The 56,650-nt window shown below is 64.5% G+C and carries 56 protein-coding genes, 2 tRNA genes and 1 pseudogene (1 of these 59 cut by a window edge); 25 read left to right on the forward strand and 34 right to left on the reverse strand.

The features are described from left to right. Positions 1–687, reverse strand: a pseudogene (locus OO70_RS47025) (amidohydrolase family protein); the annotation flags it as partial. Between the two features lie 133 nt (positions 688–820). On the opposite strand from OO70_RS47025, the gene OO70_RS47030 reads away from it, so the two are divergent. Beyond that, positions 821–1,633 (forward strand): uracil-DNA glycosylase family protein, encoded by an 813-nt coding sequence (locus OO70_RS47030; protein WP_043686685.1) that lies wholly within the window; start codon positions 821–823, stop codon positions 1,631–1,633. Between the two features lie 311 nt (positions 1,634–1,944). Here OO70_RS47030 and OO70_RS47035 read toward each other — a convergent pair whose 3' ends face one another. Both OO70_RS47035 and OO70_RS57145 read right to left on the reverse strand, forming a co-directional pair. Beyond that, positions 1,945–2,352: a hypothetical protein gene (locus OO70_RS47035; RefSeq protein ID WP_043686687.1), complete on the reverse strand. Its 408-nt coding sequence runs from the start codon at positions 2,350–2,352 to the stop codon at positions 1,945–1,947. Positions 2,353–3,375: 1,023 nt separating this feature from the next. Then, a complete protein-coding gene (locus tag OO70_RS57145; protein WP_158711623.1) occupies positions 3,376–3,591 on the reverse strand; it encodes a sigma factor-like helix-turn-helix DNA-binding protein in 216 nt (71 codons plus the stop codon). Positions 3,592–4,246: 655 nt separating this feature from the next. On the opposite strand from OO70_RS57145, the gene OO70_RS55010 reads away from it, so the two are divergent. Beyond that, complete coding sequence (locus OO70_RS55010; protein ID WP_158711624.1) at positions 4,247–4,534, forward strand: hypothetical protein; 288 nt, start codon at positions 4,247–4,249, stop codon at positions 4,532–4,534. A 1,306-nt stretch (positions 4,535–5,840) separates the two neighbouring features. Then, on the forward strand, positions 5,841–6,890 hold the full coding sequence (locus OO70_RS47040) for a hypothetical protein (RefSeq protein ID WP_158711625.1): 1,050 nt from the start codon (positions 5,841–5,843) through the stop codon (positions 6,888–6,890). A gap of 576 nt (positions 6,891–7,466) precedes the next feature. Here OO70_RS47040 and OO70_RS55015 read toward each other — a convergent pair. Then, positions 7,467–7,991, reverse strand: a complete 525-nt coding sequence (locus OO70_RS55015) for a hypothetical protein (RefSeq protein ID WP_158711626.1) — start codon at positions 7,989–7,991, stop codon at positions 7,467–7,469. A 169-nt stretch (positions 7,992–8,160) separates the two neighbouring features. Further along, a complete protein-coding gene (locus tag OO70_RS47045; protein ID WP_324604917.1) occupies positions 8,161–9,285 on the reverse strand; it encodes a hypothetical protein in 1,125 nt (374 codons plus the stop codon). Positions 9,286–9,575: 290 nt separating this feature from the next. Here OO70_RS47045 and OO70_RS47050 point away from each other — a divergent pair, with 290 nt between their 5' ends. The 5 genes from OO70_RS47050 (at position 9,576) to OO70_RS56740 (ending at position 13,063) form a co-directional block, all read left to right on the forward strand. Further along, on the forward strand, positions 9,576–10,325 hold the full coding sequence (locus tag OO70_RS47050) for a hypothetical protein (protein ID WP_043686692.1): 750 nt from the start codon (positions 9,576–9,578) through the stop codon (positions 10,323–10,325). 248 nt (positions 10,326–10,573) lie between these two features. After that, positions 10,574–10,765 (forward strand): hypothetical protein, encoded by a 192-nt coding sequence (locus OO70_RS47055; RefSeq protein ID WP_043686694.1) that lies wholly within the window; start codon positions 10,574–10,576, stop codon positions 10,763–10,765. A 396-nt stretch (positions 10,766–11,161) separates the two neighbouring features. Then, on the forward strand, positions 11,162–11,338 hold the full coding sequence (locus tag OO70_RS57150) for a hypothetical protein (RefSeq protein WP_158711627.1): 177 nt from the start codon (positions 11,162–11,164) through the stop codon (positions 11,336–11,338). 137 nt (positions 11,339–11,475) lie between these two features. Beyond that, positions 11,476–12,723, forward strand: coding sequence for a pentapeptide repeat-containing protein (locus OO70_RS53305; RefSeq protein ID WP_078651850.1), 1,248 nt, complete (start codon positions 11,476–11,478; stop codon positions 12,721–12,723). Between the two features lie 82 nt (positions 12,724–12,805). Continuing rightward, a complete protein-coding gene (locus OO70_RS56740) occupies positions 12,806–13,063 on the forward strand; it encodes a transposase (RefSeq protein WP_078651851.1) in 258 nt (85 codons plus the stop codon). Between the two features lie 145 nt (positions 13,064–13,208). Here OO70_RS56740 and OO70_RS47060 read toward each other — a convergent pair whose 3' ends face one another. From OO70_RS47060 to OO70_RS55035, 7 genes are all read right to left on the reverse strand, one after another. Next, entirely contained in the window at positions 13,209–13,577 is a 369-nt protein-coding gene (locus tag OO70_RS47060; protein WP_051742327.1) for a hypothetical protein, read from the reverse strand. An 81-nt stretch (positions 13,578–13,658) separates the two neighbouring features. Next, entirely contained in the window at positions 13,659–15,518 is a 1,860-nt protein-coding gene (locus tag OO70_RS55030) for a hypothetical protein (protein ID WP_158711629.1), read from the reverse strand. 452 nt (positions 15,519–15,970) lie between these two features. Further along, positions 15,971–16,672 carry a hypothetical protein gene (locus OO70_RS47080; RefSeq protein ID WP_158711630.1) on the reverse strand — a complete coding sequence of 234 codons (702 nt, stop codon included), beginning with the start codon at positions 16,670–16,672 and terminating at the stop codon, positions 15,971–15,973. Positions 16,673–16,677: 5 nt separating this feature from the next. Beyond that, positions 16,678–17,085, reverse strand: coding sequence for a PadR family transcriptional regulator (locus OO70_RS51550; protein ID WP_158711631.1), 408 nt, complete (start codon positions 17,083–17,085; stop codon positions 16,678–16,680). A 146-nt stretch (positions 17,086–17,231) separates the two neighbouring features. After that, a complete protein-coding gene (locus tag OO70_RS47090; RefSeq protein ID WP_043686712.1) occupies positions 17,232–17,969 on the reverse strand; it encodes a hypothetical protein in 738 nt (245 codons plus the stop codon). Continuing rightward, complete coding sequence (locus OO70_RS47095; protein ID WP_043686715.1) at positions 17,966–18,214, reverse strand: hypothetical protein; 249 nt, start codon at positions 18,212–18,214, stop codon at positions 17,966–17,968. Before OO70_RS47095 ends, OO70_RS47090 begins: the two co-directional genes overlap by 4 nt. Positions 18,215–18,527: 313 nt before the next feature. Then, on the reverse strand, positions 18,528–18,683 hold the full coding sequence (locus OO70_RS55035; protein WP_158711632.1) for a hypothetical protein: 156 nt from the start codon (positions 18,681–18,683) through the stop codon (positions 18,528–18,530). 196 nt (positions 18,684–18,879) lie between these two features. On the opposite strand from OO70_RS55035, the gene OO70_RS51555 reads away from it, so the two are divergent. From OO70_RS51555 to OO70_RS47115, 4 genes are all read left to right on the forward strand, one after another. Beyond that, on the forward strand, positions 18,880–20,598 hold the full coding sequence (locus tag OO70_RS51555; RefSeq protein ID WP_078651853.1) for a protein kinase domain-containing protein: 1,719 nt from the start codon (positions 18,880–18,882) through the stop codon (positions 20,596–20,598). A 119-nt stretch (positions 20,599–20,717) separates the two neighbouring features. Further along, complete coding sequence (locus tag OO70_RS47105) at positions 20,718–21,479, forward strand: IS5/IS1182 family transposase (protein WP_043686718.1); 762 nt, start codon at positions 20,718–20,720, stop codon at positions 21,477–21,479. A 49-nt stretch (positions 21,480–21,528) separates the two neighbouring features. Further along, the gene (locus OO70_RS47110) at positions 21,529–22,326 is read left to right on the forward strand and encodes a hypothetical protein (protein ID WP_043686721.1); all 798 of its coding nucleotides are present in this window, start codon (positions 21,529–21,531) and stop codon (positions 22,324–22,326) included. A gap of 495 nt (positions 22,327–22,821) precedes the next feature. Next, complete coding sequence (locus OO70_RS47115; protein ID WP_043686724.1) at positions 22,822–23,151, forward strand: histone-like nucleoid-structuring protein Lsr2; 330 nt, start codon at positions 22,822–22,824, stop codon at positions 23,149–23,151. An 86-nt stretch (positions 23,152–23,237) separates the two neighbouring features. Here the strand turns inward: OO70_RS47115 and OO70_RS47120 are convergent, their stop codons facing one another. Next, a complete protein-coding gene (locus OO70_RS47120; RefSeq protein WP_043686726.1) occupies positions 23,238–23,591 on the reverse strand; it encodes a hypothetical protein in 354 nt (117 codons plus the stop codon). A gap of 4 nt (positions 23,592–23,595) precedes the next feature. Continuing rightward, positions 23,596–25,038: a hypothetical protein gene (locus OO70_RS47125; RefSeq protein ID WP_158711633.1), complete on the reverse strand. Its 1,443-nt coding sequence runs from the start codon at positions 25,036–25,038 to the stop codon at positions 23,596–23,598. 449 nt (positions 25,039–25,487) lie between these two features. Between OO70_RS47125 and OO70_RS47130 the strand changes: the two genes are divergently transcribed. Then, the gene (locus OO70_RS47130) at positions 25,488–26,273 is read left to right on the forward strand and encodes a hypothetical protein (RefSeq protein WP_158711634.1); all 786 of its coding nucleotides are present in this window, start codon (positions 25,488–25,490) and stop codon (positions 26,271–26,273) included. Between the two features lie 296 nt (positions 26,274–26,569). Here the strand turns inward: OO70_RS47130 and OO70_RS53315 are convergent, their stop codons facing one another. The 10 genes from OO70_RS53315 to OO70_RS47165 form a co-directional block, all read right to left on the reverse strand. Next, the gene (locus OO70_RS53315; protein ID WP_078651854.1) at positions 26,570–28,159 is read right to left on the reverse strand and encodes a recombinase family protein; all 1,590 of its coding nucleotides are present in this window, start codon (positions 28,157–28,159) and stop codon (positions 26,570–26,572) included. 89 nt (positions 28,160–28,248) lie between these two features. Beyond that, positions 28,249–28,473 (reverse strand): hypothetical protein, encoded by a 225-nt coding sequence (locus tag OO70_RS55040; protein ID WP_158711635.1) that lies wholly within the window; start codon positions 28,471–28,473, stop codon positions 28,249–28,251. Between the two features lie 76 nt (positions 28,474–28,549). Next, positions 28,550–29,533, reverse strand: coding sequence for a DUF932 domain-containing protein (locus OO70_RS47135; protein WP_043686735.1), 984 nt, complete (start codon positions 29,531–29,533; stop codon positions 28,550–28,552). 93 nt (positions 29,534–29,626) lie between these two features. After that, entirely contained in the window at positions 29,627–29,809 is a 183-nt protein-coding gene (locus tag OO70_RS47140) for a hypothetical protein (protein WP_043686738.1), read from the reverse strand. Between the two features lie 113 nt (positions 29,810–29,922). After that, the gene (locus tag OO70_RS47145; protein WP_043686741.1) at positions 29,923–30,510 is read right to left on the reverse strand and encodes a hypothetical protein; all 588 of its coding nucleotides are present in this window, start codon (positions 30,508–30,510) and stop codon (positions 29,923–29,925) included. Between the two features lie 136 nt (positions 30,511–30,646). Further along, positions 30,647–30,940 (reverse strand): hypothetical protein, encoded by a 294-nt coding sequence (locus OO70_RS47150; protein WP_043686744.1) that lies wholly within the window; start codon positions 30,938–30,940, stop codon positions 30,647–30,649. 57 nt (positions 30,941–30,997) lie between these two features. Next, positions 30,998–31,813 carry a replication-relaxation family protein gene (locus tag OO70_RS51560; RefSeq protein ID WP_051742334.1) on the reverse strand — a complete coding sequence of 272 codons (816 nt, stop codon included), beginning with the start codon at positions 31,811–31,813 and terminating at the stop codon, positions 30,998–31,000. A gap of 136 nt (positions 31,814–31,949) precedes the next feature. Next, on the reverse strand, positions 31,950–34,238 hold the full coding sequence (locus OO70_RS47160; RefSeq protein WP_078651856.1) for a type IV secretory system conjugative DNA transfer family protein: 2,289 nt from the start codon (positions 34,236–34,238) through the stop codon (positions 31,950–31,952). A gap of 308 nt (positions 34,239–34,546) precedes the next feature. Then, positions 34,547–34,696: a hypothetical protein gene (locus OO70_RS55045; RefSeq protein WP_158711636.1), complete on the reverse strand. Its 150-nt coding sequence runs from the start codon at positions 34,694–34,696 to the stop codon at positions 34,547–34,549. Between the two features lie 6 nt (positions 34,697–34,702). Further along, a complete protein-coding gene (locus OO70_RS47165; protein WP_158711637.1) occupies positions 34,703–34,978 on the reverse strand; it encodes a hypothetical protein in 276 nt (91 codons plus the stop codon). A gap of 263 nt (positions 34,979–35,241) precedes the next feature. On the opposite strand from OO70_RS47165, the gene OO70_RS47170 reads away from it, so the two are divergent. Next, entirely contained in the window at positions 35,242–36,009 is a 768-nt protein-coding gene (locus OO70_RS47170) for a response regulator (RefSeq protein WP_051742335.1), read from the forward strand. 694 nt (positions 36,010–36,703) lie between these two features. After that, positions 36,704–37,714, forward strand: coding sequence for an FIG domain-containing protein (locus OO70_RS55050; RefSeq protein ID WP_158711638.1), 1,011 nt, complete (start codon positions 36,704–36,706; stop codon positions 37,712–37,714). A gap of 100 nt (positions 37,715–37,814) precedes the next feature. On the opposite strand, the gene OO70_RS51565 is transcribed toward OO70_RS55050, so the two are convergent. Further along, entirely contained in the window at positions 37,815–39,092 is a 1,278-nt protein-coding gene (locus OO70_RS51565) for a J domain-containing protein (protein WP_051742337.1), read from the reverse strand. Positions 39,093–39,194: 102 nt separating this feature from the next. Here OO70_RS51565 and OO70_RS55055 point away from each other — a divergent pair. After that, positions 39,195–39,292: transfer RNA gene (locus tag OO70_RS55055), tRNA-Lys, on the forward strand. 57 nt (positions 39,293–39,349) lie between these two features. Here the strand turns inward: OO70_RS55055 and OO70_RS47180 are convergent. Continuing rightward, positions 39,350–40,669, reverse strand: a complete 1,320-nt coding sequence (locus OO70_RS47180; RefSeq protein ID WP_043686753.1) for a M6 family metalloprotease domain-containing protein — start codon at positions 40,667–40,669, stop codon at positions 39,350–39,352. 375 nt (positions 40,670–41,044) lie between these two features. Between OO70_RS47180 and OO70_RS47185 the strand changes: the two genes are divergently transcribed. After that, positions 41,045–42,874, forward strand: coding sequence for a putative bifunctional diguanylate cyclase/phosphodiesterase (locus tag OO70_RS47185; protein WP_043686756.1), 1,830 nt, complete (start codon positions 41,045–41,047; stop codon positions 42,872–42,874). On the opposite strand, the gene OO70_RS47190 is transcribed toward OO70_RS47185, so the two are convergent. The 3 genes from OO70_RS47190 to OO70_RS47200 all read right to left on the reverse strand — a co-directional run bounded on the left by OO70_RS47190 (position 42,862) and on the right by OO70_RS47200 (position 45,591). Beyond that, positions 42,862–43,983, reverse strand: a complete 1,122-nt coding sequence (locus tag OO70_RS47190; RefSeq protein WP_199827541.1) for an LLM class flavin-dependent oxidoreductase — start codon at positions 43,981–43,983, stop codon at positions 42,862–42,864. The two genes, OO70_RS47185 and OO70_RS47190, sit on opposite strands and share 13 nt — an antisense overlap. A gap of 91 nt (positions 43,984–44,074) precedes the next feature. After that, the gene (locus OO70_RS47195; protein WP_043686759.1) at positions 44,075–44,809 is read right to left on the reverse strand and encodes a maleate cis-trans isomerase family protein; all 735 of its coding nucleotides are present in this window, start codon (positions 44,807–44,809) and stop codon (positions 44,075–44,077) included. Beyond that, positions 44,806–45,591, reverse strand: coding sequence for a maleate cis-trans isomerase family protein (locus OO70_RS47200; protein ID WP_043686761.1), 786 nt, complete (start codon positions 45,589–45,591; stop codon positions 44,806–44,808). The genes OO70_RS47195 and OO70_RS47200 overlap by 4 nt, the downstream gene beginning before the upstream one ends. A gap of 147 nt (positions 45,592–45,738) precedes the next feature. Between OO70_RS47200 and OO70_RS47205 the strand changes: the two genes are divergently transcribed. Continuing rightward, a complete protein-coding gene (locus tag OO70_RS47205) occupies positions 45,739–46,701 on the forward strand; it encodes a D-2-hydroxyacid dehydrogenase (protein WP_043686764.1) in 963 nt (320 codons plus the stop codon). 22 nt (positions 46,702–46,723) lie between these two features. Further along, positions 46,724–48,112 carry an amidase gene (locus OO70_RS47210; protein WP_043686766.1) on the forward strand — a complete coding sequence of 463 codons (1,389 nt, stop codon included), beginning with the start codon at positions 46,724–46,726 and terminating at the stop codon, positions 48,110–48,112. Here the strand turns inward: OO70_RS47210 and OO70_RS47215 are convergent. Next, positions 48,109–48,603, reverse strand: coding sequence for a DUF3830 family protein (locus tag OO70_RS47215; RefSeq protein WP_043686769.1), 495 nt, complete (start codon positions 48,601–48,603; stop codon positions 48,109–48,111). The two genes, OO70_RS47210 and OO70_RS47215, sit on opposite strands and share 4 nt — an antisense overlap. Positions 48,604–48,650: 47 nt before the next feature. On the opposite strand from OO70_RS47215, the gene ehuB reads away from it, so the two are divergent. The 6 genes from ehuB (at position 48,651) to OO70_RS47245 (ending at position 52,846) form a co-directional block, all read left to right on the forward strand. Beyond that, positions 48,651–49,568, forward strand: a complete 918-nt coding sequence (ehuB, locus tag OO70_RS47220; protein WP_043686771.1) for an ectoine/hydroxyectoine ABC transporter substrate-binding protein EhuB — start codon at positions 48,651–48,653, stop codon at positions 49,566–49,568. Further along, the gene (gene ehuC, locus OO70_RS47225) at positions 49,565–50,272 is read left to right on the forward strand and encodes an ectoine/hydroxyectoine ABC transporter permease subunit EhuC (RefSeq protein WP_043686774.1); all 708 of its coding nucleotides are present in this window, start codon (positions 49,565–49,567) and stop codon (positions 50,270–50,272) included. The genes ehuB and ehuC overlap by 4 nt, the downstream gene beginning before the upstream one ends. Beyond that, positions 50,269–50,919 carry an ectoine/hydroxyectoine ABC transporter permease subunit EhuD gene (ehuD, locus tag OO70_RS47230; RefSeq protein WP_043686777.1) on the forward strand — a complete coding sequence of 217 codons (651 nt, stop codon included), beginning with the start codon at positions 50,269–50,271 and terminating at the stop codon, positions 50,917–50,919. The genes ehuC and ehuD overlap by 4 nt, the downstream gene beginning before the upstream one ends. Next, on the forward strand, positions 50,909–51,706 hold the full coding sequence (gene ehuA / locus OO70_RS47235; protein WP_043686779.1) for an ectoine/hydroxyectoine ABC transporter ATP-binding protein EhuA: 798 nt from the start codon (positions 50,909–50,911) through the stop codon (positions 51,704–51,706). Before ehuD ends, ehuA begins: the two co-directional genes overlap by 11 nt. 220 nt (positions 51,707–51,926) lie before the next feature. After that, positions 51,927–52,685 (forward strand): IclR family transcriptional regulator, encoded by a 759-nt coding sequence (locus OO70_RS47240; RefSeq protein WP_043686781.1) that lies wholly within the window; start codon positions 51,927–51,929, stop codon positions 52,683–52,685. An 87-nt stretch (positions 52,686–52,772) separates the two neighbouring features. Next, positions 52,773–52,846: transfer RNA gene (locus OO70_RS47245), tRNA-Lys, on the forward strand. Positions 52,847–52,953: 107 nt separating this feature from the next. Here the strand turns inward: OO70_RS47245 and OO70_RS47250 are convergent. The 4 genes from OO70_RS47250 to OO70_RS47265 all read right to left on the reverse strand — a co-directional run. After that, complete coding sequence (locus tag OO70_RS47250) at positions 52,954–54,579, reverse strand: AMP-binding protein (RefSeq protein WP_043686783.1); 1,626 nt, start codon at positions 54,577–54,579, stop codon at positions 52,954–52,956. Between the two features lie 39 nt (positions 54,580–54,618). Continuing rightward, the gene (locus OO70_RS47255; protein WP_043686785.1) at positions 54,619–55,083 is read right to left on the reverse strand and encodes a DUF3592 domain-containing protein; all 465 of its coding nucleotides are present in this window, start codon (positions 55,081–55,083) and stop codon (positions 54,619–54,621) included. A gap of 76 nt (positions 55,084–55,159) precedes the next feature. Next, complete coding sequence (locus OO70_RS47260; RefSeq protein WP_043686788.1) at positions 55,160–55,768, reverse strand: lytic polysaccharide monooxygenase auxiliary activity family 9 protein; 609 nt, start codon at positions 55,766–55,768, stop codon at positions 55,160–55,162. Between the two features lie 97 nt (positions 55,769–55,865). Continuing rightward, positions 55,866–56,650, reverse strand: partial view of an SPFH domain-containing protein gene (locus OO70_RS47265; protein ID WP_043686791.1) — the 3' portion only. 352 nt of this gene lie beyond the right edge of the window; the window shows 785 of its 1,137 coding nt (coding positions 353–1,137); the start codon falls outside the window, past its right edge; its stop codon occupies positions 55,866–55,868.

Below are 56,650 nucleotides of genomic sequence, written 5' to 3' on the forward strand. Positions count from 1 at the left end.
GTTGATCGCCCACTGGTCGTCCTTGAGTTTCAGGGCCAGGAAGTGGTCCCGAGCCGCCTGGTCTGTGCCCTCGGCCAGGTGGAGCAGCAGTCGGTGCGGCTGCTGGAGGCGGGCCAGGAATTTCTCGGCGTTCGCGGCCTCGACGTCGGCGATCCGGGAGGCGGCCTCCGGCAGGTCGGGATCGTCGGTGGCCTCCACGTTGCGGACGACGCCCCGGTACATCCGGCGGGCCCCTGCGTTGCTGAACAGGGCGATGCCCTGGGTGGTCGTGGTGCCGTTGACCAACGCCTTGGCCTCGACGTACCGCACCACGGCGGGCATCAGCTCGGGATCCTCGCCCAACACCCTCATCGGGCCGGTCACCAGCGTGTGGTAGGCCGGGTTGCTGCCGCCGCCCCACTGGGAGCGGTTGCCGTACTTCTTCGGCACCGCCCACAACGGCAGGACGTCGTAGGGCAGATGGTTGTGGAGCTCGATCAGCCCCGGGTACACCGTGCCGCCCGTGGCGATCGGCAGGACGTCTTCGAACCCTGGTGGGGCGGGAGCGTCGGCGGAGAGCACTGCGGCAATACGGCTGTCTTCGACGTACAGGACTCCGTCGTCGATGACGTTGTTGCGGGTGTTCAGGGTGACCAGGCGGCCCCGCAGTGCGAAGCGCTTTGTCGGCTCGTCGGTTCTACGCGGCATCTGGCGTCCCCTCGCCCGACCTCTGTCGAGGTTCGTTGACCGGTGAACGCCACCTAACAGGCGAAATGCCGTAAAGTCACTGTTTGACTACGGTGAGTCATCAACGTTCGCTCGCGTGGAGTAGGAGACCGGCATGCATCCATTCGACCCCGGCTACGCCCAGGCCCCGTACGCCGCCCTGGTCGGCGACTACCCCGGCCCGGAGATCTACCCGGCCAAGGACTTCCGCGTCGAATGGGGCCCGATCTTCCACCGCGGCCGGCTCGACGGCACCGCCCGCGTGCTCGTGATCGGCCAGGACCCCGCCGCCCACGAAGCCATCACCCGCCGCATCCTGGTCGGCACCGCCGGCCGCCGCTTCCAGGGCTTCCTCAACAAGCTCGGCATCGACAGCAGTTACGTACTGATCAACACGTTCCTGTACAGCGTGTACGGCCAACACGGCGGCACCGCCCACGCCACCGACCCCGACATCGCCCGCTACCGACACACCTGGCTCGACGCCCTCGTCACCCACAACCAGATCGAAGCCGTCATCGCGCTCGGCGGCCTGGCCGACACCGCCTTCCACACCTGGCGCAAGGCACCCGGCAGCGCCGCCTACAACGGCGCCTACCAGCACATCCTGCACCCCACCTACCCCGACAGCGCGGCAGCCTCCGGCCACGACGCCGCGACCGTCATGAAACAGCTCACCACCAACTGGAACGGGGCCCTGACCGCCCTACACACCACCATCACCCCTGACACCGAGCGCCCCCTCACCCCGTACGGCGACAGCCTCACACCCACCGACCTCGGCACCATCCCCGAAGCCGACCTGCCACCGGGCCTACCCGCCTGGATGCGCTCCGACGAACCCTGGGCCGCACGCCAAGGCAACACACCCGCCGACAAACGCGCCACCATCACCGTGCAAATCCCGGAAGACCAGCGTCCGTTCTAGGGTTTACTCTCTCGGATCGTGCTGTCGCTGCGAGGTTGAGTATTGGTGAACGAAGCGAATGCCAAGGCCAATTTCGCGGCCATGGGGAATAGCTCAACCGAACAGCAGAGGGCATCAATTTCCTTTGATCCTTGATCTGGTCCCTGAACTACAAGGCTCCTTCCGCGACTTACGGCTGTCAGCTGGACCACGCCTGTGTCGGGCGTTTCCGCTGACCACTCGATGCCCCTGCTCCGACCCACAAGAGCCATAGCAGGGGCATTAGGCCGGCGGCCGGTCGGCGCCGTGTGTGGTCGTACGTCGTGCAACGGCTACCCAGTCATGGCGACCACGTGGGTCCAGTTCGTCGAAAGTCCTCCGCCGGTGGTGAGACCGGTGAAGTTCCCGGCACTGCTGAGCCTTCCGGCTGCGCATGAACCGGTGGCGGCGTTGTAGAAGAACAGCTCGCGGCCGACGGCGTCCACGTGGGTCCAGCCTTTCGAGAGCCCTCCACCCGTGGTGAGACCGGTAAAGTTCCCGGCACTGCTGAGCCCTCCGGCGCCGCAAGAACCGGTAGCGGCGTTGTAGAAGAACAGCTCGCCGTCGACGGGGACTACGTGGGTCCAGTTCGTCGAGAGCCCTCCACCGTTGGCGAGACCCGTGAAGTTCCCTTCGGTGCTGAGCTGTCCGGCGCCGCATGAACCTGTGGCGGCGTTGTAGAAGAACAGCTCGCGCGTCATGACACGAAAAGCGCCTGCCATGAGATGCCCCCTTGAAATTCGTACTGAATGCCACCCCCCGGAGACCAACCTGCTGCTCATTCTATTCGCCTTAAGGCATCTCGGCATCTCGGCATCTCGGCATCTCGGCATCTCGGCATCTGATAGCCATGCCCCTCCGCCTCTTTGTGTCGTCTTTGATAATTATCAAATTCAACGATTGAATCCGACACGAACAGCGAAAGGAACCCGGCTAGAGATCTTTGATAGCTGGGGTTACACTAGCGCTCGAACGCCGCCTACTACTCGCGGCTAAGGGGCCGCACACTGGCCTGCGGGTGGGCGGCGAGTGCCATAGCGGTCTACTTCACCCGCTTTCTACCGTTGACCAGCTCGCTGACGTACCGCTCCCCGACTCCGAAGGCCGTCCGGTACGTAAAACTCTGAGAGACGCATTGCGGGCGCCCGGTTGCGGTGTCGGTTACAACGACGCGGTATCGCAAAAGCTGATTCCGGCTTCTCCCGCGGCCTAGAGCGCCACCCAGGCCAGTCAGGTTCTCCGTCACCTCGATGGTGAACCGCTCTCGCGTGACGGGCCGGTCACGGTTGGCCCACTTCTCATCGCTCTCGGCGCGGGCTGTGGCTTTCCGACGACCCCACCAGTGCTTCTCCTGCTTGGCTCGGCGCGCCGCTATGGCCTCGGGCGTCACGTCATGCTTGGGGTCCATCGGAAACCACCGCCTCGTCTGGCTGCTTCCAGTAGCAACTACGGTAACGCTCAGTAATACTTCTGCCCACTTTTATAAGCAGGACTGAGGTTCCCCCAAGATGCGAGGAGAGGTGATCAGCACAGGCCGAGTTATAGCCGGCCCGCCGGGTTCGAAGCACTATGGACTTGCTCCAAAGACCCACTACGCGCCTCACGTAGCCGCTCCACGCCTTCCCCTGGACGTTGCTGCATCCGCAGTCGGGAACCGAGGCGCCTCCCAGAACCAGCGCGGACTTGCTCAACGAGCAAGCCGGTCAGAGACTAGATCTAGGACACTACGCGGCGCGATCGCGACGAAGTTGCTTCAAGGCCCTCGCCTCCTGCCGTCGTAGCTCATGACGGCTAAGCCCCAATAGCTCAGTGACCTCATCTAGCGTGTGGGCATGCTCTCCCCTAAGCCCAAAGCGCAAACAAAGTATTTGTTGCTGCATTGGCGGTATCGCGCCAAGATGCTTCTCCAGCTCTCGTTTCCACTGTTTGTTACCACTCACAACATGGCCCGATTTTTATACATCCACTATAACCCCTCCATTCCCAGTATTGGTGGTGCAATATGTCAACTACAGGCGACGAAACTCCCGAAGAGTTCGAGATGAGGTGGGATGCCGAGCATCCCGATGGTGATCACGTCTACGTCGAGGCTGATTCGGAAGGGAATATTGATACAGACTCATCAAGCACAGAGCCACCCTACGATCAAGGAGACGACGATGCAGATGACGAATAAGTTCTGAGCTACGTCACCCGAGCCTACCTAGCGATCAAGCTGGAAGATCAGAACCTTCCTCACAAGGCGTTTTACGTTCCACTGAGTCCGAGATAAGGGCGCCTTCCGCATCACCTACTCGGACGGTATCCTCGTCCGCCGACCGCAGTTCGGCACGTGCTCACTTTGAACGCGACTCACACCCCACCTCGCCCAGCAGGCCAAGGTTCGAGCACTGCGGTGTGTGGATGTGCAGGCAAAGGAAGTTCCTTATCTGGCCCGCCTTACAAGGCAGGGACGATTGCTTTTTTCGCATGCTCAGCGTGAATCATTCCCAGGCTAGTTGCTGCTGGTCAGCAGGTAGCCCAGACATGTTTCACGCTCAACCTTGCATTCAATCCGGAGTTGCGCAATAGTTAATACACTAAGCGGAGATTCCCATGAAAGAGTTCGATCACGCCGCCCTGCTAGACCTGAGCGAGCGACTTCCCGAATGGGAAGGCGCCGTCCTGGCCGCTCAAAAAGCCGGAACCGGGATACAGATAGATATCGATGAGTTCGATGAGCCCGATCTTCTCCACAATGCACTGATATTTGCCACCAGTGCGGGAGTTCCAATATCGACTGTACCGAGCCAGGATGTCTTTCAGGCTACCGGAAGGAAATTGAATCGGCTTACAATTCTGCGAGTCCCTCTACCTCCGCATGAACCGTTCACCCGCTCTTGACTTCTTCTCCAACTTACCCGGCTGATGCTAGAGGGCCAACGCCTTACGATCAGATCGGCCATTACCGCCGCCACGATGACCCTGGCAACCCCTCGCCAACGATATGGGATCGAATCATCACCCCGTAAGCCCTTACCCAACCACCCGCATCAATATGCCAGCGCGCAGAGGGCTGTTCCTCCTCACCCTTTCCCCTTGCTTCTTCCTATAGCACGTCGTCCCGCAACATACGGAAGTCTATGTCATCGCTAAGGTCTAGAATCTCGCCTCTCAGCTCAGTTCTAAACTTGGACGCTAAGGGGCCCCTTAGTAATCACCGAAAAGACAGAATATGTCTCTGACCTGCACGGAATATCGGCCGCTGCAGGCCCACAATCGTGAGCGGTCCTGAGCGCTGTGGGCTCTCTTTTGTCCGGTTTCTTGCAACGACAGTTTGACGTCAGCGTTACTGCCATCGTGATAGGTGGACGCGGACGGTTGGCATGGTCGGGGGCGGTATGAGACGGAACATCAGGTGGGCGGTGGCGGGGCTAGCGACGGCCGTAGCCTTCGCCGTGCCAGCGTGGCTGTGCGGGGCGGTGCTGCTGCCCCCGTTACTGAAGGGAGATCCCGCGATCCGATGGTCCCTGGCCTCCGCACTGGGGGCGGTGCTGGGCTCGCTGGCTGTCTTGTGGAGCCACGGCTTTGCCACGCGGACCACGGCGGCTGGGCCCTCCAGCCGCTCGGTCCAGGCCACGGCCGAGCGTGCCGTGGTCATCGGCGGCGACAACCGGGCTGCTGTCTCCACCGGCAACACCACGGCACCTACCGCGCCCGCACCCGCTCAGCCAGCTGCCGGAGCGTGCCTTGCCCCGCCACCACCGGCCCCAGACACGGTGTCTGCATCCGGGAACCAAGCGATCGCCATCGGCGGTACCAACTTCGGTTCGCTGTCCACCGGCGACCAGTCCGGCGGCACCCATCCGTGAGGGCACAACCGGAACCCCCTGCCACGGAACCCGACAAGGCGGTGGGGGCGAGCGGCAAGCAGGCTGTTGCCATCCGGGGGGACAACCACGCCCCCATCCTGACCGGGGACCACTCCCGAGCGTTGTTCTTCCCTCGCGAGGCGCTGGCTGCCCTGATTGACCTGGTCGACGTGCTCAGGGACATACAAGCGTGTACGGCCTGCCATGGACCCACGCGCCTACAACGCCCGGCCAGGCACTCAGGCTGTCGGCGGAACTCCCTCACCCGGCGCAGCCACAGCTCATCATTCGCCGGACGTCGGTGCCCCAGCGCAGTCGCGATCACGCTTGTTGTCCTGGTGACCTTGTCACTGGCAGCGTTCGGTGTGGTCCTGTGGCTGCGCTGGGGAATGGCCAGCATGTTCATGATGTCGGTGAACCAGGCGGCGGGCGTCTCCTTCGCGGCCGTCGGGCTCACCGCATGGCGGGCCCAGCCCGAGGAGCCGGCCGGAGTCTTGATGATTGTTATGGCCGAGTTCGTCCTACTCTCGAATCCTGCGTTCGGCCTGCGGCTCGACACTCACATGCCCGGTAGCTCCGTGGCCGTCACCATCGGCATGATCACCGAATGGACTCAATTCGGCCTCACCGCACGGCTCCTGCTGGGCATCGCCGCACCGGACCTTTCTAAAGCGTGGCTACCGAACACACTCGTCAAAGCGGCTTGGAGCCTGACAGCCCTCGGTCCTGTTCTCCTGCTTCCACTGATGACTCCACTCCCGGAATGCGGCACTTGGTGCGGTGATAGCCCCTTTCACTGGAATCACGATGGGAGCCTCTACCTCTTGGTCAGAGACGCATACGTAAGTGCCTGGGCCGTTCTGGCAAGCTGCGCCATGGGCGTGATCGCCCGCAGGGCTGTCCTTGCGACCCGCCGTGAGTTGTTGAAGCGCCGGCTGGCACTCTTCTTCGCCGCAATGCTCTTGGGGATCTTCGTTCTCCAGGAACTCAAAGCCGTTGTCGAGCACGAATGGTCCGGAATCGCTGTAAGCCCCGCCCGTGGCCCCATGAACCTGGTGACTGTCGCCGCCGTGCTGCTCGCCGTACCGATTGCCTTCACAGCAGCTTTGCTCGGTAACCAGGCCGCGCTCGCTGACATCGCCCGCCTGATCGCCATGCCTGTGCGCCTTGAGCCCCATGCTCTTCAGGAGGCTCTGCGAAGAGTGCTCCGTGATCCCGAACTGCGCGTATCTATAGATTCGAGAGATCTTTCTGCATACTGTTCCCGGTGCGACACCAGGGTGGGAGACCCCCCAGTTGCTGTTCTGCTGCATGACCCTTCGCTGTTTCATGAATCCCAGCTTCTCAACGCGGTCACCAAAGCTCTTGAGCGGCATCTTGTTCCATAGGACCGCCTTCCCGCGAGTTCACGAACACGTTCGGAGTCTCCTCGGTCTCCGGCATGCCCTGGTGGCTTCGTCGTGGCGCGGGTCACCAAGGACCTCAGTAGTTCCTCGCGGCACTCGGAGAAACGGCGTGGTGACTGGGGCGGTCGGTAGCATCGCGGCTTTGGTGCCCGCGCGGGTCGCTAGGCAGTGGCGTCTCCACCAACGCCGGTGCTGTTGCCGCCGATCGGCAACCGGGGTGTCAGGACTCACCCATAAGGGCAGCCGTCGCTGGTCGACGCAGTGCGAACGTGCTTGGCTTAGCTGATCGACATCACCGCGATCGCTTGTTCTCAGCGATGTCGCCAAAGCCGGGAGCGCCGTCCTCTATGAGTCGCGAAACGGAGTTGCCCGAGGCAATTTCTGCTTCGATGAGGTCTGCCACAGCGTTCACCGTGGTCCACCACCTAAGACCTTCGTTCCCGTGCTGGTATACCCACTAAGTCGGCGGTGAGAACAACCTGATCGTTTCGGAATCCCAGTTGGCCGGCCGTGTGATGAAGACTGGTAATGAGACCGTCTCGCGGCCCAAAGATGGCCTCACTCCGGATACGGCGGTGCCGTGTCCTCCATCCCTGGCAAGCGCGAAATCACGCCTGGCTGTTTCAGTTCCATCGCCCGCAGCGTCCACAAGTGCATGCGGTCTGCGATCGAATCCAATTGCACAATAACCTCGTTAAGACTGCTTACCGTCAAGGCCGACATGCGATAACCGGCAGGTTTGCTATTCAAGGCAACTAGGGAACCATCCTGCTGTGCAGACCACGCGGCGTGGACATAGCTGTTACGCAGGTCCATCGCCGCTTTGACGTCGTCCAAGATCGCAGTTAACGCCTTACGCATGGGAGCGTTTAGATACGGTGCATCCCTCGCATATATCCGGCATTTATCTGCAAGCCTGCCGACGGTCAACCCCTTGAGTGCAACGGCTTCAGACTCTTCCCCTGCCAGTCCATAGCCGGTAACCTCGATCGTCGCTTCCAGCATCGCGGCTCGATACACCAGCCGGCCAAGAGCAGCTTCAATCACTGTATTGTCTTGCTCATCCACGCCCTCGATATGCATACAAACATTCTGCCACCTCGAAGGCGTCCAGGTGTGAACCATCTTGGGGGTTCTTGCAGACCCCGTGAAAACCAGCGCGGGGCACATTTATTTCCAATATATGCCGCTACGCCAAGATGATCAGCTATTGCCAACTTTCAGCCAGCAGGTCCGAACCTTTACCGCTTGATCAGCTAGTGGTACTGGCACTGCGGGAGGCGATCAGTTGGTTGGTCAGCTCGACCGTTGCGAGGTACCACCAGAAGATCCAGTCGAGGAACGCTTCGTCGTAGTCGCCTTGCTGATCGGCCCGGCGGTGACGCAGGTCGAACCGATTGGCGATCTCGAACAGGGCGCCTTCGTCCTTCTTGAGGTGTTCTTTGATCAGGGCCCGGCGCTCCTCCAGGACGCGGGCGAGGTTGAAGATCGCCGACCTCTTACTGTCGGCTGATGCCTCGCGACCCCGGAACAGCGCGATGGCATGGCGAACGCCGGAACTGATGTCGGACGGGCTATCACCGAGAGCCCGGTGCATCAGATTACTGCGAGCGTCGTCGGTGACGGTAACAAGACGTCCAAGGTCTTCGCCTTCCGCAGCCACCTCATAGTCGATGCCGGCCTCCCGCAGCAGTCTGTTGACCTTCCACCGGTAGAAGATGCGGGCAGGACCGTTATGAAACTCCATGTGGTGCCAGCCGCAGTTGCCGTAGGGGTGGAACCATCGTTTGCGAGGGCGGCTGACCAGGTCGTGGAACACCTCGATGAGGCCGTAGAAGGTTTCCTCATCCCACGTCTCCGGGGCCAGGGGCCACAGGCCGGGTATGCCCAGCCTGCGCTCAATCACTTCCGAGGCATCGGGAAGGTTGTCGTGGTCGTCGACGCAGTATTCGTCGAACACCTCGACCAGGTAGCCGTTGCTGGCGAAGTCGCCGATGAGCCGGGCGAAGTCCTGCCGGGCGTCACGCGCCGTATGGCCACTAGAGGAGAAGCTGCTGCCGTGGCGCTGTGGCCAGTACGGCCTGGGTGTGGCCGCGTGCCGAAGCTCGGAGGCTCGGTTGACGAGTTCAGTGAACCAGTCGACTCGCTGCCCCGTGTGGTTCCTGCCCGAGCCTGCGGTTGATGCGAAGGGGTCGTGGTTGTGGTCGAGTCTCTCCTCGAAGTCTGAGGCAGCTGTAGTGCCAGCGAAGGCTTCCGTCAGCAGCCACTGCGCCTGCTCCTCCCAGGCGCGGCCGGTGACACGGAGGATGCGCTCGCCCTCAGCTGCGAACAGCAGGGCGGGCCAGAGCAGTTCGTAGTTACTCAAGTCCAGACTCACAGCGACATCATCACCCACCGGCGCCTCGCTCAGAGGCCGGTCGTCGGACACCATGCCGTACGGCGAGCACGCGACAAGGGTGCACAGCTCACCGGAGAAGAGGCCATCCGTGGCTGCTGCCATCATCCGGGAGTACCCACGCCCCCCTGCGGCAGCACAGTTGAGCTGAAGCACGATAGTTGTCGCGGTGGTGTGGGTCGCTCGTGTGGAAGTCGTGGGCCGATGTCTACTGCCGCCGCAGTCAAGTGACTTGACCACCTCAAGGCACGCTCTCGGCTACCTTGATCCGCATGTCGTGGATCGGGCGCGCGGGACACCAGATTCGCCGAGAGGAGAACCTCGACGCCTACTTGACGATCACCGTTTCGGTCGTCCTCGCGGTGCTCAACCTCGCGGGCATCGTCTCGACGGACAAGGTTCTCGGCGCACTGCTTGCGGTGCTCGCTCTGCTGGCTACCGAAACGCTGATCACCAGGGCCAAGCTCGACACGATGGCCACCGCGAGGCAATCCACGCCGAGCCCCGCACTCATGACGACGTTTCCGCCCTCCCATGAGGAGGACCTCCAGGGTGACGGTGACCTGTACCTGGCCGGCGTCTCCCTCACCAATGCGGTCCCCTCGATCCTCCACGCCTTGGAGAGCCGGCTGCGCTCCGGCAGTCTCGTCCGCATCCTTGTGATCCAGCCGGACTCACCCGCCGAGCAACTGGCCGAGAACCGGCTCGGTATCCAGGCGGATCACGCCCGTCGCACTGCGCAGACCCGCGGGACTCTCACACACCTCGAACGGCTTCACACCGCGGTAGGCGGGCGCCTGGAGGTGCGGGTGACCACGGAGGAACTGAGCTTCGGATGGACGCACATCGCACCGGGGACTTCTCGGGCAACTCTCTATCTCCAGTACTACGCCTACAAGATCCAGCGGCTGGAGAACATGAAGATGGTTCTTCGGCCAGCAGACGGACAGTGGTACGACTTCCACCTGGACCAGATGGAGGCGCTCTGGGCCAACGCCACATCCTGGGCCACCGCTTCATAGTCACCAGTCTCGATCTTGCGCGTGACGTCCGGTAAGTCTGGGTTGGCTGGTGATAAGCTACACCGGCTTTATAGTCCTGCCCGGGTCTGCCCGGCCAGTGGTTCACGATCACTCAGGACCCGACACAGTGCCAGTCGGCAGCCTCATGCCGACAGACGGGCCTTTTAGGGGCCTTGTCTGGTGTGCACTGCGTCGGATAGCCCGCCCCGTCAGCGTGGGAAGATTCGCGATGACGGAGATTGATCCTCGTGGGCCTGATCCTGCTCAGGACCGCCCAGTATGGCGGACCGTACTTCTTCGCCTTGCTCCTCGTGCTGACTTTGGCCAGCCTCGTCGTGGGCGCGGTCGTGCTCACTTCGATCTGGTCCGGTGACAGAGACCGCCGAGGCGACGCGCGCAAGACCCTCAAGATCCTTCTGCGGCGCAAGTCCGATGAGTGAGCACGCCCTGCCTCAGGTCGATTCGCGAAAGTCGCTGGCGACGTGTAGGCCTGAGGCTGAGATGCCCGCATCGCGTGTCCATCATGAACCGCCCTCGGCCTTTTCTAGATGTTGCCCTTCATGTACGGCCTTGTCTGACAGTGCCACCAGCGCCGGCGGACCTGACTCTCGATCTGGCGGCAGAAAAACGGTGCGCCGAGAGTCAATTGAGAATGCGCAATTCCGTGGCGTTTGTCGTGCCTGAGTGCCACCATCGAAGGTCATCCAGCACGTGTGCAAGGAGACCTCGATGACACAACTCAGTTCATGCCACCTATCAGTTGGGGCGGAGCAAGGACTCGGATCAGAATGAGGTCTTGAGTCGTCGCCAGCAGATGATGGCGCAGCGACGTACAGGTGGCGGAACCAGTGCAGCAGCGCGACCGCGCCCTCGACGACCCAGCGGTGTATGCCCAGGCCGGAGCCGTGTTCGGTGACGCGGCGGGTGATGCGCGGGGTGGTCTGGACCGGCGGACCTTGTGGTGGATCGTTGATTTGTGCGTCCGGATAGCCATCGAGCTGCCACCGATGTGAGGGTCGTTGAGGTCGAGGCCGCCGGGGGTGGGGGCGGACGGGCCGCCGGGTGCCGGAGCGTGGAAACCGCTGGGGGAGGGGGCGGGAGCACCAGAAACCATGATCTGTTCCCTTCGGGGAGGTGCGCAGAAACCTGCATGCGCGTGCTGGAGGTCGCGATACAGTCCGATTCCCGTATCAAAGAGACGACTTGGTGGAGTGCTATGAGTACACCTACAGGGAACAAGGCAGAGAACAAACTTTCCAAACTTCTGATATTGACTGTTGCCCTAGCGGTAATTTTCCTGGGGATCACTTTTTTGTTTCTGTTCTGGCGGGGTCCGGAACTAATTGACGGGATCGATCCTGGGAATCTGGGTAAGGACGACGGGCCAAAAGCCACAACCGTCGCTGGCCTACGTACCGCTCTCGCCGCAGCGCTAGTCGGCATTGTTGGTATCGGGACTCTGCTACTGACAACCGCCACGTATTTCACGAACCGGAGAAAAGATCGAGACCAATTCGATCTTGCGCAAGAGCAATTCAATCATGCTCAAGAAGCTCAAAAAATCAACCGAGATAAGGATGAGGCGTCAGCGGCGCTGGCCCGAGAAGGTCAGATCACGGACCGATATGTCAAGGCTGTAACTCTCTTGGATTCCGATAAGATCACTGCGCGCATGGCGGGAGTCTATGCACTCGACCGCATCATGAGAGATTCCGCGAAGGATCATTTGACTATTGTGCAACTGTTGGCAGGATTTATTCGACAGCGAGCTGCAATCGTCGGAGATTGGGATGCTATGCATGGAGACGACTCTGTGCCGGCCGAGCATGTAAGGATAGCGGACGATGTTCAGGCGGCTTTGACGGTTATTGGTAAGCGGCCGGTGCGCTCAGAAGAATCTGAAATTGACTTGCGGAGGACATATCTGCGAGGAGCGAATCTAATTGGGGCCCGCTTGAATCGTGCACTCTTCGTGAGATGTGATCTGTCAGGCGCTGAGCTTATTGGGGCCCAACTGTATGAGGCAAACTTTTACAAGGCGCGACTAAATGCAGTATATGCGCCGGGGGTGAATCTGATTAAGGCACATATGGCTGAATCGTACATCTCTGGCACTCTTAGTGGCGCTAAGATGAAGAATGTGAACCTCAATGAGGCTCAGCTATCCGCGATCGATCTCGAAGGGGCATCTTTGAATGGCGCATTCCTTGACGGCGCCCATCTTACGCATGGGCTAACTTGGGATGAGTTGAGTGGGGATCAAGGGCTGGTCCGGGTGGAAATCAACCAACTGCTCGAAGCTGTGATCACGTCGAAGACGAAGTTGCCCGAAGAATTTCTTGCTGATCCAGAACTGGTTAGACATATCGCTAAATGTGATTCGGATTTGCTGTTCTAATGGGACTCCGTTAGGTCTCCACGTCAGGCCTCTTCAGGAGCATGGTGCGGACACACATCAAGCGAACCGGTTCCAGGCGACGTTGGCGTTATTTGGCGCTGATGTATTCGCGTCGGTGCCGCGCAAGGACCAGCGGGCCAAGGCGGAATGCTACCTGAGGGGCCTGATGCTGGCCGGTCGCCGCAAGTCGATCCAGGCGACTCACGCTCGACCGGCTTATGTTCGGCAGCCACGTCACGTCACAACGTCCCACCGTCGAGTGGGGTCCGGGTGGGGCCAGTCAACGCAGTTGGTCGGGACGACCCTCAGCCCAGGACTCCGGGGCGAGCGACGCGGTTAGGCATGTGCCTGTCTGCCGGGTCCTGCTGGGCCGCAGCACGGTCTGCTCACGCCTGAGGCCCCCACCCCGGGGTTGGGGTGAGGGCCTTGATGGAGCGTCGGCCAGGACGTGCATCTGGAGATCTCTACAGGAGGTCGAGAGCGCCTCAGAAGTTCCTGCTGCTCCGGCGGCGGAGCGGCAGCATCAGGCGTGCCGCAACGGTGCTTTCGTACCAGTTGACGATGGTGGGCTTGGTGGACCACTTCAGCGGTAGCACCCAGAAGCTGTCCCACTCCTCGCGCTTCGAGGACTCCACCATGTGCTGGTTGAGTCGGATCCCCGCCGCCCCCGTCCAGGCCTTGGTGGGACGGGTCTGGCCGGCGTAGCACGCGAGGCCGTCGCGGTTGACCACGACGTACACGGCCTTCTCCTCGTCGCCGTCGTACGGCGCATTGATGTTCTGGGCGATGGGGCGGCTGGTCAGGAGGTTGTCTCCGGCAAGATCGGCGAGGTACAGGTACCGACTCCTGGTCATAGGCACAACCCCGGCCCATAGCGACGTGCTCACTGCTCGTGGTCCTCCGCGGTCATTCGGTTCAGGGCCTTGGCCATCACCTCAAGCTTCTTGATCGGCCCGTCGGTCTGGTGAAAGGGCAGGAGCTCCGGAGACGGATTCTGGCTGCGGATCACCCGGTAGTTCTGGAACGCTTCGTCGGCCAGCAGGACCTTGCGGCACAGCTCGTTGAAGGCGTTCTCCTCCGCGGAGGCCGCGGTCTTCTCGGCGCTGCCCTGTACCGCGATGCGTACCGCATGGCGCAAACGGGCGTCCCGCGCGGTTACTGAGGCCGTCGCGTCGTCGAAGGTCTCGATGTCCGTCGTCCCGTCGGGAACCTGGATCCCGAGCAGCGGGACTCCGGCGCGGTTCCGCTTGATGTTCTCGGCCAGCATCTGCAGGCCCCAGGGGAAGGTCGTCAGCTTGTCGACGATGCTCGCGACGCTCGACCGGTCGATGAGGTCGTCGACTTCCTTCTCGCTGGAGCCCTTGGGGCTGGTCAGCCCGCCACCGATGACCAGGGCGACCATGCCGAGCACTCCTGCGGCTGCGTTCCAGGTCGTTGGAGCTCATGACGGCACCGTAGGAACGCAGGACCAACTCGCTGGCGACGGCGGAACGGTGCGAGAGCATCACCTTCCGCTTGCCGAACTTCTCACGCATGGCCTTGTTGAGCTTGGTGGAGTTCACCGAGCAGAGGCTGATGACCATCATGGCCCGCAGGTCGCGCAGGGCGGGGTCGAGTCCGTACGCCTCCATAACCGCCGAGACATCTTCCCGTCCGATCAGCAGCTCCACCTCGTCTTCATCGAAGTGGCCACTCTGCTGCGCGGCGAGCACGACCTCTTCCGCCATGACCGCGTTCTGGGCGCCAGTGTCGAAGGTCTTGACCCCGACGTTCATCCGCACCAGCAGCGAGCGCACGGCCGAGGCGAACCGGGTCATGCCATGGGTCTGAGCGTCATCGTCCTCGTAGCCGACGATCACCTGGACCGGCGCGGTAAGGGCGTTGAGTGTGCAGACGGCTGCGTTGCGCTCCCTAAGGTCCTTGAGAGATTTGCCCACCGGGAGGGCGAGCCGGTCCTCGTTCGCCTTGATGATCTTGCGGGTCAAGTCGCGCCGCTCGGTGAGGTCGCAGTCCATCAAGATGGAGGGCGACAGCATCGGGCGCTCGTCCTCGTACTGCTTGCGCAGCCGCTGGGGCAGCCAGCGTGGGTCGATCTTGATCTGCGCGTAGGCGCTGGCCAGCCTGCTGTTGCCGTCCACGCTGACCTGCTCCAGCTCGTTGCTCCCACCGGTGTAGTGGAGGGTCGTGAAGACCGTGGTCAGCGAGCGGTGGATGATGTCGGGGCCGATGTCGTGCTGCGGGTTGTTCTTGCGCACGGCCTGGCAGTTGCGGTCGGTGGCCTCCATCAGAGTGTCCCTGGTGGCGGTGTAGACCAGCTTCGCGTACGTACCGTCCGACTCCGGCATCGGGACCGCGATGTGGCCGATCCGGCGGCCGTCCGTTTTCACGGTCTTGACGTCGAACGACGGATCGGCGGCATAGATCAGCTGGTCCCCAAGCCGGTCGTTGCTCGGGGTCAACGTGAACAGAGTCACGAACTGGCGAGTCTCAATGATCGAGAGCCAACCGGTGCCGACCCGGTGGCGGGTGACACGGAACCCGTCGGGCTCCACACAGGACATGAGCAGTCGCCGGAGCGTGTCCGGATCCAGATCCACGCCTTTGAGGTCGCCGAGCTCGATCGCGGTCTTGGCGGCCGAGCGCGGGTCCAGAAGGCGCAGCGTCGGCCTGCCGTCCGCCGTGGTGGTGCTTACCACGGGGATCAACTGCAACGGGGCCTCGGCCGGCTCGGCTTCGAGGTCATCGCTCGGGTCGTCAGCCGAATTCCCGGCGAGATTAATGGAATTGATGGTCACGGAAGAGACCTCTCATGGGCATCCCGGAAGTCCGCGTGCAGCGGAGCCATCGGGGCCCACGCACTCGCTGTCCGCTCCGGGGACACTCGGTGCCCGGCGCTTCGGCGACACCTGCGAGTGTTCGCACCGCGACGGTTCCGAGGACCGTCAGCATCTTCTCCAGGGCCGCAGCGCTAAAGAGGAGGCGGTACGCCGCATCACACGTGACGTACTCCCACGGTAGCAGGGGGCTGCGTGAAGAGGGTCTAGATCGGTGGGCAAGTGGCCGTCGAACCAGTCGTGTTGGACCGCGGAACGGTCCGCGCTCCACCGAAGCCGCGATGGGGGCGGGGGCCTCGGTGGAGCGCCGGCCAGGACCTGCACCTGGTTCTCTCGGTCGGAAGTCGGGGGTGCTCCAACTGCAACCACCAGCACACGGTCGGCCCAGTCCGGCGGCCGAACCGATACGGTCGCTACTTTTCGGATTTCCCGTCCGCGACCATCATCCGAGTGTTGAGGACCATGCTCATGGTCGCGAGCACAGTCGAACCGATCGGCCAGAGCTGCTCGGCGTCATACGACCGCACGATCACGACTCCAGCGGCGAGCACCAGCGCTGCGGTCATCCCCACGGCGATGACCGCAGGCTTGAGGTGGCGCACGAACAGGACTAGCGCCTCAATCCACCGCACCACTACCCCGGCAAGCCGCTCCCTCCGCTCCGGAGTCATTGCGGCCAACACCCTCTCCTCGAAGGCTGATTCGTCTTGCTCCGCCTCCTTCATGCGGACCTCGGCCTCGACCTCGGCCTCGGCCTTCGTCTGCATGAAGCGGCGAGCACCGAAGGCGGCGAGCCCGAGCGCGAAGCAAGTGCCTTTGCAGAGTCCGGGCAGGAGGCCTCTCCCCTGGTTCTTGAGGATGTCCGTCAATTCGGCTCCCCACATGTCGTCGACGTCGTCGCGGAGGTCCTCGCGGATGCTCCGGCATGCGATCTTCAGGAGAAGGAACGGAATGCGGCGGGTGATCTTGCGCGTGAGCGTCATCGTCGCCTCGTAGATGAACGCGGCGACGACCGCGCAGATCATGGCCACGGCCCAACCATTGAAGTCGTGCCCGAGAACGGTGATCCCGTGCACGGGCACGGCCTCGGCGCTGGCCACCATAGGGAAGTTCACGGTGCTCAGATCCCCTTCACGGCAGGACTGTTGGCGCGGAGCCCGGTGGTGAGGCACTGGAGGACAGCGCCGATCCGCCAGGTCGGGCGCCATCCGGGTTTCCAACCCGGTGAGTTCGCCGGTGGGCGGACGCTGTCGCTGAGTTCGACGAGGGCGACGTGGGCCTCGGCCGCGCCCTTGCCGGTCATGGCGAAGTACCGGCGCGCGGGCCGTCCTTCCTCGCTGGGGTCGATGCCTTCCTTCTCCTGGACGATCCATCCTGCGGCTTCCATGCGGGCCAGGGCGGGATACAAGGAGCCGCTGCCCACGTTCGCGCGCGCCATCAGTTCGGTCGCGAACATCGGAGTCGTCGGGTCTTCGAGGTACGCCTGAATGATCCTCACCATTGCTGGCGTCAGGTGTTTCTGATCCATAGTCATGAACCGTATACCCCCTCATGCCAGTCTTGCATTAGCTGCTTGACGGCTACTGCCAGCCTTGAAGTAGGGCCGTTGTGTCGTGGACGTGCCTGTGGCCGCCTCACGGCGGCCACAGGCACGTCCGGACTCGATCCGCTAGGTCACTCGCGCGGGATCTTGTCCCTCTTGGCAGAGACCCAACGCTCGACCCGGGCCGGCAGGGGCAGTCCTCGCTCGCCAAGCAGTTCCACCAGCCGCACGAGGCGGAACGGGTCGCGCAACCCGAGCATCCTGACGGCCGCGTCAATGGCCAAAGGCCACGCCACCATCGCCGTGATGGCAGTTTGGAACCCGACGATGTCCACGAGGTCGCGGATGAAGTAGTAGCCGCAGAAGCCCAAGGCGACGAGCAAGACCAGGGCGAACAGCAGCACCACGGCCACCCGCACCACGGACTTGACCACGCCGGGCAGGAGCAGTCCACTCCGGAAGTGCGCCGTCAGCGTCAGCGTCGGGAGACCCTTGTGCCCGATCTTCGTCATGTCGTACGGCTTACCGCCCTGCTCCTCCCATGCCGCGCGCCAGAGGGCGTACCAGTCCTCGCGCAGCGGGAAGTCCTGCGGCGGGGCGACCCGGTCGCGGTGCTTGTACAGCTCACCGGCGATGCCTTCGAGGGTCTCCCAGATAGGCACGCTCTCGGCCCGCATCGCCCTGGACACCGTCGAGATGCTCGTCGGGACCGGCCGTGCGAGCTCGTTGAGCGTCAGCACGGAGCGGGGTGGGCAGTTCCGCTGGAGCGCCTCGCCGAGTCGACGAGCGTACGGCGGACGCTCTTCGTCGATCGGGAGACGCTTACGGCCCTGCGGGGCCCGGGTCAGGTTGTCCGGCGTCGTAGTCATCGCGTACCCACTACGTGAAAGATCTCCAGGGCGACCAGGACAGCGAGGGTCTGGAGGATGAACAGCACGAAGGGGTTCGTCAGGTCGAGAGCCTTGACCCGGGGGATCACCAGGCGCGGGATGCGCCGCACCTCCTTGAGCAGGTGAAGCAGCGCCGGTGCGACCAGGGCGAAGACCAGTGCGATGGTCAGATCCCAGTACAACTCGGGGCCGTGCGGAACGGCTCCGGAAAGTTGATCAAGCATTGCGCTCCGTGCTTGCGCTTTCCCCTGCCGGGAATCCGACCGCTCGTTCACGTGCAATCGGGTAGGGGTAAGTGCAAGACTGCGTTTGTGTTGGTGGGGTGCGCCCGGGTCCGTCCGCGTCGAAACAGTCGGCTCAGGCGCCCCCGCTGATCCGCTGAAGTCACCGGCTCCTCAGCTTCTGCGACGCTACCAACTCGCCGGTCCTGAAAGCCTCTTCGGGAACCGATCTCGGATTGCGTGCAAAAAAGGACCCTCCCTCCGGGTGGGGCCTTCGCTTTCATAACTGCACGTCAGGACGGCCTGGTCACCCCTGTCAGCAGACGACCTTGGACATCCGCAGGCCCCAGGGGAGGGTCGTGATCTTGGCGACGATGCTCGCGATGCTCGACCGGTCGATGAGGTCGTCGACTTCCTTCTCGCTGGAGCCCTTGGGGCTGGTCAGCCCGCCACCGATGACCAGGGCGACCATGCCGAGCACTCCTCGGCATTTCTTTGAGGGGCGTGTGTGCAGAAGCCGTCCGTGACAGCACCTTGCACGCCATACTCCCACCGCTCCACGTTTCCCCAGGTCAAGCCAAGAAGGACCGTTGGAGTACTAGGCCGTAGAGGCTGCGCCTTGGGTGGTAAGCGAGTTGGGCGGACTCGCCTGACAGTAGGGTCGCTGTATGTCTTCTGTACGTCGCGTTGTGGTGCTGACGGCCGCGATTGTCGAGTATGCGGCGGTGCTTGAACTGCTTGACCGACAGAGTTCGCTCACCTCGACGTCCGGGGCGCCTTACACGGTTGGCCACCTCGACGTCCCCTCTGGCACGTGGCACATGTGGGTGACGTGCATCGGGCAAGGCAATGTGAACGCCGCGCTGCAGGCTAGCCAAGCCATTCAGGACCTGCAGCCGGACTTGATCGCCTTCCTCGGCACGGCAGGAGGACTGAAGGAGGACGTACGGCTGGGGGATGTCGTCTTCGCGACGAAGGCTTATGGGTACGAGCGAGGCAAACATACGGATGAGCGACTGCTTGCCCGGCCAGAGATTGCTTCGGCGGATCCACAGACTGTGGCCTTCGCCCGCAGGATTGCTGCGTCTGAGACGTGGCATCCGTCGCGAGAAGCCTCCGGAGACGGGCTGGAGTCGCCGTGGGTGCATGTTGAGCCCATCGCGGCGGGCGAAAAGATCCAGGTGGGACAGCGTGCGGAATTCCGGGATCATCTTCGTGAGTCGTTCAACGACGCCGTCGCCGTGGAGATGGAGGGTCTGGGATTCCTGACCGGCGCTCAGCAGTGGAGCAGAATCCCCGCCATGGTGATCCGAGGAATCTCCGATCTCCTTGCTGACAAGTCGCCCGACCAGGACCAGCGGGTGCAGCCCAAGGCGTGTGGCAACGCGGCTCGATTTCTCCGCGACCTGCTCAACGATCTGTGGCCCGAGCCGTCGCCCAGACACGACCATCGGCGCTTCCCATCCGGCCTCGCCGACTCGCGAACCTTCGTACCTGCCGATGCAGCCGACAGTCGGGCAGTTCTGAGCCGGGGAGACCTCCCTACAACCGACCTGACCGGCCTCATGGTGGGTTCCGGATATGTTCTTCTGCGCGAGATCGGGCGAGGGGCCCTGAACGCTGTCTGGGAAGCGGAAGAGCGGGCCTTTGGGCGCACGCTGCGCCGTGTCGCGGTGAAACTGCAGCCACCCGATACCACTAAACGGTACCGGTATTTCACCCGTGAAGCAGCCGCAATGGCCTCCTTTGACAGCCCTCACGTGATTCCCTATAGCACGGCAGGGACCGAACAATCAGGGTCGCTGAAGGGGTGGAGCTATATCGTCACGGGACTGGCCGATGGATCGCTCAGGGACTGGATCAACGAGCAGCCGCTCGCCGACGAGGGGTTTGGCTTCCTGCTACTCGACCTCGCCCAGGCGCTGCGTTACCTGCACCGCCAGCGCCTTGTCCACGGCGATGTCAAGCCAGCCAACATCCTCCACTACGAGCACCGATGGGTCCTGGGAGACTTCGGCCTCACTCAGCCGACAGGAGCTCAGGAGCCAGAGGGCACACTGGGCTACATGGCTCCCGAGCGTTTCGACGGAAGGGTGATAACCGCAAACGACGTGTACTCATTTGCGGTTACCGCCGTCGTTGCGGCATCCGGCACCTGGCAAGACGAACGCCGCACTGTGGAAAACACTACAGGCAAGGTAGCGCAATACCTCTCAAGCAATGTTCGCCACCGGCCAGAATATGACTCAAACCTCTTTTCTCAGGAATTCAGTGACCTGCTAGACAGGTGCTTCGAAGAGGAGCCATACGATCGTCCCGCTATGGATGAAGTGATTGACTGCATTGAACGGGAAATGATGCCTGGATCCATATCACCCGGATTCTGACCCGTGAGCCCTTTTCAAGCTGCGGTGCCTGACCGCGAGTTGGACTGTCCTGCGCAACGACGAAGCTCCTGGTAGACGGTTTCTCGACCAAGATCACCCGTGTCCGCCAGGAGCTTCGCGTGCTTGTCTACCCGTCCTCGATTGATCTGTCCAGCCGCACCCTGCGGTTCCTGACCGGACAACTGGCAGCCCGGCGGCAGGAGATCGGAACGCGGTGGCGGCGCCTTCCCGCCGCACGTCAGGCACTGCTCGCCCTGGCCCACCTGCGGTGCGGTGACACCTACGCCCAGCTCGCTGCCGGGTTCGGCATCGGGATCGCGACCGCGACCGTCTACCGCTACATACGTGAAGCCGTCGAGGCCCTGGCCGCCCTCGCCCCGTCCCTGGCCGAGGCCATGAAAACGATCCGGACGAAGGCGTTCGTGATCCTCGACGGCACCCTGCTGTCGATCGACCGCATCGCCGCCGACACCCCGTACTACTCCGGGAAACACAAACGCCACGGCATGAACGTCCAGGTCCTCACCGATCCCTTCGGACGGCTGCTCTGGGCCTCGCTGGCTCTGCCCGGCTCGACTCATGACCTCACCGCCGCGCGACAGCACGGCATCATCGAAGCCCTCGCCGATGCTGGACTCAAATGCTGGGCGGACAAGGCATATCAAGGCGCCGGCGGACCCGTCCGCGTACCGTTTCGAGGCAGCCGCCTCAAGCGATGGAAGCGCCGCCACAACACCACCCACGCCAAGATCCGCTGCCTCGGCGAGCGGGCCATCGCCACCCTCAAGGGCTGGCGCCTCCTGCGGAAGCTCCGCTGCAGCACCAACCGAATCACCAACGTAGTGAAGGCCGTCCTCGTCCTTCACCACGCATCAGCGTGAGGTTGGAAAAAGCTCACTGTCGTTCGACAACAGGCGGTACAGCCTGAACTTGAAGCCGTCCCGTGACCTGGTTTACCTCCAGTCAGGGTTCGGCCTCCACCGTCTGGGACTCAGGTTCGCGCTCTCTGCAATCGGCGACTATCCCAAGGGCGTCCTTCACCAGCTCACCGCCGAGGTGTGGCTACGAGACCTCCCAAGTGTCTCGGGGTGGCTGGGCACCGCTCGGGCCGATCGGCCGGAGCCAGCTCGCGACTTCGAGACAACCATCACGATGGTCCTTCCGATCAGCGAAGACCAGATTCGCCGTCTGGAGAAGGGCCGAGCCAGCCGAGACCTTCAAATCTCCCTGGACTTCCACGCTCTGGCACTCGGCGGCGAGCTGGGCTGGCCGGCGGCTGAGGCCCAGGAGACCGTCACGATTCCGCATGCAGAGTGGAGTAAGGCTCTGAACCAGGTCGCCCTCGGGGCGTACGTGGACGTGCTCGTACCGATCACGCTGGTTGAGGGTCGGGCGACTGCCGCAAGGCGTATCCGAGAAGCCAAGCAGGCCCACGCTAACGGCCAATATGAGCACGCGGTGACACTCTCCCGTGCGGCCCTTGATGCTGTTCGGGATGCCCGCCAGACCAAGGCAATGTACTCCCGCGCTACGCAGCGGCAGAAAGCTGACGACCGTGACCAGCCGGAGCGTTGGGCTGTGTTGATTCAGGCGGCATACCAGCTCTTCAGCGGTGCGCCTCACGATGACGTTGGCAGCACCGAGAACTTCGTCTGGACCCAGGCCGACGCCATTGCTGCGGTTGCTGTCGCAGCAGGCCTGCTTGCTCGGCTAGAGGACGTGCAGTGAGGGATGGTACGAGTGGATCCAACCCACGCGCCCAAGTTGCAGGCCGCTTCGGCGTCGTCGTTAGGGTAACCATTCGGATACTGTTGAGCTCCTAAATCATGTTCGCTAAATCTTTTAGTTCTTCCCCCAGCTCCCGTAGTTCACTGCGGTACTCGGTTCGAAGCTTGTACCCCAGGCGGCGGCTTCAAGGCGTCTAATCTAGCCTGTAACTCGGGCGGTAACTTGATCTCCGCATGGACGACTCCACCGCCCTTGACTTCTTCTTCAATAAGGTTCGTCATAGCATTTAGCCTCGTGCACGGCAGTCGAGAGGGGTATCCATTTAAGCAAACTGGAGCACGCCCTCTAGTTCGGTTCGTAACTAATAGGACTCTTCCAGCACCTATCGCTTGCGCAACATGTCAGCCCTGAGGCAAGGCACGCCCCGCCGATGGCGAAGTTTGCCCCTCCATGCTATTAGACTCCTTGCAGCCCAACTGAAAAGAGGAAATTTCTATGGTTCAGCGCACCGTGACGGTCTTCATCGACGATCTGACGGACACCGAGGGTGAGGACATCGCTACACACACTTTCAGTCTCGATGGCGTCAGCTACGAAATCGACCTCAATCCTGACAGCCACCAGCTGCTGCTGGACGCTCTGGCACCCTTCCTCAAGGTCGGCCGCAAGTCAGGCAGCGCACCCCGTCGCCGCGGTAGCAGCAAGCGGGCTGATGGCCCGGACCCCATCAAGGTGCGCGAATGGGCCAAGAGCCAGGGAATCGAAGTCAATGCCCGCGGCCGAGTACCACGTGACGTGATCGAGAAGTACGAAGACAACCACTGATCGCGGGTTCGGTGGCCTGACCGGAGTCGATTCGGAGAGGCTTGGGCGAAGATCTTGATCGTCTTCTCCCGAGTGTCAGAAACTGCTTACGATCCCATCGATCCCGAGCAGAATGCCCGCAATCCGATTCTTGCCACGAGGACTGCGGCGAGCACTGCGGCAGTCCTGGTGGTCTCGCCTGCTAGCACGTCCGCGAGGGTCGTCATCTCCAGGATCTGGTCACCTGTGGAGGGTTCGGCCAGCTCTCGGACGCTCGGGTTAGCGCAGATGTTCGCGCGCTGCTCCTCCAACCACCCTTGGGAGAACCGGCGGTATCCCCCCGGGTCGTCCGAACCGATACCCAGGCCTCCTTCGCCAAGCAGTTCCTTGCCCAGTTCGACCAACAGTTGGTCGTCGGACCAAAGGCTGTACTTAACGATGTCGCTGTTCGGAACCGTCATCCAGTCATCCCAAGGTGTCAGGCCGCAGCTCCAGCAGCCTGGTGAGGACCACCGAGGCGATACGGCGTGAGGTGAAACTTTCATATTGGCGAAGCGCGGGGGACCGGAAGATCTCGTCCTGGACCGTATGAAAGGTCAGGGGCCGCATCCGGTCGAGCATGGGGTCGAAGACAGCATCGGTGATGCCGAGCCGGCGGAAGAAGGCAGCGGCCGAACCGGCCAGCAACTCGTCGAGCGCAGCGTCGGCGTCGGACATGCCGTCGTCGGCGAAACACCTCCGCAGGAAGGCTTCGGCTTTTTCCGCCGGACAACTGTGGAAGCCGTCCAGCCCGATGACACTGTTGAGGTACTCCGTCGAGTGCGTCGCCTTTGAGACGCGCGGGTTCGTGAATGCGGCCTGCCACCAATCTCGTGGAAGAGCGGCCGAGGTATCGCAAGCAAGGTCGGTCACTGAGAGCAAGTCTCCGAAGACCCTGTTGACCCCTTGAACGTTTAAGCGCGAGGCAACTACAGCGAGTTGATCGATACGCTCGGCGGGTTTGAGGTGCACATGCGACCGTCGGAGGAAGAGCGCGGTCTCCACCGTGTGCAGGCCTGTCATCGCGATGACGATTCCCACGAGGTTTATGAAGTTGAGCCCCCGACTCGACGAGCGAGCGGTGATCAAATCCACAAGCCCGCGACCGGATTTCGGGCGTTTTGTCGTCATTGCATTCATAATGCTGACTGCGGCCCTGTCGGCCTCCTGCTCCTGCCGCCGAGAGGCCTCGACCTCGGCCGCATTCCGTAGGGCTAGCAAGTTCCGGTGTCCCAGCATGAAGTGAGCCACCTCGTGGGCAAGGATGAACTGCAGGGCCTTGCTTTGCAACATGTCTGCGAGCTTGAGGTATTCCTCCTCCAGGAAAACCTCAAGTTTCGCAGATTTACCGAAGACCCGGTGATGCACATGGTGGTAGCGCAGGAGCGCTGCGGACAGGTGCACCTGTTCGGTGCGCTTCTTGTTCTCCCAGGGGCAGATCAGTCGCCGCAGCGCGGACTCCGGGGATGGTCCCTGTCGCTGCTCGGGGTCGAGAGACCAGGCCCACAACACACACAAGTAGTAGATCATCGATATCAGACCGTCGGTGATGACGACCCTGCAGGAACCGTCGGCGTACGGGAACGAGGTTGCGGTCGCGTCATCGCGATTGACTGCCTCGAAAACGATACGGGCCGGGTCCGCGGCGGCATGCAGTGTGGCGCAAGCGCCTATGACCTCCTCCGCAAGGCCGTTCACCATGGCACCCATGGGATCAGAGTTGTCGAGCGCCATCATCTCCAAGATACGGTTCTTGAGATCTTGTTCCCCGGTCTCCTCCGCCTTTCTCAGCATCATCTGTAGCTGATTGCGGCGGCTATGGTCACGCCTGCGGTGAAACTGCTCGGCGTCGCTCATCCGCTCCGTCACGGCACAAGGCTAGTAGGCCCGCAGCCCGGACCGCAGACATATGGGAGCATCCGCCCGGAGAAGGATCAGGCACAGCCAGGGGGCTCGCGTACGTACTCAGGGGCGCGCTTTATCTTTTACGCGCCCCCTGTTTGTCACGTTATGCGGCTTTAGTCAATTAGGGCACCTTAACCTAATCATCACATATTCGACACAGAATGCGCATGTCTCGACGGCTTCGAGAAGAAGGCGAGTTACATTTTCAGTAATGTGCTGTGGCCTCAGTAGAGGGGGAACGTCATGGCGCTTTCAACGAAGCATAAGGTTGCACTCTGGGTCGCCGTCATCGGCACTACGGGAGGAATCGCTACAGCCACAATCACAACCATCGGACACACAGGCAACAGCTGCTCCATTTCTCAGAAACAAGACCACAACGACCACGGCACTCAGAAGCAGGGCGGGGCCAAGTGCTGAAAAATGCCTATGCACTTCGTGTTGCTTCTGCGGGAGTCGTGGCGGCAGTTGCCCTGAGTGGTTGCGGCAGTGAAAAGCGAACCACTGATACGCAGGACCATAACTCTGGCAACCAGTGCATCAATGTCACAGGCGATTGCGGCGACAAGCCGGCGCCCAAGGTTAACTGTGCCGCGGCAATGCTCCCGGTCGACCCGGAGTTCAAGCAGCAGGACACAACAGTCGACGCGATCACCCACACTGAAGGGGGCGACCAGTACCGGATTCGCGCTGGCGGGTACAGCCAGACGGGTTACCTACTGCCTGTCAACAACCAGGGCTGCCCGTACTCCGTCAAAGTAACAGCAACCCTGACGCAAGGGCTGGCCACATCAGACGGATGGGGATGGGGATACGGTCTGGGCGCTTGCAACAGCTGGACCGGACAGGGGCCTGAGGGATTCAGCCTGCAATACGCATTCATCAACTCAGACAGCACGATCACCCCCAACAGCACCCTGAACGCCTATCCCGACATCAACGACCTCCACACGAGTACAGGACAAATCAACTCCAACGGCGCAACACACGTCTGGCGGATCACGGTACAGGACCGTAATGTCACCATCAACGAGGATGACGGACCGGTTGGCACGTTCAGCGCACTCAAGGATCCGAAATCCTCTCACGAGTACGCTCGATCGCTCCCGGACAACTGCACCAACAAAGACGTGTTTTTGCGCGTCTTCAACGCCGACGTCACCTTCTCCAACGTCAAGATCGAGGTCCTGGCGAACTGACACGGCATTCACAACCCCGCTGAGGCCTTCCGGCCTCAGAGACTTCGTCGTCCTCGGTTCTCTACAAGCGGGAGAGACAGGGAAATGACGGGATGGTCGCCAAGATATCCGTTTTTGAGGAGTATCTGACCAATCCGCCTGCCCGTGATCTATATCGCCAGAGCCTTTCCTGAAGAAATTAAGACTGATTGCATGGCGATATGCGCAGACAGTCCCCAAATAAAAGCAATCGGCCGCCCTCTCTCCAGGCGGGGAAAACTGGCAGAGGGCGGCCGAGCTAGGTCCAGCGGGAGGCGCTAGCTATTGACGCCAGCCTTGAACAGTGTCCGAATATTGGTCCACATGGCCAGCCATGTAGAATGAAGAGGCTCGACAGAGGCTCTTTTTTGCTTTGTAGAGCTGTTATCGTCAGGTTCGAATTTCACCTTCGCGGAAGCTCCGACCGGTACTACATCGGTCAACGCCCAGCGTGCACGACGGTTGTAGTCGACGCTTAAGTTGTGCTCATGGAGCGAAAGACCGTCGAACAGCTCGCTTATGAGCTCCCGTTTGTGGTCGATACTCCTGGATTTCATGTACTCATCTGCGGCCGACTGCGTCAACCGGACGAAGTCGAGGGCGCTATCTAGATATGACGTGTCTTCCGAGTCGAGACTCTTCATCTGACGCGATACGTCGGCCTGCTGTGCGCGCAGCGAGATGACCTTGGCGTCGTACATCTCTAATGTGATACGTCCGTCGAGGCGATCGTCGTAGAGGGTCGCGACCTTAACTCCGATTCTTTCTTTCTCTGCCTCTAACTCCTGCTGTGCCGATCGCCGGCCTGCCAGCTCTGCATCAAGGGTGGCCTTCAGATTCGTCTTGAGCCAAGCCACTAGATTGGGATGCGGAGCCTTCAAGGCTCGCAAATGATCCAGTATCTGAGCATCAATAACCTCTTCTCGCACGAAACCGCTGCGTGAGCAGTTCCGGGGCTTCGGACACTTTCCGTACCAGTGCCCTTTGGCGGTTTCCCATACCAGGAGTCCATCACAAGCGGTACAGGCGACAAGTCCTTGATAGAGAGGGTGGTGTTTGCGGTAGCGCGGCAAGAGGTTCTTGCTTCGCGAGAGAGCCGCTTGTACACGTTCGAACAGATCGACCGAGATAATCGGCGTGTGACTGCCGGGATAGGCTTGCCCATTCCACGATATGACCCCGATATAGTACGGGTTATGCAGCAGACGTTGCAACGTGCTCACCGTCACAGGATGTCCGTTGAAGAGCAGACCACGTTTCGCCATCTCTGGAGACAGCGACTTCAATGTGTAGCGCTTCGTAGCAGCTAACTCGAACATCTTCCTGATCAGGGGCACGAGTGCTGGTACTTCCCTTTGGATGCGTCTTCCGTTTTCCGTGACGCTCTCATATCCCAAGGGAGGAGCGGCAGGTAGCCAACCCTGACGCAGCTTCTCCAGCTGGCCTTTGCGGACCTCCTCGCTTAGGTTGTCCGTGTAGTTTTTGGCTATGACTACGTGCATGCCCCACACCAGCTTCTCCTGCGACGAGGAGTTCTTGTGGAGTATGAGCGAGTTCTTGGGCGCGTGTAATCGGCGCGTTTCGTCGGCTGCTAGCCAGTCCTCCACCATTACGGTGTCTTTGAAGTTCCGCAGCAGCCTATCTACCTTCTCGCACACAAAGTGCAAAATGCCGCGCTGTTTCAGATAGCTGATGGCCTCATTGAAGGTCTTGCGCTGGTCCGCTCTCGACGCGCTTTCGGCGATAAAGAATACCTTTACTACGTTCAAGTCTGCTCGCTGAGCGTAGTCGCGCAGGTACCGCTCTTGGGCTTCCTGTGAGAAGCCCTCTTGTTCTTGCTCTTTCGTTGAGACCCTGACCAAGATCACAGCAGTTGATTTATTTTTAGTGTTACTCGTAGAACCTCCTTCTCCGGCAATGCCGGATAGTTAATGGTTCCCCGCGGGGATATTTTGACTCATTTTTGCGAATCGTCCAAGCTCAACCTTTTTCGCAGGGCGACTGCTTCACGCTCAGCAACTCGACGTTGGACCCCTAGCTTGACGAGAGCGGTATAGAACCGCTTCAGCCAGTCCGCGATTTCTGCCGCTTCAGTGGATTTGGCTTCGTATCCGTAATTTTCAAGCAGAATCTTTCGCAGTTCTTCTAGTTGCTGAGCTTGAGCTAGTGAATGTTGAGACATGTGTTTCCCTCCGTGGTTTGGAAATGAGAAAGCCCGGGTCGGCAAGACCGATCCGGGCGATATGAGTGCGACTAATTCAGACCGTCGCCAACTCGCGGGCCAGTTTCAAGGAACGGGCCTTGAGGGGTTCGGGCTTGATGAGCGTCCGGTTGAGCTTGGTTTCCCAGGTGCGGGAACGTCGGACGTGGTCCAGGTACTCTCCTGCGGCCTGCACAAGCCCGTAGGCGGTGTGGGCGACTGGAGCGGTGGTTGGGGAAGCCAGAATGGATCGGACGGCCTGGCGGGCTTCCTCGACGTTGCTGGCGACACGGTCTGTGACGAGGCCGTCGGGCGGCATGGGGATGAACTCCCTGACGAACAGCTCGCGTTGCCGGGTAGAGATGGGCAGCGCCAGCAGTTCGCGGGCCAGTTCTTCGTAGGCCCGCATTTCCCGGCGAGCGCCGGTGACGGCGTCGCGGGCTTCGTCGACACGGTTACGCCAGCCGCGCTTGTGCACGAACGAGAACGTGGTGCCAGTGCGGTCGCCTTCCAGCTCGGCGGCGCGGAAGGTGTTGCCACAGACGATGCGGACGGCGGTCGCGCGGGCGGTACAGCCTCCGGGAAGGCCGTGCCGGTTGGTGATGCCGAGGTACGGCAACGTGATGGTGTCGTCGCCGGGCAGCACGATGGGCTCGTCCAACAAGGCCAGGCACCAAACAGAGCGGCCCTCGTCGAGAACGCCGGCGGTCTCCCACTTGACGTTCGGCTGAGCCAGAACGGCTTCGACGATCTCGCCCATTTCCCCGTGATCGATGACGGCGTAGGAGTCGCGGTTGATCCACAGGGTGGCGCTGGTGTCAGAGCGGGCGATGCGTTGCCAGCCCTTGATGGGCTCGTACAGCGGTTGGCCGGCCTCATCGATGCCGCGGAGTTCGTAGACGGCCTCGGTGATGGGGTCCCAGGTGAGGCCGGCAAGCTGGCGTGCCTCGTCCCAGGTGGTGGGGTGCTGGTCCAGGACCAGGCCCTCACGGTGCCAGGGCATCTCCCTGACGGAGAACATCGACTCGACGTTGGCAGGCATAGCGCCCGTCCTTTCATAGGTCGAGAAATGGGTCCGGGGAGCCTGGGCACCTGGTGGCGCCCGGACTCCCCGGATGGGATGTGAAAGGTGTGGTCAGTCGCTGTCGACGTACGCCAGCTCGGTGATGTGGAAGCTGGCTGCTGGGTGGAGGGCGTTGGCGTAGCCGGTGATGGGCAGGCCGGTGAAGAACCGGATCTGCTCAGCCAGCCAGCACCGGGCCAGCAGTACGTCAGAGCCGTCCTCGGGCTCGAAGGTGATCTTCAAGGTGAGGTCCATGGCATGGCTCCTCTCTGTGGGGATGCCAGGGAACTGGGGAGAGACACCGGCGGCAGGCGGAGCTGCCCGCCGCCGGCATCAGGTGGGCCACCTGGGGAGCAGCCGAGGGCGGCCTAGACCTCCGAGACGTGAATCCCCGAGATCTCATAGGTGGAGGTGTCGCCATCGACGTCGTCCAGCCCCGACAGATCGGGCTGGAGGTACTGGAGGGCGTCGTCCTCGGCAGCGTCCTCGCTGCTGGGATTGACTTCGTAGCTGCCGGTGATCGTGTACGCGACCCGGACGCGGGTCTCGTATGAGGCGAGACCGAACTTGGCCAGGAAGTCGTCCAGGCCTTCGCGGCAGATACTGCCGTCCTCGTGCCGGTCGACGGCGTACTGCCGGATGGCGTCTATGACCAGCTCGTGCGAGCGGTGCTGCTCGGCGTGCTTCTCGATGGCCACCTTGCGGCAGATGGCCAGGGCCTCGATGGCTTCGCGCAGCGTGGTCTCACGAACGGCCGGGTCGGTGATGGGCTGGATCTGGAGCAGCTGTGTGCTGTGCGTGGTGATGCGACCGGCGAAGTAGAACTCGATCTGATCGGTGTCGACGAGTCGGAGGACGACGCCAGCCCGCTCCCCGGAGTAGACGGGGGCCGGCAGATGAGTGGCGAGATCCTGCGGCGCGAGGCTGCGCAGCATCTCAAGGGTCAGCTCTGACATGGCTGACCTCCTTTGTGGAAAGTGCGAGCGCTGATTTCGGTGGTGAGGCTCAGGCGCTCTGGGGCCCCGGGCAGACGCCCGCCCAGCCAGCCGGTTGGTTCCCAGCTATCCAGGCGGACGTCGGCCAGGACTGGGGCTACAGCGCTCCGCCGCAGACGAAGCATTTCTCGCCGTCGACCAGGTCGTCGGAGTAAAGGACTTTGGGGAACTCGTACGACGTGTAGCTGTTCTCGTCGTTGCGGTTAATGCCAGCCGTCTTGGCTGCCATATCGAGCACTTGCTCAGTGCTGAAGCTATCTGGACTGTCGATGAGGTAATACGGGGCAGCTAGGTCCTTGGTGCATTCAGGGCAGACGGTCTTCTCGCCGTAGTAGTACGCGATGATGTCGGTTGCACCCGTGAGCGCTTCTCCCTTTACTGATGTGGTCATTTACCGAGTTCCTTTCTCGTTCGTTGATTCGAGCTGGACGTATTCAGCTGTGAGGATTTACGTGATGGGTGAGGCGAGCGCGGTCAGCATGTCGGCTTCGGTGGTGACGACGAACAAGCCGCGAGCTGCATCCGTCTGCCGGTCGATGACGCGCTGGACCGCTTGGCGACGGGCGTCGGTCGGGACGATGAAGATGACACCGGGGAAGATGCCGAAGCGCTGCTGCTCGACACCCGAGAGTTCAAAGCGGCGGTAGGCGTCGCACTTGTCGGCGATGTGGCGCTGGCCTTCGGTGCCCCGGTCGATCTCGACGAACCAGGACAGCTCCAGGTCACCGGTCACCAGGCGCACCACGGCGTCCGGTTTGGCCACCAGGGGCTCGTCACCCAGACCGAGGTAGCGTCGCCAGCTGTCAGGCTCGGCCTGGAACTCGCGTAGCGTCGGGCCGCCCTCGCGGGCCTGCTCGGTCAGCCGGACGTACAGCTCCGAGATCGCCAGGCGGTGGGCAAGGAATGCGTCGGACGGCATCCAGCTGCGGCGTTGGCGTTGACGGGCGGCAGTATCAGCTCCGCTGAGGGACCAGCCGGCCTCGGTCAGAGTGAGCACGTATCCAGGTGCCCCAACCTTGCGGTCGCGCGAGCGGTTGGCGTAGCGCTGGATCAGGTTGAACCGAACCAGTCGTTCAGCGTGCCGCTGGCCCAAACGAGCGGTCGTGGCCGGCTTGCTTTCACCGAAGACGAGACGGCCAAGTTGGGCCGTCGTGGCGACGTGGAGGGTGGCGAGTTCGGCGAGGAACTGGCGTTCACGGGTGGTCAGGTCAACCGCCAGTTGGGCGAGACGGCCACCGGTGAAAGGACGGGTGGGCGGAGGCATGGCGGTCGGGCTCCTTTCAAAAGATGTGTATGGAAAGGGGTAGAGATTCATACACGGGGATGAGTCAAAAAGGCGGTCTGGGCAGGGAAAACGATCTGCGAACTCCTGCCATATAGCGACAGGTCTGATGACGGGCTCATTTGGCGGGCCGGGCTCCGCGAGCGCTGTTTCGGGGCCGGCTGGCCTGGCGTCGATCGGCGATCTCCCGTTCGACCTCGGCCCGGTCTCGGCCGTAGGCAGCTCTGGAGGCAGCCCGAGCCTGAGCACCGAAGCCGGTGGGCTCGGGTGGCGGGTTGGTGGCGATGCTGACGGGCGGGTTCACTCGGCCGTTGGCCACGATGACGGCCACAGCGGTACGCGGCTCCAGGGTCAGCAGGTCCTCCGGCTTCACCTGCGGGCCGAGTGCACGGGCCAATGTCGCGGCGTCGTCAGCACCTGGTTGGAGGACGACCTTGGTACGGGCCTCGCTGAGCAGGGCGGCGCGCAAGTTGGTCGGTACCTGGGTGATGTGCTGGAGGGCCGCGATGATGCCGAGGAAGTGGCCACGGGCACGGGCCAGCATGTCGGTCAGGTCGGCTCCGCTGCGCAGGAAGCGAGCGGCCTCGTCGATGTAGAGGAACGTCGGCTGACGCTGGTCGCGCGTGACGGCGGCTCGTCGCATGGCGGCGTTCCAGACCATGCTGACCAACAGGCCACCGAGCAGGTCGACGGCGTACGAGCCGGCTAGGCCAGACGGCAGGGCCACGAGCAGAATCTTGCGCTGCTCCATGACCTCTCGCATGGTCCAGGCGGGCTTTGCCTGGCCGAGCATGGCGCGCAGCTGTCGCCGGTCGGTCAACGGCGAAATCTTGTTGATCACGGCGGAGACGGCTTGTCCGCGTTCGCCTTCGCTCCAGCTGTTGAAGCGAGCGAAGAAGGCTCCCACAGTCGGAGCGAAGGCGGAATCGAGGCGGGACAGCAGTGAGGCCCGGAAGACCTCGTCGGTCAGAACGGCAGGCAGTTCCACCAAGGTCATGCCAGGAGTCGCCGCCAACAGCACCAGGGCGGCCTTGAGTACCTCCTCCAGCCGTGGTCCCCAGCTGTCGGCGTTGGCCTTGATGAGTTCCATGACCTGGTCGGCTACCAGCTCGGCGTCGTCCTTGGAACAGGCCAGCGGGTTGATGCCCACCGGCCGGTCGTCGCTGGCGTCGAGGTAGATCAGGTCGCGGATGCGTGCCTCGGGGATGCGGTCGGCCACGTCGCGGGCCAGGTCTCCGCCGGGATCGAGCAGGATGATGCCCCGACCGGCCTGGATGTCCTGAGCCAACTCATTGAGTAGCAGCGTGGACTTGCCGGAGCCGGTGGGGCCGGTGACGAGCTGGTGCATCAGGCCGTCAGCGGCTGACATCGCTATGGTCCGCTGGAGTCCGTCGTAGGTGGCGGTACCGAGGATGCGGCCGTACGACGGCAGCTCGGGCACCGGCGGGAACGACCGGACTCCGGTGAGCGCCAAGCCCTGCATCGTCGGGCCGGCCAATGGCCAGCCGAGCATCGTGGCGGCCTCACGGGCGTTGACGTAGACGGGGGCCGTGGTGTTTCCGGTCGCACCCAGAGCCAGCCAATCGGCGGCCCTGCGTGGCAACCAGCGAGGAACGAGAGCAGCCCCGTTCTGGTCCAGCTGGTGCAGTGAGGCCATAAGCCGGCCGACCAGGAGGTGAGCCCGCGACTGGCCTCCTGCTGCTGCGCCGACGGTTCCGACGACGGCAAACCACGGTTCAGCCGTCTTCGCCTTGAAGTCGGCCGCGGCTTGCTTGTCCAGAGTTGCGGGCGGCGTGGCCGTGAGCCACTGGCCCAGGCTTTGCAGCCAGGTCGGCACCAGGCTGGAGCCCGAGGTGCGCCGCCTGGCCAACGGCAGCTGTGGCGTTCGGACGGGATAGACCACGAGCTGGTAGACGATGGTTTCGTCTCTCGCTAGTGGTTGCAGGGCACTGAGCACAGCGGTGGTGAACACCTCGGGGGCATCCGTTCGCAACGGCCGAGCGGTCGTGGTCAGACGGATGCGCCGCAGCCACTGGGCCGGGGGCAGGGCCGGGATGTCAATGAGGGTGGCCCGCAGGTTGGGCACGATGCCGCGCAGTTGGCGCAGCAGCACGTCCGCCTGGTGCTTGGGCAGCCGGAGCCGATGCTCGATGCGGCCAGGCCAGCCGACCGACTCGAACACGACGCTGTCGCGGCCAAAGAGCCAACCGCGAGACGGCCGCAGCCGGGTCAGGGCGTGCAGGAAGGCCGTCACCTGCCCAATGGTCAGGTCACGCGGAAAGCCGAGTCGGTACGTTACTCGGGCGGTGTCTCGGGTCAGCTGGTCGCGACAGCGCAAGATGAGAATAATTGCGATGGTGGCGCTGAAGAGCGCGGCGCTTGCGACGAACCTTGTCGTGTCGCTCATGGACGGCCTCCAGTGTGCGGAGGCAGCGGATAAGGGACACCTATGGCCGAGACGGGCCAGAGTTTGCGTGGTGCTTCATTGAGCATCCACCCCCCTTGGCCACAAAAATCCGCCAGGGCGAATTTGGTGGCAGTTATGCGAAGCGCAAGTAGACTCATTGCAACTTCACCCATCAATTATAGCACGGCAGGGCCGAAAAGTCAATTACTTTAAGGCCCTACATCTGGTGCGAGTGGGCTTTTCGAGTGCTCTTTTGGCGCGTTAGTTCAGCTACCGCCGGACTAATTAGCGACAGCCTTTACGAACGTCTAGCGACGGCCGAGGAAGCGAATGGCTAGCAGGCAGAGCACGACCAGGGCTACGAGGTAGCCGAAGATGCCGCACAGGAACTGGCCAACCACGATGACGGCGAAGGCCGCCGCGATGATGCGGATAGCGGTCTTTTCGTGCGGTGACATGACCGCTCACGCCTCGCCGTCGAAGGTGGCCAGTGCCTCAGCCAGGTCTTCGAGGAGGCCGAGGATGATCGTGGCTTCGTTGTAAGCCGCTTCGAGCAATTCGCTCGGCTCCACGCTGATGAGCTGCTTGGCCATGATCATGGCCCGCAGCCGGGAGCCGGCCATCGTGACGGCCGCGGTGCCGAGGTGCGTGCTGCTGCGTAGCTCTTCGTACCGGGCGACGGTTGCCTTCAGCTCAGCCACCTGGCCATCCCGACCAGTGGAAACAGAGTTCTCTTCCATGATGTGTTCCTCGATGCAGGCGGCCCTGGGCACACGGGTAGCGCGTAAGCGGGCCGAAGCGGAGACCGAGGGAGGCCACACGGCCACGGGTTTGGCGGGGCCTCTCTCACCGAAGAATTCGGTGAGTTCAGGATGACCATCCGTCGGCGGAGATACAGGAGGGCAATCCACATTTCCACAGCCAGACCAGCCCAGCTCTACCGGTTCTTCGTCTGACCAGCAAAAACTTGCCGATCCCTGCTATCTGACTGACCATTAGCCTTGTGGAAGACGGGCTGCGCGTCCTCGTCGCTTCCGCGCTGGGCAAACTTCTCGGCTCAGTCCTGACGGAAGCACTCCCGCACGCCACCATCGTCGTGGCCACCGATCCCGACAGCGTCCACCACGCCATCGTGGGTCGAGTCCGCTTCGACGCCGTCGTGGCCGATCTCATCTGGATGGACCCGGTCTACGAGTACGTCTTCGACGGCCTGGACGTTCTCAAGCTCTTGCGAGAGAGCAACCGCAGCGCCCCCATGATCATGGCCCTCCACGGCCATGGCATCGAGCGCGACCACCTCGAAGAAGCCATCACCCAGCCCGAGGTCGTCGGTGTTGTTCAGAAAGCCGCCGGCTTCGGCCCACCGGTCGAAGCCGTCCAGATCGCGGCAGCTGGTCGCACTCTGCCGAAGACGAGGTTCCCCATTGGCCAGCACCTGACTTGTCCGTCACTCGACAGCTACTTCAGCCACGGCCGCCGAGGCCACACTGCGGCTCGCCTGGCGGGTGCCATTGCGGCCGGGCAAGCCACCGACTACCAGTCGCTCGCAACCGCCACGTGCGTGCCGCTCAACACGGTCAACAAGCTCGTCAGCTACCTCGGTCCACTGATCGAAGCTCGGCGTGAGCATGAGTCCGGGCTGCCAATGAACTCGCAGGTCGTCTACCGATGGTGCGGGGAACACTCTCGATACGTGTTGAGCTGGCGTCGCCGCAAGGCCAACTGCAAAACACAAACTCCCAGCCCTGGATCCTCTCACCAGGCCGTGTGAGGAGAGGATCTCGCCGCCTCGCTACACGGTACGAGCGCAACCGTCATCCCAAGTTGCGCGACAAACCTACTAGGCGCACGGTGGAATGAGGGCACGCTCTAGCGGATCCAGGCTCGCCTTATTCGATCCCGGACAGGGAAAGGTAACCAGTGGAAAGTAAGATGCCCAGTCAACGAAAAGTCGACTGGGCAAATTTCAGCACTTCGAGTGCCGAATGGTCACATTGTTATTGCCGCACGAGACCAGCCCCATGCGAGTGAGTGGCATTGCAAAAGCTTCGCAGCTCTCGTTGTTTGGTGATGACGGCGAGATTTCATCATCGAGCAGGATCGCAATGTGCAGCTGCACTTCTCGGGCAACCATGTTGTAGGCCCAAAAAGGTAGCGATACCACCGTAAACGGGCGACCACCCAGAGGTGACTCATCGTGGTACGTATTCTCAACGCAGTACTGCTCTCCCACGATCAGTTCTTCCGGGGAATGAATGACTCCCCTTTGGCGAGTCGTCATATATTTCCCTCAATAATCTGCCACACTCTGACGCTCACGCCGAATGCGTGTGCAAGGGTTATCAGTGTGGCCGCCAGCCCACTGCTCGCTGGCGGCCACACTGATACTACTCGGCAGAAAAGAGGGAATCGATAAATTTAACACACGTGCAAATATATTGCAACACCTGAAGCTGGAGAACACCATGGCGAAGAGCACAGGAGCACGCGTCAACGAGTACAGGAATATAGCCATCGACGTCGTAGCTAACGGAATCAACAAGGCTCGATCCGAGTTGCGCACCCAGCTTCTATCCGGAGACGTAAACCCTCACGCCAGTAGCGCGATCGCTGGACAACGCGGGTACCCTCCGACGAAGATAGATGTCGTCATGAACGACTATCTCGGAAACCTGGTTCGTGCACGCGTGCCTGAAGTTCAGTATTTCAGCGAAGAATCTAGCACAAATGATTTCCCGACACAGGGAAGGCTCTACGCTAGATGTGACCCACTCGATGGGACTACAAACGCATTTACAGCCCTAGGCGCTTACGCCGTAGTACTGTACTTCGAAGAATACAAAAATGATAAATATAACCACTTGGCTGGGGCGATTGCGTCTTCCGATGGAACGATCGTGAGCTGGGAGCACTTCGGTGGAAGTATCGGCGAGGTGTGGATTGACTGGCCTTCCGACTTCAACTGGCCATCGCTCGAAGGACGGGATGAATATCTCAACAATAGCGCCGGGAGCGGAGACGATCCGGGATTCGGCAAACAGGTAGGAAAACCTAATGGTACTCCGTTGCACGGAGCAAAACTACGACGTGTTGCGGTTGTAGCCTCTACTGTCAAGCGGTGGCGGGATGTAATTTCGAGATTTAATCTCACCAGCGAACCCGATTCAAATGCACCCAAAGAGGAGCAGCGCTGGCTGTCAACACTGGGAGGGAATCCATTCGTAACGCCTCTGCTTCTGGGCGAACTAGGTGTCATCATTGAGCCCCACAAAATAAAGCTGCACGATGCCGCATATCTGATACCGCTTACACTCGCAGGTGGCACAGTGGTCGATTTCCACGATATAGATATACCTGTAGTAACTACAGCATTTTCGGATCCTTCTAACGAGCGAGGAGTTGGCCCATTCATTGCCAGCACAAACGAAGACGGGATAAAAGAGATCTTCAAAGTTAAGCCACCTCCGCCCTCCTGAGGAAGTTGGTCGCCCTGTAGTTGCCAAATTCCTTTTCGCGCAGGTGGCAGTACTGAAAGACAAAGGAAGAATGACGGAGCAGTCGAATCGCTCAAACGGTTTATGTTACATTCCGTGACACTATGACGACGGCAGGAACTGTAGGAGGCAAGCCGCTGGCTGAGTCACCTGCTTGCGGAACACTCCACAGGATGGCGTCGACAGCTGATTGCGGCGCAGAGGTGGGCTGATCTTGGAGAGCAGCGATGCCCGACATCGGAGGGCGTCGGCTGGTCCCCGAGTCGCAGGGAGCCGCGTTCAGCAACGCGTACACGCCGCTGAACGCGATGGACCCCAGTAGCAACAGCAAGCTGAGGAGCATGAACCAGCCCAAAAGCGTCAGCCGGAAGTCACGCCAGTTAGCGAGGGTAAGGCGAGGCGCCGGCGGCGCTGTGATGAACGCGGTCACCCAGACCGTTTCAATGACGCCGTCCAGACATATCTGTACTTGCTCGGTGAGCTGACGGCGAGGCTGATCAGGAGCAACCGGACCGCGCTGGATACGGACGATGAAGCGGGTTGTACCGCCCACGGCGGCCTCGGACGTCACGTGCCAGAACGCACCGGTTGGGTTGAGGACGCGCGCGCTGCTGATCGGCGAACCGTCGTCGAAGCTGGCCTCTACTACAACCTGCTCCTGTGTCTTCATGCCAGGCCACAGCGACCCGAAGTTGATGCGCCGAGGGTTCAGGACGATGACCCGCGGCTTCGGTGGTGGAGCCGGAGGAGGGGGTGGAGGCGCTGCCACGACGGCTATAGAGACCGGCACCACCACTACGAGGTCGTCAACCATGATCCGGAGCCGGTCGCTGCGGGGGCCAAGCTCATCGTGTGCCGACAACGGTCGGACTCGAAGCCGCAGCCTCACCGCTGAGACATCGCGATATGGCCGTGGCTCGACTACCTGCCAGAAGTCGCCGTAGTCGTTCAGTGCCCACGCGTACCGGATGGTCGAGTTGTCGCTGAGTCTCACCGTGACGACCCTGTCGCATGTCTCGCCGATGGCGACGGACCCGAAATCCGCTACCTCGGGATCAACCACGATGACTCGCGGCTGCGGAGTTGGCGGTGAAGTCGGCTCGCGGTGCTGCTCGCGCTTCGCGTTGCCTGCCGTCCGGCGGTCGAGATCGTAGACAGCTCGCTTGCCTGGGTCCTTCAGCGTCTCGTACGCCAGGTTGAGCAGGACCATCTCCTCATGGGCCACCGCCGCTTCCTCGGACGATCGGCCATCAGGATGGGTCTGCCGCATACAGGCGCGGAAGGCCTTGCGGATGGCGGCCAGGTCCGCATCCGTCGGGACCCCGAGCACGGCGTACAGGTCAATCGACGAGGTATTCATGACGACGCTCGTGCCTGTCGTGCTAGCGCCGGGCTAACGGCGCCGCCGGACGGTCCTGAACTACCCCGCATGAGGCCGGTAGCGCCAGACACCTGCTGACCTGCGAGAACGAACGATCCCGGACTCATTCGGCATCATCCGGCTCGTCGTCCGGCTGACTCTTAATCAGCGGGTCCGGGGTTCGAGTCCCTGGCGGCGCACCTGTGAAGGGCCCCTCGTGAGAACGAGGGGCCCTTTGACGTACCCGGCACTCGGGATCAGCTTCCCGGCTCCCCCGGCGTGATCGTCACCGTCCAAGCCCCCGAATCCGTGCGCCCCTTCACCTCCACCTTCACGTTGTCGCCGGGCACGGTGAAGCTCTCGCCCAGGCTGACCGGGGCGTCGGCGAGGGGTGGATAGACCGACGTCTCCCAGCAGGCCTCGGTGCGTGGGTGGGCGTCGACGACCTCGATCGGGCCGCCCCCGGACGCCGCGCCGCTGCGCACCCGGTACACGAGGATGCCCTGTTTGCAGGCCGTGCCGTCGTTGCCGACGGGGCTGCGTGCCTCGAAGGCCAGCGCGCTGTCGGTGCCGGTGCGCACCACGGCCAGTTTGGTGCCGAGTCCGAGTCCGAAGGCCGGCGATCCCGCCGAGCCCGCCGTACCGGGCCCGGCGTCGAGAGGTTCCAGGGTCAGCCGGGTCGGCGCGGTGCCCCGTACGCACACCACCTGGCGCGGGTCCAGCCAGCCCAGCTTCCACTTGTGCCAGGCGAACAGGTCCGGCGCGAGGCCGAACTGGCTGCCCATCAGGTCCCAGTCGCCGACGTAGGTGTCCCAGTCGCCCTTGCCGTCCGCCGGCCGGTGGTAGAGGTCGGGCAGGTCGAAGACGTGGCCCGTCTCGTGGGCGAGGACGAGCCGGTCCGGCGGGTGCTTCTCGAACACCGTGACGACCCGCCGGACGTCCGTGCCGTCGGCCCGCAGCGGGGTGTCGAGGTTCACGACCTTCGTCGCGTCCGAGTCCACACCGGGCGCGTCCGGATCGGCCACGAAGTAGACGACGTCGTATCGCGAGAAGTCGACCTGCGGGTCGGAGGCGGCGAGCGCGTCGCGGAGGTACGCGGCCCGGTTCACCGGGTTCCAGTCGCGCTGTATGGCGTACGACGTCGACGGATGCGGCATCCGGATCCAGTTCCGCAGCGGGTGCGGGCGCAGGGTGAACCTGCCGTAGGAGGCGCGTTCGTAGAAGCGGGTGGTGGCCGGGAAGTGGTCGGCGGCAAGTTCGGCGGGGGTGGTGCGCGGGGTCGCGTCGGGGAAGGAGAGGAAGATCATGACCGCGTCGAGCGGGCGGGTGGGGCGCGCGTAGGCGGTGTTCCAGGTGTCGAGGCCCTCCGAGTGGTGGGCGTCGGTGCGTTTGAGGGCGCAGGACGTGGTGGAGAACGGCTCGGCGATCGACTGGCTGGACATGATCGAGGTCGCGGCGAGCGCGGACATCGTGGTGAACACGGCCGCGGTACCGCGCAGTCCGGGTCGCGTCCGCCACTGGGCGAGCCCCCTGAGCGCCGTACGGGAGAGCCCCTTGAGGGGGAGCTGACACGGCACGTTGGACCTCCGGGAGCGGTTCGCGGGACACCGACACCCAGCCTGTGATGGTTTGTTGGGGTACGCCCTGTTTATCTGCACCAGATGAGTGAGGGGGCCGCTCGGGATGGCTGAGACACGCCCGGGCCGACATCCGGAAACACTCACGGAACGTCACATGTGGTCGGCCATTTGAAGAACCCGTCCAGGTGCGGGCGGAATCGATCTGCCGGAACCGGCCGTTGTTCCGGGACACTGGACAGTGGCTGGAAGGGCCGGGGGCCAACCTCTATGATCGGCACACTTTCCTGCACGGACACGGCGCGGCGGCCTCCCACCCGGTCGGCCATCCCGACGAGACCCATCCGAAGATCGAGTGCACTGCGGGAGCGAGCGGTGAGCGGAACGTCCGAAGGGCCGGCGCCCGCGGCAGACCTCATCCGGCCGGCCGTAACAGAGAGTAGCGCCGAGGCATCGCCTCGTACCGAGTCGTCCGAGGGCGGCCGACTCGGGTCCGCCTTCTCCGCGGCCCCCCTCGCCATGGCCGTCGTGGACCGTGACGGTCTGGTCGTCAGCGCGAACGACACGTTCGGTGCGCTGCTCGGCAAGGGGGGTGCCGCGCTCACCGGGCTGGTCGCGGCCGATCTGGTGGACCTGAAGGCGGACGCGCGCACCTGGCACGCCTATCGCGAGGTGCTGCGCGGCCGGCAGGCCAAGCTGAGCTGCACCCGCCGGGTCAAGCACCCCGACGGGCAGGTGCTGTGGGCGCAGGTGACCGTGGCGCCACTGCCGACGGAGGAACACGGTGTGCTGCTGTCACTCACCGACATCAGTGCCCGCCGTGAACTCCAGGCGCGGCTACGGCACTTGGAGATGCACGACCCGGTGACCCGGCTGCCCAACCGCACCCTGTTCTTCGAGCGGCTGTCGGCCGCGCTGGAGGCGGAGTCGTACGAGCAGGGCGGCACCGGGCGGATCGGCCTGTGCTATCTGGATCTGGACGGCTTCAAGGCGGTCAACGACACGCTCGGGCACCGGGTCGGCGACCGGCTGCTCGCCGCCGTGGCCGAGCGGCTGACGCGGTGTGCGGACGAGGCGGGGTACGCCCGGGCCACGTCCCCGCTGGTGGCGCGGCTGGGCGGGGACGAGTTCGCGCTGCTCGTCGAGGACTCGACCGGCACCGATCAACTGGCCGATCTCGCCGAGTCGGTGCTGAAGGCGTTGCAGGCGCCGTTCAACCTGTCCGGGCAGCGGCTGTCGCTGTCGGCGTCGATCGGTGTGGTCGAGCGACAGGCGGCCGGTACGACGGCGACCGGTCTGATGCAGGCCGCCGACACGACGCTGTACTGGGCGAAGGCCGACGGCAAGTCCCGCTGGACGCTGTTCGATCCGGAGCGCAACGCGCACCGCATGACCCGCCAGGCGCTCGCCTCCACGCTCCGCCCGGCCATCGAGCGGGGTGAATTCGCCCTGGAGTACCAGCCGTTGGTGGGGATGGAGAACGGACGGCTGCGCGGGGTCGAGGCGTTGGTGCGCTGGAACCACCCGCAGTTCGGCATGCTGACGCCGAATCGGTTCATCGGACTGGCCGAGGAGGACGGCTCGATCGTGCAGCTCGGCCGCTGGGTCCTGGTCACCGCCTGCCGCCAGGCCCGCCGTTGGCAGCTGGACCACCCGGACGAGCCGCCGATCTTCGTGAGCGTCAACGTGGCCGTACGCCAGGTGTGGGACTCGGACCTGGTCGCGGACGTGGCGCAGACCCTCGCCGAGACCGGACTCGCCCCGCATCTGCTGCAGTTGGAGCTGACCGAGTCCGCGGTGATGGGCTCGGCGGGCCGGCCGTTGCAGGCCCTCCAGGCGCTCAGCGACATGGGCGTGCACATCGCCATCGACGACTTCGGCACCGGTTACTCGAACCTGGCGTACCTGAGCCGACTCCCGGTCTCCGTCCTGAAGTTGGACGGCTCCTTCGTACGGGGGTTCCAGTACGAAGGGGAGGGCGTCCCGCCGAACCCGGCCGACGAGGTCATCGTCGAGGCGATGATCCAACTCGCCCACCGGCTGGGCCTGTCGGTGACCGCCGAGTGCGTGGAGACCTCGGCGCAGGCGGCCCGGCTGCGGCGGATCGGCTGCGACACCGGACAGGGGTGGCTGTACTCCCGTCCGGTGGCGCCGGATCGTATCTCCGAGTTGCTGGGGACGAAGGCCTGCAATCAGGCTTCCTGATCGACCGTCAATCCGTAGGCGTCGGCGATCAGTTCGTACGAGCGCAGGCGCAGGTCGCCGTTGTGGGCGTGGGACGTGAGCATCAACTCGTCGGCGCCGGTGCGCTTCTGGAGGTCGTCGAGGCCGTCGCGGACCTGGTCGGCGGTGCCGTGGATGACGTTGGCGTTCCAGGAGGTGATGAACTCCCGCTCCATGGGGCTGAATTCGTACGCCTCGGCCTCTTCGGGGGTGGGCACGAGGCCGGGGCGGCCGGTGCGCAGCCGGACCATGTTGAGGGCGGCGGCCAGCACCTGGCGGCGGGCTTCCTTCTCGTCGTCGGTGGCGAGGGCGGAGACACCGATCAGGGCGTACGGCGCGTCGAGCACCGCGCTCGGCCGGAAGGACTCGCGGTAGAGGTCGAGCGCCGGGATGGTGTTCTGCGCCGAGAAGTGGTGCGCGAAGGCGAAGGGCAGGCCGAGCATGCCGGCGAGGCGGGCGCTGAAGCCGGAGGAGCCGAGGAGCCAGATCGGCGGGCGGTGCGGGGACTGGACGCCGCCGGGCGAGGTCGACTGGATCGGTCCGGGGACCGCGTGGATACGGGCGTAGGGGTGGCCGTCCGGGAAGTCGTCGTCCAAGAAGCGGGTCAGCTCGGCCAGTTGCTCGGGGAAGTCGTCGGCGCCTTCGTTGAGGCGTTCGGTCCGGCGCAGGGCCGCCGCGGTGGCGCCGTCCGTGCCGGGGGCGCGGCCGAGGCCGAGGTCGACGCGGTTCGGGGCGAGTGCCTCCAGGGTGCCGAACTGCTCCGCGATGACGAGCGGCGCGTGGTTCGGGAGCATGACGCCGCCCGAGCCGAGGCGGATGCGGTCCGTGTGGGCGGCGAGGTGCGCCAGGATCACGGCGGGCGAGGAGGAGGCCACGCCCGGCATCGAGTGGTGCTCGGCGACCCAGTAGCGGTGGAAACCGCGCGACTCGGCGAGCTTGGCGATCTTCACGCTGGTGCCGAGCGCCTCCGTGGCGGTGCGGCCGGCGCCCACGGTCACCAGGTCCAGTACGGAGAGGGGGACGGGGGCGGTGCCCAGTGCCGTACCCCTGATCTCGTCGGTCGTACCCCGGATCTCGTCGTCTGCCGCCACGGTGGGTGCCTCCTGTTGTGAGCTGTGCGGTGTCCTTCCCGGCGTAACAGGAGGCTGTCTCCGCTTTATTCCCGGAACCGGGCCGGACGGCTCAGCCGACCTGCACGAGGGGCTCCTTCGTGAACAGCGCGCCCAGCTGCGGCGCGTTGACCTTGCGGTCCGCCAGTCGCAGGGCCTCCCAGACCGTGACCTGGTTGGCGGTGAGGACCGGCTTGCCCAGTTCCTTCTCCAGGTCCGTGAGGTGGGCGGCCGTGTGCAGGGCCGTGTCGGGGAGGAGGATCGCCTCGATGTCCGGGCCGTCCACCGACCGGGCCAGGGCGAGCACCTCGTCGTAGCCCCAGGTGCCGACCTCCGCCGCGGTGATGACGCCGGAGGCGCGCACCACGGCCGGTTCCACTCCCCCGGCGCGCAGGAAGTCCGCGAAGAGCGCCGCCACGTCGTCCGGATACGTCGCGCCTACGGCCACCCGGCGCACCCCCAGCTCCTTCGCCGCGTACACGAAGGCGAAGGACGTCGACGACGCCGGCAGGCCCGCCGCCCGGGCCAGGGCGCGGACCTGGTCGTGGGCGCCCTCCCAGCCGTGGACGAAGCTGCCGCTGGTGCACGCCCAGACGACGGCCTCGGCGCCGGACAGGCGGAGCTGTTCGACGCCTGCCGTGAGCCGCTCGGGGGAGCCCATCTCCAGGAGCGCGTCGACGCGGTGCGCGTCCTCGCCGATGTCCGTGTGGACGAGGTCGAGGCGGACGTCGCTGCCGAGGAGCTGTTCGATGCGCGGGTAGTCGTCCTCGGCGGAGTGGCCCGGGTAGAGGAATCCGAGTGCGGTCATGACCAGCCTTCCTGGTGTTCTTCCGGCAGTACCGGCCCTTGGCGGCGCGCGGATTCGTCCAGCAGCGCCTGATAGGGGCCCACGGCACGCGTACCCAGTCGGCGGAGAGCTGCCCACATCGTGACCTGGTTGGCCGATATCACCGGTATGCGCAGTTCTGCCTCCAGCTGGGGGATCACGTCGTACGTCGGAAGGTTGGTGCAGCTGATGAAGAGCGCGTCGGCCGCGCCGCGGGCGGCCTGGCGGGCCATGTCGACGACGTCCCGGTACGGCACCTTCCAGATGTGCCGGGTCAGGCCCATGAAGGCGCGGCCGGTGACCTCGACGCCGGCCTCGGCGAGGTAGTCCTCCAGGGACTGGGTGACGGACACCGTGTACGGCGTGACCAGGGCGATCCGGCGGGCGCCCAGCTCGGTGAGGGCGGCGAGGAGGGCGCCCGAGGTGGTCAGGGACGGGACCTCGCCGGCCCGGGTCATCGCCTCGCACATCGCGCGCTCCCCGGCGATCCCGCCGACGAAGCTCCCGGAGGTGCAGGCGTACGCGACGACCTCGGGGGCGATCGCGTTCAGCGTGCGGACCGCGTCGTGCAGGGTCTCGTGCTCGCTGACCAGGCGGGCCAGGTCGAGGCTCACCTCGACGGGCACGAACGGCGTCCGCGTGAGGTGCAGCGAGATGTCGTCCGGGACCCAGCGCCACAGCTCGCGGTCCAGCGCGAAGTCGAAGGGGGCGACGACACCGACACCGCGCTGCGGGCGGGGTCCGCCCAGGAAGGAAACATGCATGGCTGCACCGGCCTCACCAAGAGAAACGGGGTGACAACGGTCCGTGCGGGCGTCCGTGTTGACGAAGGTAGGTTCGAGTGCGAGCGTGGTCAATCCGCGCATGTCAGACGGCCGCACCCGGTTGTTTCCCGCGAGAAACGGCTCCGCATGACCGCAACTCCCGCCGCCCTGCCCACCGTTCTCGTCCTGGACGCCGACCCGCTCCCCCGCCTCGGGAAGCTCACCGGGCGGGTACGGATCGCCCACGCCGACGAGTCGACGCTCGCGGATCAACTGCCCTCCGCCGACGTCCTGTTGGTGTGGGACTTCACCTCGCACGCGGTACGCGCCGCCTGGCCCGGTGAGGGCCCGCGCCCCCGCTGGGTACACACCGCCAGCGCGGGCGTGGACCACCTGATGTGCCCCGAACTCGCCGACTCCGACACGGTGGTGACGAACGCGCGCGGCGTCTTCGACCAGCCGATCGCCGAGTACGTCGCCGCCCTCGTCCTCGCGATGGCCAAGGATCTGCCGAGGACGCTGGACCTCCAGCGGGAGCGGACCTGGCGGCACCGCGAGGCACAGCGGGTGGCCGGAACCCGCGCGTGCGTGGTCGGCTCCGGACCGATAGGGCGGGCAATCGTCCGTACCCTCAAGGCACTTGGCGTGACGACCGCGCTCGTCGGCCGCACCCCGCGCACCGGCATCCACGGCCCCGGCGAACTCGACCGGCTGATGGCCCGCGCCGACTGGGTGATCTCGGCGGCACCGCTCACCGACGACACGCGCGGCATGTTCGACGCCCGCCGCTTCGGCTGCATGCAGCCTTCGGCACGCTTCATCAACGTGGGCCGGGGCCAACTCGTCGTGGAGAACGCGCTCGCGGAGGCCCTCACCAAGCACTGGATCGCGGGCGCCGCCCTGGACGTCTTCGAGGCCGAACCCCTCACCCCCGACAGCCCGTTGTGGCACGTACCGGGGCTGATCGTCTCCCCGCACATGAGCGGCGACACGGTCGGCTGGCGGGACGAACTCGGCGCGCAGTTCGTGGCGGCGTACGAGAGATGGGAGGCGGGCAAGCCGCTGCCGAACGTGGTCGACAAGAAGCGCGGGTACGTACCAGGGCACTGAACTCCCCACTCTGGAGGGCCGGATGACGACCGAACTCACCGAGCTGACCGCCGTGGAACTCCTCGACGGCTACCGCAGAAGGGAGTTCGGTCCCGTGGAGGCGACCCGCGCGACCCTGGAACGGGCGGAGGAGATCCAGCCCGCCGTGAACGCGTTCGTACGGCTCGACGCGGAGGGTGCGTTGGCGAGGGCGGCCGAGTCGGCGGAGCGCTGGCGACGCGGGGAGCCGGCCGGGCTGCTGGACGGGGTACCGGTCACCGTCAAGGACATCCTGCTCCAGCGCGGCACCCCCACCCTGCGCGGCTCCAGGACTATTGCCGAGCAGGGCAGTTGGGACGAGGACGCGCCCTCCGTCGCCCGGCTGCGCGAGCACGGCGCGGTGTTCCTCGGCAAGACGACGACCCCGGAGTTCGGTTGGAAGGGTGTCACGGACTCCCCGCTGTCCGGCATCACCCGCAACCCGCACGACCCGGCGCGCACGGCGGGTGGTTCAAGTGGCGGCAGCGCGGCGGCCATTGCCCTGGGCGCGGGCCCGTTGTCGCTCGGCACGGACGGCGGCGGCAGCGTCCGAATCCCCGCGTCCTTCTGCGGGATCTTCGGACTGAAGCCGACGTACGGCAGGGTCCCCGTGTATCCCGCGAGCGCGTTCGGCACGCTGTCGCACGTCGGCCCGATGACCCGGGACGCGGCGGACGCGGCGCTGATGCTGGACGTGATCGGCGTACCGGACGCCCGCGACTGGTCAGGCCTCGACCGCCCGCCCATCTCGTTCACGGAGGGGCTCACGAAAGGCGTGCGGGGTCTGCGGATCGCGTACTCCCTCTCCCTCGGCGGGCAGGTCGCGGTGCGTCCGGCGGTCGCGGCGGCAGTACGGCGGGGTGTGGAGCGGCTGGCCGCACTCGGCGCGTACGTCGAGGAGACTGACCCCGACTTCACGGACCCGGTGGACGCCTTTCACACCCTGTGGTTCAGCGGGGCGGCCCGGGTGACCCAGAAACTGGCGCCGCAGCAAAGGGAGTTGCTCGATCCCGGGCTGCGGGAGATCTGCGCGACGGGGGCGGGTTTCTCGGCCCTGGACTACTTGGCGGCGGTGGACGTCCGCATGGAACTCGGCCGTCGTATGGGCCTGTTCCACGAGCGCTACGACCTCCTGGTCACGCCGACCCTCCCGATCACCGCGTTCGAGGCGGGAGTTGAGGTGCCCAAAGGCGCCGGGCACCGCCGCTGGACCGGCTGGACCCCGTTCACGTACCCCTTCAACCTGACCCAGCAGCCCGCCGCCACCGTCCCGGTGGGGAGCGACGGGGACGGGCTGCCGATCGGGATGCAGATCGTGGGGGCGCGCTATCGGGACGACCTGGTGCTGCGGGCGGCGCACGCGCTGGACGAGGCCGTCCCGCCGACGGCCTAGACCCGCCGGAAGCTGAGCGTCTCCCCCGCCGCCCCCGACCGCCACAGGTCGTTGCACGCCTCCGCCATCTCCGCCAGCCCCTCGACCACCTCGCCCCAGACGATCCCCGGCACCCAGCCCACATCGCCGTTGAGCAGCAGGTTGTTGCGTTCGTAGAACAGGGCCAGGTCGACGACCGTCGTGCCGGGGCCGACCTCGCGGTCGTAGCCGTAGGCCTTCGTGCCGAGTTCGGTGCCGGCGAAGGCGAAATAGCAGAGGTCGCCCGGTATGGGAGTGACCGTGGGGTTCTCCAGCAGGGGTTCCGTTTCCGCGAAGGGCGGGAAAAGGGCGTAGATCTCGTTGCGGGCGTACTTGGCGTGGTAGACGTCGCCGGCGAGCGGGAGTGCGTTCCAGATGGCCGCGCAGGTCAGGGGCGCGCGGTCTACCAGCAGTTTTGCCCGGCAGTGGACGTTCCGCTTTGCGAGTGAGACCTCGATGAAGTGATCCGTCATGCCTTCCAGGGTGCATAACCCGGATGCGGTCGGGTAGCTGCGCGCCCATGGCTCCACCACATGGGAACGACAGACACACATCCGGTCACACGCCGGGTCACACCCGTCGGGCAGTGCTCGCCGGGGTGGCGGCGGCCGGTGCGCTGGGCGCGGCCGGCTGCAGCCGTGTGGCCACCGTGTCGACCACGAGCGGCGGTGATCTCCTCGGCCGGCTGAAGGCGCAGGGCGTCGTACGGCTGGGAATAGCGGGTGAGATCCCGTTCGGATACATCGACAAGGACGGTCAACTGACCGGTGAGGCACCGGAGTTGGCGAAGGCGGTCTTCAAGCGGCTCGGCGTCGACAAGGTGCAGCCCGTGCCCACCGAGTTCGGCTCGCTCATCCCGGGGCTGAACTCGCAGCAGTTCGACGTCGTGGCCGCCGGGATGTACGTGACCCCGGAACGCTGTGAGCAGGTCGTCTTCGCCGATCCGGACTACCAGGTGCTCGACGCGTTCGTCGTCCGCAAGGGCAATCCGAAGGGGCTGCACGACTACAAGGACGTCGTCACGAAGAAGGCGAAGTTCGCCACCGGCACCGGGTACGCGCAGATCCAGCACGCCGTCGACGCCGGGTACAAGCAGGGCGACATCCTGATCGTGCCGGACCAGGTCGCCGGGCTGAACGCCGTGGAAGCAGGGCGAGTTGACGTCTTTGCCGGCACGGCGCTCACCACCCGCGCCGTCGTGCAGAAGTCGGCGAAGGCGGAGTCGACCCGGCCCTTCGCGCCGCTCGTCGACGGGAAACCGCGGATCGACGGGGGCGCGTTCGCGTTCCGGCCGACCGAGACGAAGCTGCGCGACGCCTTCAACGTCGAGCTGCAACGGCTCAAGAAGAGCGGGGAGTTGTTCCGCATCCTGCGGCCCTTCGGGTTCACCAGGGCCGAGATGACGGACCTCACCGCGAAGGAGCTCTGCGGCGGATGACCTCAGGACTCTGGGAACTCGTCATCGAGGGGATCTGGACCACCGTCCAACTCCTCGCCCTCAGCGCACTGTTGGCGACCGCCGTGTCGTTCGTCGTCGGCATCGCCCGTACCCATCGGCTGTGGATCGTCCGCTTCCTCGCGGGTTTCTACACCGAGGTGTTTCGCGGCACCTCCGCCCTCGTCATGATCTTCTGGGTGTTCTTCGTGCTGCCGGTCGCCTTCGGCTGGCAGCTGGTCCCGCTGTGGGCGGGCACGCTCGCGCTCGGCCTGACCTACGGGGCGTACGGCTCGGAGATCGTGCGCGGGGCGCTGAGCGCGGTCGACCCGGCGCAGCAGGAGAGTGGTGTCGCGCTGAGCTTCACGCCCTGGCAGCGGATGCGACTGATCCTGCTGCCGCAGGCGGTGCCGGAGATGATCCCGTCCTTCTGCAACCTGCTGGTCGAACTGCTCAAGGGCACCGCCCTGGTGTCGGTCATGGGCATGGGTGATCTGACCTTCAGCGCCAACCTGGTGCGGCTCGCGCTGCAGCAGAGCGCGGAGATCTACACGTACGTCCTGCTGATCTACTTCGTGATCGCCTTCACCCTCACCCGGCTGATGCGCGGACTGGAGAAGAAGCTGAAGGCCGGGATCGGCAAGGGGCCCGCGAGCACCGAGTCCCAGCGGGTCCGGGCCGTGGGTGTCGGAGGTGGGGTCTCGTGACCTGGGACTGGAACGCCGTGAGCGACTTCATGCCGTACTTCTGGGACGGCCTGGTGGTCAGTCTTCAGGCGCTGCTCTTCGGGTCGCTGATCTCGTTCGGGCTGGGGCTGGTGTGGGCGCTGCTGATGCGGACCCCATCTCGCTGGGTGCGCTGGCCGGTGGGGGTGGTCACCGAGTTCGTACGGGACACCCCGCTGCTGGTGCAGCTGTTCTTCCTCTTCTATGTGCTGCCGGAGTGGGGGCTGACCTTCTCCGCCCTGACCACCGGTGTCTTCGCGATCGGGCTGCACTACTCGACGTACACGATGCAGGTCTACCGCGCGGGTATCGAGGCGGTGCCCGTCGGCCAGTGGGAGGCGGCGACCGCGCTGAACCTGCCGGTGCGCCGGACCTGGACCGCGGTGATCCTGCCGCAGGCGATCCGCCGGGTGGTCCCGGCGCTGGGCAACTACGTGATCGCGATGCTCAAGGACACCCCGATCCTGATGGCGATCACCGTGCTGGAGCTGCTGGGGCAGGCCCGGCTCTTCTCGCAGCAGCACTTCCAGTTCACCGAGCCCATCACCGTGATCGGGGTGGCCTTCATCGTCATCTCCTACCCCGCCTCCCTGCTGATCCGAGCCCTGGAGCGACGCCTTGTCCGCTGACACGCCCCTGACGAAGGACCTCGACGCCCACGCCAACCCGCCGGTGGACGGCAGCGAGCTGATCCGCCTGGACCACGTCACCAAGCGCTTCGGGTCCAACACCGTGCTCGACGACCTCGACTTCTCCGTGGAGTCCGGCAAGCACGTCACCCTGATCGGGCCCTCCGGGTCGGGCAAGACCACGATCCTGCGGCTGCTGATGACCCTGACCGAGCCGGACGAGGGGACGATCACCGTCGACGGGGAGCGGCTGTACCCCGCGCCGGAGAAGCAGGTCCGGGAGATCCGCAAGAAGATCGGGATGGTGTTCCAGCAGTTCAACCTGTTCCCGAACATGACCGTGCTGCGCAACATCACCGAGGCACCGGTCACCGTCCTGGGCATGCCCAGGGACGAAGCGGAGGCGCGCGCCCTGGAGTTGCTCGGCCTGGTCGGCCTCGCCGACAAGGCCGGCGCCCGCCCGACCCAGCTCTCCGGCGGCCAGCAGCAGCGCGTCGCGATCGCGCGGGCGCTGGCGATGCGGCCGCGGGTGCTGCTCCTGGACGAGGTGACGTCCGCGCTGGACCCGGAGCTGGTCGCGGGCGTGCTCGACGTGCTCCGGGACATCGCCCGCACCACCGACATCACCATGCTCTGTGTGACCCACGAGATGAATTTCGCCCGGGACATTTCCGACCAGGTTCTGATGTTCGACTCCGGAAAGGTCATCGAATCGGGCCCGCCGGAGCGGATCTTCGGCGATCCGGAACATCAGCGCACCCGGGAATTTCTCGGCGCGATTCTTTGACAATTATTCAACTACGGCAAGTGAACGATCGAACACCCAAGGTCCACGTCACGTGGCATTCCTATGGCATATGCCATTAGGCCCGCGCCGCAGCTGGGAGGGCATCAAGGGGGCCACAATCTCGCCAACAGCCGCTCCACATCGGCCGTTTGCCGGTTATCGTGGAGAGGATTCGCTGTCCGGTATCACGGCCCAAAAAGCGAGCGCAGGGAGAAACACCGTGGCGCTGATGCACGAGCCGACCGCTCCCCACCATTCGGCACAGGACGCGCTGCGCGTCCTGGAGACAGTGTCAGCCCACTCCACCGGTGTCACCGACACCGAACTCGCCCGCCTCACCGGCGTCGGCACCGAGCGCCTCACCGCACTCCTGCGGATGCTCCGCCGCGAGGGCTACGTCGAGCAGCTCACCGACGGCGCCTACGTCACCGGCGAGGCACTGAGCCGCCTCGGCTCCGCGGTCGGCCGCGAGCTGGCGGTGCGCGAACAGATCCAGCGGACCCTCGACCGGCTGCGCGACTCCCTGGGCGCGGCGGTCTACGTCAGCCGGTACGTCGACGGCGAGGTCACGATCACCCAGTACGCGGCCGGGCCCACCGCGCCCGCGGTCAACGAGTGGGTCGACTTCCGCGTCTCCGCGCACGCCACCGCGGTCGGCAAGAGCCTGCTGGGCCAGCTCGACCACAACGGCCGCCGCGACCACCTCTCCCGGCACAAGATGGCCCGCCTCACCTCGCGCACCATCACCAGCGACAAGCTGCTTCTCAACCGCCTTGAGAGCCAGCCGCCGACCGTCCCCCACCTCGACCTCCAGGAGTACGCGGTGGGCACGGTCTGCGCGGCCGTCCCGATCACGGCCGGTTCCTCGGTGGGCTGCCTGGCCCTCTCCCTCCCGGTCGAGCACGCCCACCGCCTCCGCCAAGCGGCGGACACGTTGAACCGCGGGGCGGGTCCCGTGCTGCTGTCTCTCGCGATCTAGCACGTGGTTCGGAGCACCCTCCCGGACCAGGTAGTATTTTCTCGTCGCCCTCCGCGAGACACCGATCCAGCGGAAGGCGTGAGGCATGCGCCGCTAGCTCAGTTGGTTAGAGCAGCTGACTCTTAATCAGCGGGTCCGGGGTTCGAGTCCCTGGCGGCGCACGATGACGATGGCGGCTTGTGTTCGCAGAAAGCGCGAACACAAGCCGCCATCGTCGTGTCTGCGCGGCTTCGCCGCGCGTTGTGGGGGCTCCGCCACCCACACCCCCTCAAACGGGGCCCCTCGTTCCGACGAGGGGCCCTTCGGCGTCCTCGGGGGTCAGGCGTCGGTAGACCGTCTCCCCCGGTGGCCGCCACCACACCGGATCGGCGCACCGGACGCCCTCGCGCCGCAGCCCCGCCCGGTGGATCTTGTTGGTCGCCGTCACCGGCATCCGCTGCACCACCCGTACGAACCGTGGCGCCATCTTCGTCCCGAGGTCCGGCTGGGCCAGCAGGAACTCCGCGAAGCCGAGGGGGTCGAAGTCGCCGGCGATCGTCGCCATGACCTGGTCGCCAGTCACCGGGTCCGGTACCGCGTACACCGCCACCGCGTCGGCGCCCTCGTAGCGGGCGACGATGTTCTCGATCATCGCGGCGGCCAGGTTCTCGCTGTCGACGCGGAGGCGGTCGTCGGTGCGGCCGGCGAAGTAGAGGTAGCCGTCGGTGTCGCGGTAGAAGAGGTCGCCGGTCCAGTACCAGCCCTCACGGCGGCGCTCGGCGTCCGCCTCGGGGTTGCGCCAGTAGCCCTCGAAGGGGTTGGCACCGCGGTTCACCAACTCCCCTATCGCCGCTTCCCCGTTGAGCAGCCGGCCGGCCGAGTCGAAGTCCGCGGGCGGGCACTCCGCACACGTCTCCGGATCTAGTACGGCGAGACCGGGCGCCGCCCGCCCGACCGCCCCGGCCGGTGTCCCCGGCGACCACTGCACCGCCGCCCCGCCCTCCGAGGACCCGTACCCCTCGACCAGCCGCACCCCGAACCGCCGCTCGAACGCCGCCGCGTCCACCGCCCCCGCCTCCGTGCCGAAGCCCATGCGCAGCGGGTTGTCCCGGTCGTCGGCGCGTTCGCCGGTGGCCAGGATGTACTGCACGGCACGGCCGACGTAGGTGAAGTACGTGGCCCCGCAGGTCCTTACGTCGTCCAGGAAGCGTGAGGCGGAGAACCTGCGGCGCAGCGCCACCCCGGCCCCGGCCGCCAGCGCCGGTGCCCAGTCGGCGATCACCGCGTTGCCGTGGAACATCGGCATGCAGATGTAGTGCACGTCGTCCGGGAGGACCCCGAAGCTGTCGACCAGTGAGCGCCCGGCGGCGGCGAGGCGGCCCTGGGTGCAGATCGCGGCCTTCGGGGCGCCGGTGGAACCGGAGGTGAAGTAGAGCAGGATGCGGTCGTCGGGGGTGGCGTGGGCGAAGGCGGAAGGGTGCGCGTCCGCGTACGGGGCGAGCAGGTCGTCGTAGGACTGAGTGTCTGTCACCAGGAGTCGTACGCCGGGGAGTTGGAGGTCGTCGAGGAGGGGGAGGTGGGTGCGTTCGGTGACGAGGACCCGGCACTCGGTGTGCAGGATGTCGCGGGCCAGTTCGGGGCCTCGGCGGGTGGGGTTGATACCGGCGACGGCCGCGCCCGCGAGGGCCGCCGCGCTCAACCACAGGGGATATTCAGGGGTGTTGTCGAGCAGCACGCCGACATGAGGTGCGGTGCCTCGTGGTAACAGGTCGGTCAGCAGGGCCGCCCTGGCCGCGGCGCCGGCCGCCACCTCGTGGTGGGTGAGCACCTGCTGCTCGCACCACAGCCCGGGGCGGTGGTCGCCCCACCGCGCCTGCACGAGTTCCGCGACGGTCGTACGCCTCCTGGACTCCATGGAGGCGCACGGTAGTTGACGTACCGTCAGATGTGGAGGCTACGGAAAGAAGTCGTCCGTCACCCTGAAGATCTCGTGGGCCACGACGATGAAGAGGAGGCAGAAGGTGACGAACACGCCGAGGAACGCCAGCACGCAGCCCGTCCCCGCCGCGAGCTTCCCGCGGGCCGGGGCGTGGGCGGTGGCCCGCTCGGGATTGTCCGCCGCATAGTGCACGGTGACGATGTCGCCCTCCAGGGTCGTCCCGGGCCCGTTCCGCTCCTCGAAGCGGACGGTCCGGCCCTCGCGTGTCGTGAACTCGTAGACGTGGTGCAGTGACGTCGACACCATGGTGTCGCCGGCGCCGCCGCTGGTCGTCGTGTACGTCCGCAGACAGCGGGCCTCGGCCGTGAGCCCGCTACTCCAGGCGCTGTTGACCGCCCGCGACCGGCGGATCACCGTGATCGCGCCGAACACCGCCAGGGCGATCATCAGGAGTGGTGCGAGGTAGAACAGTGCTTCCATGGTGTCCCCCGAGGTCAGATGCCGCTTGGTGGAGGGAACCTACCCCCGGGGGATGCCGTACCGCCTCAAGCAATGCTCAGAAAGTGACGTCCGAGCAGGAGTAGAACGCGTTGGTCGTGTCCGCGATCGTCCACACCGCCACGATCACGTGGTGGCCGGTCAGGCCGGACGGGAGGGTGCCGGTGTGCGAGATGGTGGACGACGAGGGGCGCGTGCCGTTGTAGGGGACGGTGAGGAACGGGGTGGTGTTGAGGTCCGAGCGGGCCAGGTTGTGGGTCTGGTTCCAACCCGCCTTGGTGACGTAGTACTTGAAGTCCGTCGTCGCGTGGATCGCCGTGAACTGCCAGCGGAACGTGTACGACTGACCACCCGTCACCTTTGTCGTCGGCCAGGCGGCGCCCGACGGGGCCTTCGGTGCGCTGAGTTGGGCGAAGCGGCTGATCCCGCCGTTGCAGATCTGGCCGTCGGCGGGGCCTGCCGCCGGGAAGCCCTTGGGGCCTTCGACGCTCTGCGGCTCGTACTGGATGTCGCCGCAGTTGGTCACCGTGCCGTTGGCACAGAGCTTCTGCCTGCTGATGGGGAGGTCGGTGTAGCCGTGGCTGCTCGCGGCCCCGGACGAGAGCACGATGGCCCCGGCCATGGTGAGCCCGAGCACGCCCGCGTACCACTTGGTCTTTTTGCGCATGCTGCCGCTCCTGGAGAACGTGTGGGGAGTTCCGTGAGCCGTGCAGGTCTAGACCAAGTCCCAGATTATTGCCCTTACTTGACCGTGTCCATACCGCTCACGGCGCGGCTTCTCCCCGTCCCGAGCAGAACGCGACCGTCAAGTCCTTCACCAGTACCTTGCGTTCGTAGTCGTCCAGCTCCACCAACCCCCGCATGGTCAGCCGCGTCACCGTGTCCTCCACGGAGTCGACCACCGACGTGAGCATCGTCGCCCGCTGCTGCGCGTCCAGCGTGGCGATACGGCGGCGGGTCATCGCCGCGGCGACCTCCGGGGCGTACTCGACGCGCACCGGCCGCACCGAGAACACCTCGATGCCGACCGGCGCCGAGTCCGCCGCGACCAGCCGGGACAGCGCGTCGACCGCCAGGTCGGCCGCGCCCTTCGCGCCGCCGCCCGGCAGCTCCACCGGCACCCGGGCCAGCGCCGCCTCCACGCACTCGCGCAGATACGTCTCGTGGTCCTCGACCCCGAGCGTGGCCCGCGCGGTGTCCCGCACCCGCCACACCACGAGGACGACGACCCGCAGCGCGACCCCGTTCGCGTCCGCCGCCGGCATCGGCTCACTGCGCCAGTGCCGCAGCCGTACGTCGACGCGACGGCGCAGCAGCAGCGGGTTGACCCACATCAGCCCGGTGCGCCGCACGGTCCCCCGGTACCGGCCGAACAGACCGAGCACCCAGGCCCGTCCGGTACGGCCCCGGGCCAGCCCGCCGAAGCCGAACAGCCCGAGCGCGCCGGCCCCGGCGTACGCGGCCCACTGCGCGGGGCCGAGTCCGGCACCGGCGTAGAACGGCAGTCGTAGGGCCTCGGTCGCGAGCGGGGGCAGGACGCCCGCCCACC

It is taken from the genome of Streptomyces xylophagus (genome assembly GCF_000716435.1).
Lineage (GTDB): Bacteria > Actinomycetota > Actinomycetes > Streptomycetales > Streptomycetaceae > Streptomyces > Streptomyces xylophagus.

Bases quoted from the DNA above. Each gene is read 5' to 3' on its own strand.
- OO70_RS47200 (WP_043686761.1), bottom strand. From the start codon at position 45,591: ATGCATGTTTCCTTCCTGGGCGGACCCCGCCCGCAGCGCGGTGTCGGT.
- OO70_RS47165 (WP_158711637.1), bottom strand. From the start codon at position 34,978: ATGGAAGAGAACTCTGTTTCCACTGGTCGGGATGGCCAGGTGGCTGAG.
- OO70_RS47050 (WP_043686692.1), top strand. From the start codon at position 9,576: ATGTCGTGGATCGGGCGCGCGGGACACCAGATTCGCCGAGAGGAGAAC.
- OO70_RS55040 (WP_158711635.1), bottom strand. From the start codon at position 28,473: ATGTCTCAACATTCACTAGCTCAAGCTCAGCAACTAGAAGAACTGCGA.
- OO70_RS47260 (WP_043686788.1), bottom strand. From the start codon at position 55,768: ATGCGCAAAAAGACCAAGTGGTACGCGGGCGTGCTCGGGCTCACCATG.
- OO70_RS47095 (WP_043686715.1), bottom strand. From the start codon at position 18,214: ATGCTTGATCAACTTTCCGGAGCCGTTCCGCACGGCCCCGAGTTGTAC.
- OO70_RS47210 (WP_043686766.1), top strand. From the start codon at position 46,724: ATGACGACCGAACTCACCGAGCTGACCGCCGTGGAACTCCTCGACGGC.
- OO70_RS51555 (WP_078651853.1), top strand. From the start codon at position 18,880: ATGTCTTCTGTACGTCGCGTTGTGGTGCTGACGGCCGCGATTGTCGAG.
- OO70_RS47030 (WP_043686685.1), top strand. From the start codon at position 821: ATGCATCCATTCGACCCCGGCTACGCCCAGGCCCCGTACGCCGCCCTG.
- OO70_RS47135 (WP_043686735.1), bottom strand. From the start codon at position 29,533: ATGCCTGCCAACGTCGAGTCGATGTTCTCCGTCAGGGAGATGCCCTGG.
- ehuB (WP_043686771.1), top strand. From the start codon at position 48,651: ATGGCTCCACCACATGGGAACGACAGACACACATCCGGTCACACGCCG.
- OO70_RS55050 (WP_158711638.1), top strand. From the start codon at position 36,704: ATGGCGAAGAGCACAGGAGCACGCGTCAACGAGTACAGGAATATAGCC.
- OO70_RS55010 (WP_158711624.1), top strand. From the start codon at position 4,247: ATGAAAGAGTTCGATCACGCCGCCCTGCTAGACCTGAGCGAGCGACTT.
- OO70_RS55045 (WP_158711636.1), bottom strand. From the start codon at position 34,696: ATGTCACCGCACGAAAAGACCGCTATCCGCATCATCGCGGCGGCCTTC.
- OO70_RS47115 (WP_043686724.1), top strand. From the start codon at position 22,822: ATGGTTCAGCGCACCGTGACGGTCTTCATCGACGATCTGACGGACACC.
- OO70_RS51560 (WP_051742334.1), bottom strand. From the start codon at position 31,813: ATGCCTCCGCCCACCCGTCCTTTCACCGGTGGCCGTCTCGCCCAACTG.
- OO70_RS55015 (WP_158711626.1), bottom strand. From the start codon at position 7,991: ATGCATATCGAGGGCGTGGATGAGCAAGACAATACAGTGATTGAAGCT.
- OO70_RS47160 (WP_078651856.1), bottom strand. From the start codon at position 34,238: ATGAGCGACACGACAAGGTTCGTCGCAAGCGCCGCGCTCTTCAGCGCC.
- ehuC (WP_043686774.1), top strand. From the start codon at position 49,565: ATGACCTCAGGACTCTGGGAACTCGTCATCGAGGGGATCTGGACCACC.
- OO70_RS47090 (WP_043686712.1), bottom strand. From the start codon at position 17,969: ATGACTACGACGCCGGACAACCTGACCCGGGCCCCGCAGGGCCGTAAG.
- OO70_RS47035 (WP_043686687.1), bottom strand. From the start codon at position 2,352: ATGACGCGCGAGCTGTTCTTCTACAACGCCGCCACAGGTTCATGCGGC.
- OO70_RS47195 (WP_043686759.1), bottom strand. From the start codon at position 44,809: ATGACCGCACTCGGATTCCTCTACCCGGGCCACTCCGCCGAGGACGAC.
- OO70_RS53305 (WP_078651850.1), top strand. From the start codon at position 11,476: ATGCGCGTGCTGGAGGTCGCGATACAGTCCGATTCCCGTATCAAAGAG.
- OO70_RS47145 (WP_043686741.1), bottom strand. From the start codon at position 30,510: ATGTCAGAGCTGACCCTTGAGATGCTGCGCAGCCTCGCGCCGCAGGAT.
- OO70_RS47150 (WP_043686744.1), bottom strand. From the start codon at position 30,940: ATGACCACATCAGTAAAGGGAGAAGCGCTCACGGGTGCAACCGACATC.
- OO70_RS47060 (WP_051742327.1), bottom strand. From the start codon at position 13,577: ATGACCAGGAGTCGGTACCTGTACCTCGCCGATCTTGCCGGAGACAAC.
- OO70_RS51550 (WP_158711631.1), bottom strand. From the start codon at position 17,085: ATGGATCAGAAACACCTGACGCCAGCAATGGTGAGGATCATTCAGGCG.
- OO70_RS47255 (WP_043686785.1), bottom strand. From the start codon at position 55,083: ATGGAAGCACTGTTCTACCTCGCACCACTCCTGATGATCGCCCTGGCG.
- OO70_RS47215 (WP_043686769.1), bottom strand. From the start codon at position 48,603: ATGACGGATCACTTCATCGAGGTCTCACTCGCAAAGCGGAACGTCCAC.
- OO70_RS47205 (WP_043686764.1), top strand. From the start codon at position 45,739: ATGACCGCAACTCCCGCCGCCCTGCCCACCGTTCTCGTCCTGGACGCC.
- OO70_RS47120 (WP_043686726.1), bottom strand. From the start codon at position 23,591: ATGACGGTTCCGAACAGCGACATCGTTAAGTACAGCCTTTGGTCCGAC.
- OO70_RS51565 (WP_051742337.1), bottom strand. From the start codon at position 39,092: ATGAATACCTCGTCGATTGACCTGTACGCCGTGCTCGGGGTCCCGACG.
- OO70_RS47250 (WP_043686783.1), bottom strand. From the start codon at position 54,579: ATGGAGTCCAGGAGGCGTACGACCGTCGCGGAACTCGTGCAGGCGCGG.
- OO70_RS47140 (WP_043686738.1), bottom strand. From the start codon at position 29,809: ATGGACCTCACCTTGAAGATCACCTTCGAGCCCGAGGACGGCTCTGAC.
- OO70_RS55035 (WP_158711632.1), bottom strand. From the start codon at position 18,683: ATGGTCGCCCTGGTCATCGGTGGCGGGCTGACCAGCCCCAAGGGCTCC.